Genomic DNA, 56,577 nt, shown 5'->3' with positions numbered 1-56,577 from the left:
TCCACCATCATCCGTCCTGCGCTGAGCCTCCTGGTCCTGATGACCATCCTCACTGGCGTTGCTTACCCGCTGGCAGTCACCGGCGTTGCGCAGGTTGCGTTCCCTGATCAGGCCAACGGCAGCCTGATCCATGATGCTGACGGCAAGGTCCGTGGCTCGCAGTTGATCGCTCAATCGTTCGCGGGAGACGAGTGGTTTCACTCGCGCCCTTCAGCGGGTGCCTTTGCCACGGTAGCGAGCGGTGCCAGCAACTTTTCGCCCAGCAACCCGGCACTTGCCACGCGGATCAGCGAAGACGTGGCCAAAGAGGCGATACAAGGTCAGGGACCGGTGCCGTTGGCGCTGCTGACGACGTCAGGCAGTGGGCTTGATCCGCACCTTTCACCTGAAGCAGTGGCGTATCAGACTGCAAGGGTTGCCTCAGCGCGCAAGCTGCCCTTGGAGAAAGTCCAGAGCTTGATCGAAGCCAATACCTCGCGGCCTTTGATCGGCCCGCCAGTGGTCAACGTTTTGAACTTGAATCGCAGCCTGAATGAGTTACCGTCTGCGCAACAACAAGCACAGCTTTGAGTGAGCAATATGAGTGATTCCGGCCGTGCCGATGCGTTACTAGCCGAAATGCCCAGAGACGGGCGCGGTCGGCTCAAAGTGTTTCTCGGCGCTGCGCCGGGGGTGGGTAAGACTTACGCCATGCTGCAGGCCGCCCATACCCAGTTGCGCCAGGGTGTAGCGCTGATCGCCGGAGTCGTGGAAACCCATGGCCGGGCCGAGACCGAGGCGCTGCTGGGCGGCTTGCCGCAGCAGCCGCTGATTCGCTCGGAATACCGTGGCGTGACGCTGGAAGAAATGGATCTGGATGGCCTGCTCAGGCTCAAGCCGAAACTGGTGCTGGTAGACGAACTGGCCCACAGCAACGCCCCCGGCAGTCGTCATGCAAAACGCTGGCAGGATATTCAGGAGTTGCTGGCTGCCGGTATCGACGTCTACACCACGGTCAACGTTCAGCATCTGGAAAGCCTCAACGATCAGGTGCGCGGTATTACCGGCGTGCAAGTCCGGGAAACCTTGCCGGACTGGGTGTTGCAGGAAGCCTACGAACTGGTGCTGATCGACCTGCCACCCCGAGAGCTGCTGGAGCGTTTACGCGACGGCAAGGTGTATGTGCCGGAACAGGCGCGTGCCGCCATCGACGCGTTTTTTACCCAGACCAACCTGACCGCCCTGCGTGAACTGGCGATGCAGACGGCGGCGGCCCAGGTCGATAACGACCTGGCTCAGGGGTATCGCCAGTTGGGGCAGGCTGCACCGGCTGTTCGGGGTCGCCTGCTGGTTGCGGTCGATGGTGATGTGCATGCCGATCGTCTGGTGCGTCACGCCAGCCGCGTCGCTCAGCGTCGGCATCTGCCGTGGAGCCTGGTGCATGTCGACAATGGTCGGCCGTTTGACGAGCAAAATCGTGTACGCCTGCAAAGCGCTCAGCAACTGGCCGAAAGGCTGGGCGGTGAAGTGGTGCTGTTGCGTGCCGGGGAAGTGGCGAGAACCTTGATCCAGCATGCGGGTGAACGGCGTGCCAGTGTGGTCCTGGTCGGCCAGTCGCAGCCAAGACTGCGCCGTCGCTGGTTCGGTGGCGGGGTGGCTGAACGTTTGCTGCGTGAAGCCCACGGGCTGGAAATCAGTGTGCTGGACAGTGAGCCTTTGCCGGATCAGCCGCGTGTGCGTTCTTCGCGTCCTGCACGCTGGCAGGACTATTTACTCGCGGTCGTGGCCACGCTGTTGGCCAGTGCTCTGGCCTGGGCGGTGTCCAGCGTGCTGGACTTGCCGAACATCTCGCTGGTGTTTCTGGCAGCGGTGCTGCTGGTAGCGGTACGGACCAGTACGGGACCTGCGTTGGCGTGTTCGATTCTGTCGTTTCTGGCCTATGACTTCCTGTTCATGGTGCCGAGTTTTTCCCTGAGCATTCAGCGCGAAGAAGACGTGCTGACCTTGTTGTTTTTCCTGTTGATGTCGGCGTTGACCGGTAATCTCGCGGCTCGCCAGCGTCGACAAATGCAGGCGCTGCGTGAAACACAGGAAGAAACCAGCGAGTTGCTCGATCTGTCGCGCAAGTTGACGGCCGCTACGGATCGCCAGGCTGTCATCAGCGCTGCCGGACAGCACTTGAGCGGCTGGCAGGAGCTGGAAATCTGCCTGCTTGATCGTGACGGCGTGAATGGCTGGAAGGTACAAAGTGGTATCGCTCAGCTCTCCGAGCCTGAGCGCGCAGCGGCTGACTGGGCCTGGCAACATGATCAGCCGGCTGGCCACGGCACCGGCACGCTGCCGTCCAGTCGCTGGTGGTGGTACCCCTTGTCAGGCGAGGACGGGCCATTGGCATTGCTGGGTGTCTGTGCGCGTGCTGGCCAGGATTTCAGCGCGCAACGGCGTCGGCTGTTGATCGCGCTGACCCAGCCGCTGGCGCAGGCCCTGGCTCGGGCGCAATTGGCAGATGATCTGGAAGCGGCGCGTTTGCACGGCGAAACCGAGCAGCTACGCAGTGCGCTGCTGGCATCGGTGTCCCATGATCTGCGCACGCCGCTGACGGCCATGCGCGGCAGTATCGACAGCCTGTTGGCGCTGGGCGAAGCCATCCCTCTGGACGACCGTCGGGAACTGCTCGAAGGCACCCGCGACGAAGCCGAGCGTCTGGACCGCTACATTCAAAACCTGCTCGACATGACCCGTCTCGGACACGGCGCGTTGAAGCTGGCCCGGGACTGGGTTTCGCCGGGTGATATCGTTGGCAGCGCGCTGAACCGGCTGCGTGCGGTGATGGCCCCGCTGCAGGTGAAAACTTTGCTGCCTGCCGAGTTGCCGCTGCTGTATGTGCATGCGGCGTTAATCGAACAGGCGCTGGTCAATGTGCTGGAGAACGCTGCACGTTTTTCACCTGCCAACGGGCGCCTGGAGCTAGAAGCCGGGGCCATCGACGGCGAGCTGTTCTTTGCGGTCAGCGATGAGGGGCCGGGCATTCCGGAAGAGGAGCGGGCGAAGATTTTCGACATGTTCTACACCGCTGCCCGGGGTGATCGCGGCGGGCAGGGCACCGGTTTGGGGTTAGCCATCTGTCAGGGCATGGTGGGCGCGCACGGCGGGCGGATCAGCGTCGGGCAGGGCATTGATGGTCATGGCACGTGCATCACATTATATTTGCCGCTGCAGGCTCAGCCTCAAGGCGAAAGCGAAGCAGAGCTGCTGTCTTGAGCCCGCTTTTCGTTAAAGAATCAGGGTAATCCATGAGTCAGACCGCGACCATTCTGGTGATCGACGACGAGCCGCAGATTCGCAAGTTTCTGCGCATCAGCCTCGCGTCCCAAGGCTATAAAGTGCTGGAAGCCGGGACCGGTGCCGAGGGCCTGAGTCAGGCCGCACTGAGTAAACCCGACTTGTTGGTGCTGGACCTGGGCTTGCCGGACATGGACGGTCAGCAGGTATTGCGTGATTTTCGTGAGTGGTCCGCGGTGCCGGTGCTGGTGCTTTCGGTTCGCGCCAGCGAAGCCCAGAAAGTCGAGGCGCTGGATGGCGGTGCCAATGATTATGTGACCAAGCCGTTCGGTATTCAGGAGTTTCTGGCCCGGATTCGCGCCCTGCTGCGTCAGGCTCCAATGGGCGATCAGCCGGGCGCGGCTCTGCTGTTTGGTCCGCTGACGGTGGATCTGGCGTATCGCCGGGTGTTGCTCGATGGCGTTGAGGTTGCCCTGACTCGCAAGGAATATGCGGTGCTTGCGCAACTGGCGCGGCATCCTGGCCGGGTGATCACGCAGCAGCAATTGCTCAAGGATATCTGGGGCCCGACCCATACCGAGGACAGTCACTATTTGCGTATTGTGGTCGGTCATTTACGCCAGAAGCTGGCGGATGACCCAACCTCACCGAGGTTTATCGTGACCGAGGCGGGTGTGGGATACAGGCTGCGGGAAAGCTGAACTGTTGTTGTAATTGGAATACATATCTGTTGGAGCGAGGCTTGCCCGCGAATGTGTCCTTTCAGCTAGCACACGCATCGACTGACCTGACGCTTTCGCGGGCAAGCCTCGCTCCAACGAATATGACGGTCTTGAATATTGATGGTGCGCCAGGCCAAAAAATCTGCATTTCAGCCGTTGCTTCGATGCTCCGCCTCATACCGATCCAGCGTATCGCTGGCGATTTCCCGGCCCAGGGCGATGAGCTCCGGAGCTTTGTAAAACTCGAAGAACCGACACACGCGTTTCGGCACATTGATCAGAATGTCCGGCGGATAGCCAGCGATCTTGTATTGCGCCAACGAAGTCTGCATCACCTCAAAGCTCTGGTTGATCAGGTCCAGCAGCGAGGCCGGTCCGACATTGTCGATGATCACCGAGCCCGTGGCAGACTTAGGCGCGCTCTCGCCTTGCGGGGCTGCGGCGGGTTGCTGATCGTGCGGGTCGGCGGATTCCAGCCAGGGATTGTCAATAATTGCGGCGCTGGCCTTGGGGCTGTTCTGCGGCAGGTGCAACACTTCGTTGCCTGCGGCGTCGAGCTTGCGGCGAAACGGCAGTCTTGAACCCAGCGAGCTGATCATCGAGTCGAAACGTCGCTTTACCGCAGGCGGGCGTTCAATCACCGGCAACTGGTAATGCCCTTGAGTGGTTGAGTTGAGATTGACGGCGACGATCAGATCGCAATGGCTGGAAACCACCGGGACGATGGGCAAGGGATTGAGCAGGCCGCCATCCACCAGCATGCGATTGCCCTGCATGACGGGTGTGAACAAGCTGGGAATCGCCGCCGAGGCTCGCATCGCCTGATGCAGACAGCCTTCCTGAAACCAGATTTCCTGCTGATGGGTCAGGTCGGTAGCCACAGCGGTATAGGGGATTTGCAAGTCTTCGATATTGATCTCCCCGACGATTTCCCGGATCTGGCCGAAGACCTTCTCGCCCCGGATCGCGCCCAGACGGAAACTGACGTCTACCAGACGCAACACATCCAGATAGTCGAGGCTTTCGATCCATTCCCGGTATTGCTTGAGTTTGCCGGCCGCATAAACCCCGCCCACCACTGCGCCCATCGAGCAGCCTGCGATGCACGCAATGTCGTAACCGCGCCGCTCCAGCTCCTCGATGACGCCGATATGCGCATAACCCCGAGCGCCTCCAGAACCCAGCACCAGTGCTACACGCTTCTTCATAAAAGGCTCCCAGAGTCAGATTGATTCACCATACGCCCAAACCGGGTCATATTCGTAGCTGATTGCGGTTCTGTGAAGGCTCTATTGCAGTAAAAAACAGTTACGCTTGCGCCCCCGGTAATGGCACTTTCAGTCAGTGTCACCGTCAAAGCTGCACAATTGATATTTCCTCTTGAGGTAACACCGATGAAAGCCTGGATTGTCCTGCCCTTGTTTGCTCTGGTTCTCACTGGTTGCGCGGGTAAAACCGGTTATCGCGAAAGTTGCGGGACGCAGCTTGATTCGGCCTGGAAGGAACTTGATCTGGCCAAGGCTGAAGGTTTTGCCGGTACTGTCAGCTACTCGAAAGCCTTGTCCTTGTTGACCGGCGCCAAGACCCAGCAACAATTCGAAGCATTTGAAGGCTGCACCGAGAAAGCTGAAAAAGCGCGCTTCTATATTCGTGAATCCCGCGCCGGTCGCTGATTAATCCCCGCTACTCCCCTGTAGGAGCTGCCGAAGGCTGCGAAGGCGTCTGTTCAGGCGAATCAATTTCGCAGCCTTCGGCAGCTCCTACAGAATCTGTGCCTCTCAGTTGCATCTAAGCAATTTCCTCTTCTCCCTAGCGAAAACACCTACGCTATCTTTATTGTGACTGCGCAGCAGTCCTGTTTTTAGCCATAGGCAGTCGCCTGGAGAGTGTTTTCGATGGGCAGAAAACTCGATGAGTGCCTCAACGCCGTCAATGAGGTGGTGTTGGGTAAGGAGCCGCAAGTCCGACTGGCAATGACCTGCCTGCTCGGCGGTGGCCATTTGTTGATCGAAGACTTGCCCGGCATGGGCAAAACCACCCTTAGCCACACCCTGGCCATAGTCCTGGGTTTGAGCTTTCAGCGGATTCAATTCACGTCGGACCTGTTGCCGGGAGACATCCTCGGTACCTCGGTGTTTGATCGTGAAACCGGGCAATTCACTTTTCATCCCGGGCCGATTTTCGCTGAGCTGGTGCTGGCCGACGAGATCAATCGCGCCACCCCCAAAAGCCAGAGCGCATTGCTGGAGGCCATGGAAGAAGGGCAGGTCACCATTGAAGGCGCAACGCGTTTGCTGCCTGATCCGTTTTTTGTCATCGCTACCCAGAACCCCTTCAGCCAGGGGGGCACTTTTGCGTTGCCCGAATCGCAACTGGACCGCTTCCTGATGCGCCTTTCCCTGGGGTACCCGGCCCGTGCAGCGGAGAAGGCGTTGTTGCTGGGCGAGTCGCGCCGGGAGTTATTACCTCGTTTACAACCCTTGTTGAATCATGCCGAATTGAGGGCGTTGCAGGCGATGGCCCGGCAGGTGCGGGTCAGCGACGCTTTGGTGGACTACGTGTTGCGGCTGGTAGATGCAACTCGTGCACAGCCGCAGTTCGCCTACGGACTCTCACCAAGGGCAAGCCTGGCAATCCTGAGCGCCGCACGGGCCTGGGCGCTGCTCGCCGGGCGCGAGTATGTGATCCCCGAGGACGTGCAGGCGATTTTGCCCTCGGTGGTCGGCCACCGTTTGCGCGAGCGTACCGACCCTACCGGGCACGGCGGGGGAGCGCTGGTGCAATGGCTGCTGCGTGAGGTGCCGGCCCTTTGATCGAACAGTTCAGACCGTTCTGGCAGCGCTGGCTGGCGCGCCGTATACCGCCGGCTTCAAGGGTCCGACTGGACCACCGGCGCATCTTCATCATGCCCACCCGTACCGGTGGCAGTTTCGCGCTGGTGCTGTTTTTGATGTTGTTGGTGGCCATTAATTATCAGAACAGTCTGGCCTACGGGTTGACCTTCCTGCTGTTGTCGATGGCGATTCTGGGGATTTTGCACACGTACCGTAACCTGAGTGGTCTGGTGATCAGCGCCGGTGTTTCTCGTCCGGTATTTGTGGGCGAGACCGTGCAGTTGAGCCTGCGTCTTGACGCCGATGGCCGCGCCCATCAGGCGATATCGCTGGGCTGGGACGCCGCGTCGGTGCAGCAGGTGGATGTGTCTGCCGAGGAGCGCGTTGAAGTGGAATTGACCTTGCTCGCCCAGAGTCGAGGCTGGCTGCGGGCCCCAAGGCTGCGGATTGAAAGCGTTTTTCCCTTGAGCATTCTGCGCACCTGGAGCTGGCTGGATCTTGAGCAGACTGCGCTGATTTATCCTCGGCCTGTGGCAGGCGCCATGCCGCTGCTCAAGGGCGTACAGCCTCATGCAGAGGATCAGGGGCTGGCCACCCAAGGGCCCGGCGTGGACGATTATCAGGGGTTGCGCGTTTACCAGCCCGGTGACAACCGACGGCGTCTGCACTGGAAAGCCTATTCCCGGGGCCAGGGCTTGCTGCTCAAGGATTTCACCGACCTGAGCGGCCATGACTTGTGCCTGGATTTCATGGCGTTGGGCGGCGATATCGAGGAGAGGCTGTCGCGCCTGTGCTATTGGGTGGTGATTCTGTCACAGCGTCAGCAACCTTTTGCCTTGCGTCTGCCGGGATTCCTGTCCGCAGTCGACAACGGCAATCAGCATCGCGAAACCTGTCTGCGCGCGCTGGCGCTGTATGGCGTGCGGCAATGAGTAACGCCGCCTCCGGGCTGAGCCTGCCGATCCCCCGTACCAGCCTGACCTGGCTGCTGCTGGCACAGGCGCTGGTTGTCGTACCGTTCATTCAGCACATTCCAACAATGATCACCGGGCTTTGGCTGGCCTGTATGTTGTGGCGTGTGCAGATATTTCGCATGCGTGCCCGTCATCCCGGTTCCTGGGTAAAAGGCGGGCTACTGGTCGGCACCGCGGGCGGTGTGTATCTGGCGCGCGGCAGTCTGGTGGGGCTGGAGGCGGGGGCTGCTCTGTTGGTGGCGGCATTTGTCTTGAAAATGCTCGAAATGCAGAATCGACGTGATGCGCTGGTGCTGATTTTTCTTGGTTTTTTCTGCGTCGCGGTCGGCTATCTGTTTGAGGACAATCTGCTCTGGGCGGTGTTTACGGTGTTGCCGGTCAGCACACTGTTGGCGGCATTGATCGGATTGCAGTCATCCAGTCAGGCGAGCGGTCAGGTCAACAGCTTGAAGCTGGCGTTCAAGTTGTTGCTTCAGGCCGTGCCGCTGATGCTTCTGTTGTTCCTGTTTTTCCCGCGTCTTGAGCCGCTTTGGTCATTGCCGCAGCCGAGCAACAAAGGCCTGACGGGACTTTCCGACAGCATGGCGCCGGGCGATATGGCCGAGCTGAGCAAGTCCGCTGCGCTGGTGTTTCGTGCCAGTTTTGAAGGGCCAATCCCGGCGCGTAACCAGTTGTATTGGCGTTCGCTGACGCTTGAACAGTTCGACGGTCGACGCTGGTCACAGTCGTTGCGAGCGCAAACGGTGCAAGTTCCGCAGTGGCAGAAACTCGGTGATCCGCTGAGTTACAGCATCGTGATGGAACCCAGTGGTCGCCCCTGGTTGTCGAGCCTTGATATAGGCGAAAGCGACCAGGCAGATGTGCGCCAGATGAATGATTTCCGTCTGCAGCGGCGTCGACCGGTCGAGCAGTCGTTGCTTTACAACGTCACCTCCTGGCCGGACGCGACCCGCGAGGCTCAGCTCAACGAGAACATTCAACGCCAGGACCTGCAGTTGCCCGGCAAAGGCAACCCGCAGGCACGTCAATGGGCCAGTGATCTGGCGCGACGCTACCCCAAACCCGATGCACTGGCACAGGCGATGCTCGATTACTTCGCCCGCGAGCCTTATCACTACACCCTCAAGCCGCCGACGCTGGGGCCTGACAGCATCGATGATTTCCTGTTCGACAGCCGCCGTGGCTTTTGTGCGCACTACGCCGGGGCCATGACCTTTGTGCTGCGCGCAGCGGGGATTCCAGCGCGGGTGGTGGCCGGCTATCAGGGCGGCGAATTGAATCCGGACGGGCAATACCTGACCGTGCGCCAGTTCGATGCGCACGCCTGGGTCGAGTATTGGCAGCCGGGTGTAGGCTGGCGCAGCGTTGACCCTACTGCTGCCGTCGCGCCGCAACGCATCGAACAAGGCCTTGAACAGGCACTTGCTGCAGATGAGGCGTTTCTTGAAGATTCGCCCATGTCGGCCCTGCGCTATCGCAATGTCGCGTGGCTCAACTCACTGCGCCTGAGCTGGGACAATCTCAACTATGGCTGGCAGCGCTGGGTACTCGGCTATCAGGGGCAGGAGCAGTTGCGGGTGCTCAATCGCTGGTTCTCGGGGCTGGAAACGCCGGCCTTCATTGGTGGGCTGGGTCTGATTCTGGGGCTGTTTGCCTTGTGGGTGTTCAAGCCCTGGCAGCGGGAAAGTGATTCGCAACTTCGCCTGTTCAACGCGTTCGAAAGACTGCTGGCCCGCCACGGTTTACGGCGTTTGCCTGGCGAGGGCGCTGACGAGTTCTCGCGACGTGCGGCGCTGTCGTTGCCTGTGCATGCCGCCGCTATCGGTGCATTTGCCGAGGAGTTCCAGGCGCAACGTTATGCGGGTAGCAATTCCTCACCGGGTGAATTGCGACGGCGTTTGAAGTACCTGCGGCGCCGCCTGCCCTGGCGTGTGTCGGCGGTTAAAGAACCCACGGTTAACGAGAAGGATTAGTTCATGTCATCGATGGTTGACCATCTGGTTGCTCAAGTCCTGGGCTTGCAGATAAAACTGCTGGCCTGTCAGGCGCGTCTTGCTGCCTCCACTGACCCGGAAGCCTTGCATGACCTGCGCACTACGGTGCGTCGTTTGCGCAGTCTGCTGCGTCCGTTACGTGGCATCGCCGGTGTCGAACAGCTGGAGGCTGCGGCTAAAGCGGTAGGGGAGCTGACGACTCCGCTGCGTGACATGGAAGTGCTTGCTGCGCACCTGGCCGATCAGGGACTGACGGAAGCGGCGACCGTGCGTATCAATAAGGTCAACAAATCCTATGGGCAGGTGGCGACTGCTACCGAGCTAAATCGTCTGTTCGCCACGCTGGACCAGTTCCCTGGTTTCTTGCGAGCGCAGCAGCGTCAGCGGTTGCTGCGTGGTCTGCGCAAGACGATTGAGAAAGGCATGGATAAGCAGTGGAAGAAACTCCGCGAAGCCATCGCCGACCCGGCTCATGATCGGCATCGCTTACGGCTGTTGATCAAGCGCGTGCGCTATGCCGCAGATGCTTATCCCGAGTTGAGCCACCAACCCAAGAAAATGCAGTCGCGGTTGAAAGCCGCTCAAGGCGCATTGGGTGACTGGCACGATCATCTGCAATGGCTGGCTCAGGCCGGGCAGGAACGTGATCTGGCACCGTGCATCGCGGGCTGGCAAACCGGTATTGTGCGGGCCGAGAAGAAGGCTGACGTTGCGCTGCAGCGTTTGAGCAAGACCTGCTTCGGTTGACGCGCATAACGGAACACACAAATCACAGATTGAATGCGCTTTCTGTAGGAGCTGCCGAAGGCTGCGAAGCATTCAACCTGTGATACCGCCATCGCAGCCTTCGGCAGCTCCTACAGATTCAATATTCGCCTAGAGACATCATGGCGTTGATCCGGCCGCAACTATGGCCGATATGACGTATGCGCAGCGCAGGGTGGCTGGTTAAGATCAATGCCTGTCTGCTGACTCGCCGCCGGGTGAGTCTTTTATTACCGGTACTACGGGGTCTACATGAAGTTTTCCGAGCTGATCGACGCGGTGCGCAGCAATCCGCTGGCCGTGACAATCCCGGCTGAATGGGCGCAGGGCCGCGCCAGTTTTGGTGGTTTGATGGCGGCGCTGCAATACGAGGCGATGCGCGCCAAAGTGCCTGAGGGACGACCCGTGCGCTCGCTGGCCATCACCTTTGTAGGGCCTGCTGAGCCAGGCGTTCCCATAGCGTTTGAAGTTGAAGTCTTGCGTGAAGGCAAAGCCGTCAGCCAGGTGCTGGGGCGCGCGACGCAAAATGGTCAGGTGATGACGCTGATTCAGGGCAGCTTCGGTGCGTCCCGTGAGTCGGTGATTTCGGTCAAGGCCGATCCTGCGCCAACGCTCAAACCGCTGGAAGAGTGTCCGCAACTGCCCTTTATCAGCGGCATGATGCCCGAGTACCTGCGGTTTATGGAGCTGCGTTGGGCGTTGGGCGGTATGCCATTCAGCAACACGCCATCCCCGGCTATTGGCGGTTATGTGCGGTTTCGCGACATGGAAGAAGGGCCTTGCAGCGAAGCGCACGTACTGGCGCTGGTCGATACCTGGCCACCGGCGCTGTTGCCTCACCTGAGTAAACCGGCGCCGGGCAGTTCATTGACCTGGACCATCGAATTCGTCCAGCCAATGCCGACATTGAGTACACATGACTGGTGCTCGTACAAGGCAGTGATTGAACATGCCCGCGACGGTTACGGACACACCGCCGCGATGCTCTGGTCACCGAAAGGGGAGCTGATTGCGATCAGTCGGCAGACGGTGACGGTGTTTGGGTAAGAGTGCGGCTTGATTGTGGACGAGTAGAAAATCTATGGCTTGTCCGCGATGGCCTGGGCTATTTAGCCTTTCGCTTAATGTAGTCGATCGTGTTCCCAACAGTGTCCAGCTTCTCAGCGTCCTCGTCGGGTATTTTAATTTCAAACTCCTTTTCCGCTTCCATTACCACGTTTAAAACATTGATGGAATCTGCGCCCAGTGAGCGGAATGTCTTGGTGTCCTGTAGTTCATCCACAGGGATATTGAGTTCATCTCCAACAATCTGCTTGAACCTTTCACTTATTTCCGACCTTTCCATGGCCTGCCTCCACTTTTTATTCAGGGGTGCGACGCCATTGATGCTGTGCCTAAACACTGGATTGGACAACTGTCATAAGTAACAGGTTAACCCTCAAAATCAGCGCGTTCCGACAAGCGGGTTGTTAAGGGCTCGGGTTATTGGGTTTCATGTGAATGCCCAACGCTGCGATCAGCCCGATCATGCCAATGGCCAGCGAAGACAGGCTCAGGGAAAACACGCCATCGAGAATCAGCAACACCGCCAGAATGAAAAACGGCACAGTCATCAGGTACAGGGAAAGATTGGGCAGTTGGCGACGATTGTCGGCGTAACTACGCCACTGCCACGTGTGGAGATTGAGTAAGCGCTTGCCCATGATTGCATTCCTCTACAAAAACTGTGTGAATGCCTGAAGAGTAGGCCTGACTCGCGGTGGCGGCGAATCAAGCCTGACTATCGGTGTAATAGGGGGGAGACAGGAATGAATAGTCAGACCTGAGACGTCAGGCCTGACAAACCGCTGTGTTCTTGTCGCGGGCGAGCTTCCACAGGTGCTACGCCATTGAGGAGTACTGGCTTTAGCCGGGAGGGCGATGCAAATGAACGCTCAGCCATTCAGCTTAAAGCTTCAATTGCCCGATCGCTTTGCTCAGTTCACCTGCCAGGGTCGCAAGTTCGTCGCTGGTGCTGGCTGAGTCTACGGTCTGGTTAACGGTGCGTTCGGTGACGTCGCGAATGCTGACCACCGCGCGGTTCATTTCTTCTGCAACCTGGCTTTGTTGCTCTGCGGCAACGGCAATCTGCGTATTACTCTCGCGCATTTGCGCCACCGCACCGGCAATCGCCGCCAGGGCTTCACCGGCCTCATGTGCCTGCTGTACGCACTCGTCCGCCTTGAACGAGCTGTCCTGCATGAAGTCCACGGCATCCCGTGTGCCGGATTGCAGCGCCGAGACCATGGTGGTGATTTCATCGGTTGAGACCTGCACGCGTTTCGCGAGGTTGCGTACTTCGTCGGCAACCACGGCAAAGCCCCGGCCCATTTCTCCGGCCCGTGCTGCCTCGATTGCTGCGTTCAATGCCAGCAGGTTGGTTTGTTCGGCAATGCTGTGGATCACACTGACCACACCGTTGATCTTCTGACTGTCTTCGGCCAGGCGCTGGATCATGCCTGCGGTCTGTTGTACGCCGCTGGACAGGCCGGCAATCGAGGTCTGAACGCGATCAACAACCGCTTTGCCGTCGCCCGCCAGGGTATCAGCCGTGCGGGACTGGTCCCGGGTGGTGCTGGCATGTTGAGCGATGTGATAAACCGTTGCGGACATTTCATTGATGGCCGTGGCCACCTGGTCAGTCTCGCTCTGTTGACCCAGCATGCCATGGCGTACATCGCTCATGCCGGCTGCCAGATGCGCCGCGCCTTGATCAAGACGTGCTGCGGTCTGGGATACGGTGCTGACGACGCGTTGATAACCTGCCTGCATGGCGTTGAACGCCTTGGCCATCTGGCCCACTTCATCTTCGCCGGTCAACGGCACGCGAGCCGAAAGGTCACCACTTTTTTCCACGTGCAGCATGACGTCCTTGAGGGTGTTGAGCTGGCTCAGCAGAAAGCGGATCAGCAACTGCGAGGCTCCGAGCATCGCCAGCATCAATACGAATACCGCGATGGCGTAGTTGGCGAAGCGGTCCTCGAGTACTTGTATCAGGCTTGGGGAAAAAGCCAGCACGGCGATTTTTTGCCCGTCAGGTCGAGCCACGAGCTGAGCGCCAATCAGGGGCTGTTGGTCCGTCACCGGTTGTGAGTTCAAAGGCACCCAGTCTGTGCCGGAGGCGAGCTCGGGTAGCGGCTGGTCCTTGAATGTCGGTGTTTGTCCGGCGTTCCATATCAGCAGTTGTGGATGCGCGGGCAGCGGTTGAGACACCGGCCAGTTGCCGAGCAGTCGGGCCTCGGCCTGGGCTGATTGCCGGGCGCCGTCGACCCGGGCCTGTTGCTCCAGTTGCAAGGCGTAGATGACCAGCATCAAGGTGGTAAAAAAAGCCACCGCGTTGACGGCCCAGAATTTGTACTTCAGCGAAAGATTGCTAAGCCAGGTGCCCATATGAAGGTCTTCTTTGGTGAGTCAGCAGGAGAAATGCAGCAAGGTGCCATCATCATCTCCCACTGAACAAAGCGTTCCTTGACGTGGGTCAACCTATTCTTGAGCGGCGGCAGGTATTTGGGGTAATGAGAAAAACTCTCGTGCGGCGGCGCTGCTGTGGCTGGCAAGATCTTCAAGCGTTTCGCTGCGATGCAGTGCGACTTCACGGAGGACTTCCGGAAGAAAGCCGGGTTCATTACGACCATTTTTAGGTTTGGGGCGCAGGGTGCGTGGCAGCAGGTAGGGCGCATCGCTTTCCAGCATCAACCGGCCGCGGGGAATGTCGCGAACCAGCGGGTGTAAGTGAGTGCCACGACGCTCGTCGCAAATCCAGCCGGTAATACCGATGTGCAAGTCCAGATCGAGATAACTGTAGAGCGCACGTTGTTCCCCGGTGAAACAGTGCACCACCGCCGCAGGCAGACGATCACGATAATCGCGGAGGATTTCGAGTAAGCGCTGATTCGCATCGCGCTCGTGGAGGAATACCGGCATTTGCAGCTCCACGGCCAGTGCCAGATGAGCCTCAAGCACTTTTTCCTGCTGAGGACGCGGCGAAAAATCGCGATTGAAATCCAGTCCGCATTCGCCCACGGCGCGCACACGATCCTGCCGCAGCAGGGCACGTAGCTGGCGCTCGCTGTCGCTGTTCCAGTCAACCGCCGAATGAGGGTGAATCCCAGCGGTACTGAACAGCCGCAGAGCGCTTTCATCCAGCTCATGAGAGAGCTTCAAGGCCAGCTCACTGCCCTCGACACTGGTGCCGGTCAGCAGCAACTGGCAGACGCCCGCAGCATAGGCGCGATCGAGCACCGCCTGTCGTTGCGAGTCGAAGCTGGCATTTGTCAGATTGACGCCGATGTCGATGAGTTGCATGGTGCTACCTCTGGCCGAAGACCGCTGAGGATATCAGAGCTTCGGTTCTAATAATAAAAGGTAATACAATCAGCCGCTTGAGCTGTTTTTCTGACAGGTTTTCGCAAGAAATAGATGGCATGAATGTCATCGGCCCAGCTCCACAGATCTCTTTTTTTATATTTTCGACCGGCATTTCCCTGGAGAGTGAATGATCCGAGCTTCCCGTTACCTCATTGTTTTTGCACTGCTGCTGTTACCGTTTTCGGTCAGCGCCCGTCAGGCAGGGCCACAGGTCGCCGAGCATAAAACGGTGGTGCGCGATCTGCCGGCTATTCGCAGCAGCAAAGTATTGCGCGTGCTCGTTAATCAGAGCCGTAACAGCTCCGGAGATGCCAAGGGAGAGGAAATCGGCGTCGAATACCATCGACTGCAAGCCTTCGAAAAATACCTCAACGGGCATTCCCGTGATGGTCAGCGCGTTACCTTCAAGATCGTTCCCAAAGCCAAGAATCAGTTGCTCAGCGCGTTGCAGCGTGGCGAGGGCGATCTGGTTGCTCCAGGGGAACTGCTTGATACCCGTGAAGCCAAGGGCATCGAAGCCAGCGAGCCGATCATCAGTCATGTACCGTTGGTTTTAGTCGGTGTCAGGGGGGCGCGCAGCTTCAAGCATATCGAGCAACTCTCCGGGAGAACCTTGAGCCTGTCAGCGGGCAGCGCTGCCGATGAGGCGGTGCATCTGCTGAATCAGCGACTGGCGTTGCGTAAACTGGCGCCGGTGAAAATCGAGTGGGTCGATCCCAGTCTGGCAGTCGAGGATGTGCTGGAAATGGTCCAGGCGGGCATCTTCCACCTGACGGTGGTTGAACAGCCGATTGCCGAGCGTTGGGCCAAGGTGATGCCCAAACTGCGCGTGGACCGTTCGTTGACGTTGAGCACCAACAGCGACATGAACTGGTTTGTGCGTCAGGACGCCACGCTGCTGCGCGCCACCATTGACGGTTTTCTCAAGACCTATAAGCCGCCTGCCAATCAGGATCTGGCGTTTCAGAAGGCCTACAAAAATCTCTACAAGGTCCACAACCCGCTGGCCCGTGCGGATCGCCAGCGTCTTGAGGAATTGCGCCCAACCTTGCAGCGGCATGCTGACGCGCAGGGCATGGACTGGTTGAATCTGGCCGCGCTGGCCTTCAAGGAGTCAGGGCTTGAGCCACAGGCGCAGGGCAGTGGCGGGGCAACCGGGTTATTGCAGATCACGCCGTCTGCCGCCAAGCGGGTCGGCGTGGGCAATATCCAGTCAACCGACAGCAATGTGCAGGCCGGGGCGAAGTATCTGGCCCTGATTCGGCGCAAGTTCTTCGCCAGTCCCAGGTTCAATGAGCGTGAACGCATGGCGTTTACCCTGGCGGCCTATAACCTTGGGCCGGAGCGTGTGCAAGGCATGCGCAAGGAAGCCAAGCGGCGAGGGCTCAACCCGGATCAATGGTTCTTCCAGACCGAGCGGGTGGCCATGGATCAGGCAGGTATGGGCGTGGTGAGCTACGTTAACAGTGTCAACAAGTACTATCTGGCGTTTGATCGTGAACGGGACTCACTGGAAAGCTCGCCTTCCAGCAAGGTTACTGTCAGGAAGTGATCGAAAAAATAGATGCTGATGGCGAGTTTTTTGCGATTGTTACATTTGCAGATCCGATTAATATGGCGCCATCACCTTCATTCACGGAACGCACCACATGAACACTCAGATCAAATCGCTTTTCACCACTCGCGCTGGCTACGGCCTGACAGTTGTACGTATTCTGGTTGGCATCATCTTTGTCGCTCATGGCAGCCAGAAACTGTTTGGTGCCTTCGGTGGTTATGGTCTGGAAGGCACTGGCCAATACATGGCGAGCCTGGGTCTGACGCCGGGTTATCTGATGGCGCTGTTGTCGGGTGGCGCGGAGTTCTTCGGCGGTCTGGGTCTGGTGGTGGGCTTGCTGGCACGTCCCGCAGCATTGGTGCTGGCCGCTACACTGGTGGTGGCAATCTTCTCGGTGCACATCAGCAACGGTCTGTTCATGGCCAATAACGGTTACGAGTTTGCACTGGCGCTGCTGGGTGGCGTGATTGCAGTGCTTATCGAAGGGGCCGGCAAGCTGTCCATTGATCGCACTATCGGCAACTGATCCGCGCAGCTGATTGATGTAACCCCTGAAAGGCCCGCCCAGTGCGGGCCTTTTTTATTCAGAAGCTAATCAGGTGGCAATTGACAATCAACGGGCTGCTTCTCTACGATGCTGCTCATGCGCCGATTTAAACAACTACTTGCGGGGCGCCAGACAGGCATGAAGCTTGTCGATAGAAGTCCTCAGCGGCTTCGAAATACCGCTAAAGCGTTGGTTCGGTGTTGCCTCTCACCGCTGCCCAGCGGAGCATTTGAGGCTGAGACAAAACATCATGAGCCACCCCGTCGTTCGCATTTCCCCGATTGCCACCCAGTTCTCCCGTCGTAACCCGAAAATTCTGCTGTGCGGCTCACACCAGCCGACCTTGCTGCGTTACCTGGACGGTCGTCCACGTCGCAACGGCGGACCTCACGCGTTTCTGATCCAGTTCGTTGATCCGCTACAGTCTCTGGCCAGCTTCAAGAACGATGAGTTCGACCTTGCGGTGGTTCAAGCGCCTTCGGCAGAGCGGGTCGAGGAGGTGGTGCGCAACCTGACGCGCATTGCCCGGCAGGGTTTGATTACGCGGTGTTGAGGTGTCTGAGCGCCTGATTTTTGTAGGAGCTGCCGAAGGCTGCGATGGCGGCGTGTCAGGTTAGATGCTTCGCAGCCTTCGGCAGCTCCTACAGGATCGGTGGTCGAGCTGCTTTTTCAGAGGTAATCAATCGCCACGATGTAGCAAAGTTGGTCGCCTGTCGGCGTCTGAACCTTCACTTCGGCGTCCAGCGCTTTGCCGATCAGGGCGCGGGCCAATGGCGAATCGATGCTGATCATATTCAGCTTCAGGTCCAGTTCGTCCGGGCCGACGATTCGGTAGCGCGATTCCTTGCCGTCCTCATCCTCAATGGTCACCCAGGCACCGAAGTAAACCTTGTTGAGGTCGCTCGGGTGAGCGCCGACGACCTTGAGGCTTTCCAGACGTTTGGTAAGAAAGCGCACACGGCTGTCGATTTCCCGAAGCATTTTTTTGCCGTAGGTGTACTCCGCGTTCTCCGAACGATCTCCTTGGGCGGCCGCTTCGCTGACTGACTGAGTGACCTGCGGGCGGCGCACATGCCAAAGCTCATGGAGTTCGGCACGCATCCGCGCTTCACCTTCAGGGGTGATCAGCGCGGTGCCAGCGGTGCGGGGAGGGCGATAGCGGCTCATGGATTGTCGTTGTATGGAACACGGGCGCGCAGTCTATCAGCCATCGCGCAACACCGTCAGCGGGCTGACATTCAGCGCTCGGCGGGTACCGAATACGCCCGCCCCCCCGACCAGCAACGCGCCGATGACAGGCAGCACCAGCAGCCAGGCGTGAGGCGCCCAATCCAGGTTGAAGGCATAGCGGTACAGCGCGAATGTCACCAATTCGCAACCCAGTGCAGCCAGCAGACCACTGACTGCGCCGAGGAGGCCGAACTCGATGCGTCGCGCCTTGATCAGCAATGCCCGTTCTGCACCCAAGGCTCGCACGAGCGCGCCTTGGCGAATGCGCTCATCAAGGGTCGCCTGCAAGCCGGAAAACAGCACGGCGATGCCGGCTGCCAGCACGAACAGCAGCACGAACTGCACTGCCAGCGTGACCTGATCCAGAATGCTGCGCACCTGCGCCAGCAGTGCTTCGACCCCCAGAATACTGATAGCCGGGAAGGTGCGTGACAGCTCGACGATCTGTTTGTCGTTGCCAGCAGGCAGATAGAAGCTGGTCATGTAGGTGGTGGGCAGATCCTGCAGGGTGCCGGGCTGGAAGATGATGAAAAAGTTCGGCTGGAAGGTGTCCCAGTTGACGTCCCGCAAGCTGGTGACCACGGCATCGCGACTCAGGCCGCCGACCATGAAGTTCAGCCGGTCGCCGAGCTTGATCTGTAGGCTCTCGGCCAGTTTGGTCTCTACCGAAACCCCTGGAGTTGCGCTGGTTTCGCCGTTGGCAGGCCACCAGTTGCCCGCTGTCAGGGTGTTGCCTTCCGGCATGTTCGCCGACCACGTCAGGTTCAGGTCGCGGCGTGTGGCGTTTTCACCGCGTGAATCCTTGGTCACGAAGTCGCTCACCGGCTTATCGTTGATATTCAACAGGCGACCGGGCACCACGGGATAGAGAGGGGCTGCGTGAGGCGACAGTTTGCTGATCTGCTGGCTGAACGCGTCTTTCTGATCCGGCAGCACATTGAGCACGAAATAATTAGGTGCATCCTTGGGCAGCTGGTTTTGCCAGGTGTCCAGCAGCTCGCCGCGCAGTAGCGCGATCAAGCCCATGGACAACAGAATCAAACCGAACGCCAGAGACTGCCCTGCGGCCGCCAAGGGATAGCGCAGCAACTGACCCAGGCCAAGGCGCCATGGCAGAGAGGCGCCTGCCAGCAGACGCCGCAGACTTTTCAGGGCCAGCAACAGCAAGCCGCCAAGCACAACTGCAGCAATCACACCGCCGCCGAGCAAGGCAAACGTCAGCACCAGATCAAGGCTCAAGCGCCACATGATCAAACCCAGGGCGAGCAGGGCGGCGCCATAGACCAGCCATGAGCTGGCCGGGATTGGCAGCATGTCACGGCGCAGGACGCGCAGCGGGGGAACACGGCCCAACGCTGCAAGCGGTGGCAGGGCAAAGCCTGCCAGTGCGACCAGACCAGTGCCGATACCCGCAAGGGCTGGCATCAAACCGCCGGGGGGCACTGTGGCTGGCAGCAGGTTATGCAGCAGACCGAACAGCGCCAGTTGCGCCAGCCAGCCGATCAATGCGCCGCTCAATGCCGCGAGCAGGCCGAGCATGGCCAGTTGCAGGCTGAACAGCACTAATGCTTCATTGCGCGACAGACCCAGGCAGCGCATCAATGCGCTGGCATCAAAACGGCGTACGGCGAAACGTGCAGCCGACAGCGCGACCGCGACACCGGCAAGCAGCACCGCAACGAGGCTGGCCATATTCAGATAACGTTCAGCCTTGCCGAGTGCGCCACCAATCTGTTGGCTGCCGTCACGGGCGTCCTTGATTTCCTGATGCGGCTCCAGGCCAGGCTCTATAGCTTTGCGATACGCGGCAAGCGCTTCAGGCGGGCCGCTCCACATTTCCCGATAACTGACGCGGCTGCCGGGCTGCACAACCCCGGTACCTTGCAGGTCGGCCATGTTGATCATGACCCGCGGCGTCAGGCTATAAAAGTTACCGGCACGATCAGGCTCGTAGGTCAGAACACGAGTCAGCTTGAGGGTTTTGGAACCCACGTCGATATCTTCGCCCACTTTCAGATCCACTGCCGGGAACAGCCGGGACTCGGCCCAGGCCTCACCGGGTTTCGGGCCACGGCTGACTTCTTCCGGCTGGTAAAGATCGGCAGCGCTTTTCAGCTCGCCGCGCAACGGGTATGAGCCGTCGACCGCCTTGATGCTGGATAACTGGATCCCGGCGTCGGTTGCAATGACCGTGGAAAATACGACGATTTGTGCGTGATCGAGCTTGAGTGCTTCGCCTGCCTGGATCTGCTCAGGCTTGGCCGGGCTTGAGCCTTCCACCACCAGATCGGCACCGAGAAACTCAGTGGCGCGCAACAGCATCGCGCCATTCAGACGGGCACCGAAGTAGCCGATGGCGGTGCTGGCGGCGACGGCGACCAGCAACGCAAAGAACAGGACCCGTAATTCACCCGCACGGGCGTCGCGCAGCAGTTGGCGGGTGGCGAGGGTGAGCAGGCGCAGAAACGGCAGGCGTACCATCAAGGCTCCAGTGGGGCGACCAGACGGCCACCTTCAAGACGGATCAGGCGTCGGCAGCGGTGTGCCAGACGTTCGTCGTGGGTGACCAGTACCAGCGTGGTACCGCGCTCCTTGTTCAGTTCGAACAACAAGTCGCTGATACGTTCGCCGGTCTGGCTGTCCAGGTTGCCGGTAGGTTCATCAGCGAACAGCACCGACGGGTCGGCCGCGAACGCGCGGGCAATGGCGACTCGTTGCTGCTCGCCACCTGACAGCTGGCGCGGCGTGTGGGTCAGGCGCTTACCCAGCCCGACACGCTCAAGAAGGATCCTGGCCTGATCGCGGGCGTCTTTGCGGCCCTCCAGTTCCATGGGCAGCATGACGTTTTCCAGCGCGTTGAGGCTGTCGAGCAACTGGAATGACTGGAATACAAAGCCCACATGTTCGGCGCGAACACGGGCGCGTTGATCTTCGTCCAGCTCACTCAGGTTGCGTCCCGCCAGAATCACTGCACCGGAGCTGGGCAAGTCGAGACCGGCCAGCAGGCCGAGCAGGGTTGATTTGCCAGAACCGGAGGCACCGACGATGGCCAGACTGTCGCCCTTGTTTAGTTCCAGAGAGAGTTCGTGCAGGATGGTCAGGTCACCTTCGGTGCTGGGGACCACTTTGTTGAGGCTCAGAGCACTGAGAATACTTTCACTCATGGAGAATCCGATGCGTGCGTGGTTTTTAAGTGCTGGCCTGGGTTTGCTGTTGCTGTCACAAGGCGCAGCGGCGGGCACAGTATTGATCGTTGGGGATAGTATCAGCGCGGCTTTCGGCCTGGATACCCGCGTGGGCTGGGTTGCCTTGCTTGAGCAGCGCATGAAGCAGGAGGGTTTCACCGATAAAGTGATCAACGCTTCCATCAGCGGGGATACCAGCTCAGGGGGCCAGGCGCGGCTGCCTGCGCTGCTTGCAGAGCACAAGCCGGAACTGGTGATCCTCGAACTGGGGGGTAATGATGGCTTGCGTGGCCAGCAGCCAACTCAATTGCAACAAAACCTTGCATCGATGATCGATCGCTCCCGGGATGCTGGCGCCAAGGTGCTTTTGCTGGGGATGCAGATCCCGCCGAACTACGGGCCGCGTTATACCAACGCGTTCAAGGCGGTTTACAGCAATCTGGCTGAAGAGAAGAAAGTGCCGCTGGTGCCCTTCTTTCTGGAGGGCGTGGGCGGTGTCCCCGAGCTGATGCAGGCTGACGGATTGCATCCAGCGGCAGGTGCCCAGCAAAAGTTGCTGGAAAATGTCTGGCCGACGCTAAAACCGCTGCTTTGAGGCTTTTCTAGCGGGGGGCTTTCGGCTAAGGTGGCGCCCCCAATCTGGAGCCCTCCATGCCACGTCCCGCCTGGTCGCTGTTTGCCTATCAAATGATCGAGCCCGATGAGCAGCTCGATCTGTTCGCGTGCCAGGAAGTCAAGGTGCATCTGGTTGCTCGTCAGCTTGAACTGGGCGGCACTGTAGACCGCACGCTGTGCGGGACGTTGTTGCCCGCGCAGCCGCGCTGGTCGCTGGTCGCACGCGAGGTTTTCCGTGATGAGCGGCTATGCTCGCTGTGTCGCGCCATCGTCGAAGCGCAGAAGCGGGGCACCAGACCGATCTGGCCTGAATTGCGATTCATGGAGTAAATTGCGGGTTGGCTCCCGGTCCAGCAGGTCTGGGTGTACAATTTGCCACTTTCACTACCCGCCGTATTGCCCAAGGATTCCCGGATGTTGTTGCGCATTCCAGCCGTTACCCGCTGCCTGTCGCTTGCTGCACTGTGTGCGGCGGGCTCCGTTTCCGCTTTGGAATTCCCTTTGCCGCCACCGGGCGAAGACATCATCGGCCAGGTACAGACCGTTACTGCCAGATACGAAGATACCTTCGCTGACCTGGGCACTAAGTATGATCTGGGTTATCTGGAAATGATCGCGGCCAACCCGGGCGTAGATCCCTGGTTGCCGGGCGCGGGTACCCAGATTGTGCTGCCGACCCGTTTCATACTGCCGCCCGGCCCGCGTGAGGGCATTGTGATCAACCTGTCCGAATACCGGATGTACTACTACCCAAAAGGTCAGAACGTCGTTCACACCTATCCGCTGGGTATTGGTCGTGAAGGCTGGGGGTCGCCTATTGGTGTCACCAAGGTGATTGCCAAGACACCTAATCCGACCTGGACGCCACCGGCTTCGATCCGCGCAGAGCACGCTGCTGATGGCGATCCGTTGCCAAACGTGGTGCCAGCGGGGCCGGACAATCCTCTGGGGCCGTTCAAGTTTGGTCTGGGGATGTCGGGTTACCTGATCCACGGTTCGAACAAGAAGTTTGGTATTGGCATGCGCACCAGTCACGGCTGCTTCCGTATGTATAACAACAACGTGCTGGAGCTGGCTGATATGGCCCCGGTGGGTACTACCGTGCGGATCATTGCCGAGCCTTACAAGTTTGGCTTGAGTGGTGGCAAGGTTTATCTGGAGGCGCATACGCCGGTGGATGACAACGGGAATCCGTCGGTGGTTGATAAGCACACGGCGGTGATCAATGCATTGCTCAAGCGTGAAGACCTGGCCAATAACCTGCGCATGAATTGGGATCTGGTGCGTGATGTGGTTGCGGCCGAGGATGGTATGCCGGTTGAAATCGCGGTGCCAGGTGCTGCGGTGGCTGCTACTGTGCAGGATTCGATTCCGTTGCAGTGATGGTTCTGCGTTGGTGTGGTTGGAGTTGTTCTTGCGTCCATATCCGTTACTGCGGTCGCGACTGCTATAGGTTGCGCTTTTACAGCGCGTCACTTTTGAAAAGAGCCCAAAAGTAACCAAAAGGCTCTTGCCCCCATCACTTGGCACCTCGCTGTCGCTCGGTGTACCCGCCCGCAGATCCTGAACCGTGGGCCGCCGCAATGGGCCATCCATGGCCCGGTGCGGCTAACCCGGCATCCTTGCCGGGTTGCCCACGGTTCAGAATCTGCGTTCGGCCGTCGTGATTTAACGGGGCGCCTCAGATCAAAATCAACAGCGCGGCGGCCTGACAGCCGACCTGTTTTCTTGGGTTTGCCGACATTCTGTAGGAGCTGCCGAAGGCTGCGAAGCGGTGTGTCAGGCGATATATTCGTTAGCCGTGCTGACGTCTCGCGAACAAGTTCGCTCCTACCGGTCCGCGGTGAAACCGCTGCTTTTGATCTGCTTTTGATTTTGATCTTAAGCGCCCCGTTAAACCACGCCGGCCGGAATTCGACATTGCTGTGTGGGGCAAACCGGCAGGGATGCCGGTTTAGCCGCCTCAGGCCATGGATGGCCGGTGGCGGCGGCGCCACGCAGCAATGTCGGATTACGGGCATGCCGAGCCTAGGCGAGGCACCCAGTGGTGGGGCAAGAGCGTTTTGGTTACTTTTGCGCTCCATCAAAAGTGACGCGGTGTAAAAGCGCAACCAATACCGGCCATAACTCCAATAACGGATATGCCCACACCAACCACCAACCGCAACCAAAAAAGCCAGCCAATAAAAAAGCCGACCCGGATAACCAGGTCGGCTTTCTTGCAACAACAATCCCGAAGGGATTATTACTTGCGGCTAGCCTTGTCCAACATACGCAGAGCGCGCTCGTTGGCTTCGTCAGCAGTTTGCTGAGCTTTTTGAGCAGCAGCCAGAGCTTCGTCAGCTTTGCGATACGCTTCGTCAGCGCGAGCTTGCGAACGAGCAGCTGCGTCTTCGGTAGCGGTCAGGCGAGCTTCGGTTTCTTTGGAAACGCTGCTGCAACCGGTAGCCAGAACTGCTGCCAGAGCCAGAGCAGAAAATTTCAGAGCGTTGTTCATTGTGTTCCCCTTCAAGGACTTTTTTTCAAATTAGTCATCTCTCGAAAATGAGAAAATGACCGGCGTACATAGTACCCACTGTTTGTAGTAAGTAAACTGACGAAGCGCAAGAAGCGGTACATTTTCTGCGCTTTGAAAGTGCTCCGCGTTACTTCCCACCGGTTTTGTATGAAAAGTATCCAGCTGTCTTGGCGTTTGCCTGCGCAGCCCCTGTAGCCGGAGGCTTGCGGGCAACAGCCCGACAGTTGTAAACGAGGATCGCCTACCCCGTCAGCGGGTGTCCATTGGCGCTTGGTATATGCCGAACATACACATGTTTAGCTTACGTCGAGGTGACTTTCAATTCACCTCGACGTCTCAATCGACAAGCTCCGGCAATGTTCAGTTCAATACGCTGATCAATCAGATGTTCGGTCGCGGCTTTTTGCGGTCGATACGCTTGAGCATATTCCCAAATGACGCCTACTATTTGCAGGTGCTCTTTTGTTGGGATCAGCAAAGCTCTTCTCGGTGTCCAAAACAGGCACGGGGTGGCGTAGATGTTCCTTCGCCGGAAAAACATCGGTAAGGTAGGGGTCAAATTCCAAGACCCGCGAGGAGTAGTGATGAGCGAGGCGTTGTCCATCCACCATGATGAGACCGGTCACCAGTTTGAAATCAGCATTGACGGTCACCGTGCGTACCTGACCTATATGGACCTGGGTAAGCAGACTCTGGATATTTACCGGACCTTCGTCCCCAACGCTCTGCGGGGCAGGGGGATTGCCGCTGCGCTGACTGAGCAGGCGCTCGACTATGCCGACAGCATTGGCTACACGGTCATACCGTCCTGCTCTTATGTAGAGCGCTACATGGAGCGCAATCAGCGTCAGGCGGCCAAGATCTGATGCTTGTTTCGAGCGGGTCCTGTTTCAGGCAGGCACTCAGAAAAACGCCGAGCATTTGCTCGGCGTTTTCGTTTCTGCTGCTGATCAGCCGCGTTGGCGTTTCGGCAGGACGTCCTTGAGCTTGGCGTGCATGCTGCGCAAGGTTTTTTCGGTGCTTTCCCAATCGATGCAGGCATCGGTCACGGATACGCCGTATTGCAGTTCCGACAGATCCTTGGGAATGGCCTGACAGCCCCAGTTCAAATGACTCTCAACCATCAGGCCGATGATCGACTGGTTGCCTTCCAGAATCTGGTTGGCGACGTTTTCCATGACCAGTGGTTGCAGGGCCGGGTCTTTGTTGGAGTTGGCGTGGCTGCAGTCGACCATGATGTTGGGCTTGATCTTCGCCTTGTTCAGCGCCTGTTCGCACAGGGCAACGCTGACCGAATCATAGTTGGGTTTGCCGTTGCCGCCGCGCAGTACGACGTGACCGTAAGCATTGCCTTTGGTGGTCACGATGGACACGCCACCTTCCTGATTGATGCCCAGGAAACGGTGCGGGCTGGAGACCGATTGCAGTGCATTGATAGCAACGGTCAGGCCGCCGTCGGTGCCGTTCTTGAAACCCACTGCCGAAGACAGGCCCGAAGCCATTTCCCGGTGAGTCTGGGATTCGGTGGTCCGTGCGCCGATGGCCGACCAGCTGATCAGGTCCTGCAGATACTGCGGGGAGATCGGGTCCAGTGCTTCGGTAGCGGTCGGCAGGCCCATTTCGGCCAGGTCCAGCAGCAATTGGCGGCCGATATGCAGGCCATCCTGAATCTTGAATGAGTCGTCCAGGTACGGATCGTTGATCAGGCCTTTCCAGCCCACGGTTGTGCGAGGCTTCTCGAAGTAGACGCGCATCACCAGATACAGTGTGTCGGAAACCTCGGCAGCCAGCGCCTTGAGGCGTTCGGCGTATTCGTGCGCAGCCTTGATGTCATGGATCGAGCACGGCCCGATCACGATGAACAGGCGATGATCCTTGCCATCGAGAATGTCGCGTACCACTTCACGGCCCTGGCTGACTGTTTTCAGTGCAGCGGCGGTGAGCGGAATTTCACGCTTGAGCTGATCCGGCGTGATCAGAGTCTCGTTGGAGGAAACGTTGAGGTCGTCAATCGGTAAATCAGCCATCGTGCTACTCATCAGGTCGCGTATGCCGGCCGCCAACGAACCCCGTGGGGCGAAGCCAGGCATGATTGAGCGAAACGGGGGACCGAACCTTAGCGCGTTAGGCCTTGCCGATACAATGGGCAAACGCTGCTTTATCGAGCTGCAAGGACTATTGGTGGTCAGTTTTACGCGCCTGCGTTGTGTTGCCACCATTTGCAAGCTGCCGTGCGGGCAACGATAGTGTTCGCCTTGATCGGGGGTGTATTTGAATCAGCTTGAACTTAGCGACTTTGATGTCGACCAGCAGTTGTTGCAGTTACCTGGCTCTTCCTTGTTGATCTTTACCAGCGTTGGCTGCGCCAGTTGTCGTTATGCCCGGCAACAGCTGCCAGCACTGGATCTTGCGATTGACCGGATATGCTGGATAGATGCTGCTGAAAACGGTGGGGCAGTGGCGCGTTATGAGGTGTTTCATTTACCAGCGCTGTTCCTTATCAGTGATGGGCAGTTTTATGGCGCGTTGCGTACGAAGCTGACCGGGCAGGACCTGCGACAGGCAGTGGCGGGTGCATTGGCGCGCGAGTCTGACGAACTGCCTTGAGTTCGACGCGGCAACACAGTCTCTACAGGAGGTATCACATGAAGGGTGAATTGAAGCAGCCACGGATAGGCATTATCGGCACTGGGGCAATCGGCGGTTTTTACGGGGTGATGCTGGCCAGAGCCGGGTTCGATGTGCATTTTCTCTTGCGCAGCGAGCTGAGCGTAGTGGCACGCGAAGGGCTGCATATTCAAAGCGCAGTGCATGGCGAGCTGGTGCTCAATCCGGTTCAGGCTTATTCCAGCGCAGCAGATATGCCGCCCTGCGACTGGCTGCTGATTGGAGCCAAGTCCACGTCCAATGCAGAGCTGGCGCCCGCCATCATTCAGGCGGCAGCCCCGGATGCCAAGGTGTTGGTCTTGCAGAACGGCCTGGCCGTAGAGGACAGCTTGCGTGCCAGGATACCTGACACGCTGCACTTGCTGGGCGGTTTGTGTTTCATCTGTGTGCATCGTTCAGGCCCCGGCAACGTGGTGCATCAAGCGCTGGGTGGCGTCAATCTGGGCTATCACAGTGGCCCGGCTGTTGATGACATGGCTCGCCAGGCAATCGTCGAGCAGGGCGCAAGCCTGTTTCATTCTGCAGGCCTGAACTCCGAGGCCATGACCAATCTGCAGCAGGCGCGTTGGCAGAAACTGGTCTGGAATATTCCTTACAACGGCTTGTCAGCCTTGCTGCAGGCCGGCACCTCGGAACTGATGACGAACGCCAATACCCGTGCATTGATTCTGGCGTTGATGGATGAAGTGACACGAGGGGCGCAGGCTTGTGGTTATGTACTGTCTGAGGGCTATGCCCAAAACCTGTTCGCCATGACCGAGAAAATGCCGGATTATCACCCGAGCATGTATCTGGACTATCAGGCGCAGCGCCCCCTTGAGCTGGAGGCCATCTATGCTCAGCCGTTGAGTGCCGCCATGCAGGCGGGATGCGATATGCCCCAAGTGCGCATGCTGTATCAGGCTCTGTCGTTTCTCGACGCACGTAATAGCTGAACCACATGAGGTGCGGGTAGAACATGGCTATCGGTCTGGATAAGAAGCTGGTCTTGGCGATTTCTTCCCGCGCGTTGTTTGATTTGCGTGAAAGCCATGCGATCTACACCGCCGATGGGGTTGAGGCTTATCGCAAGTATCAGATTGATCATGAGGACGAGATTCTCGAACCTGGTGATGCTTATCTGCTTGTGGAGAAACTCCTGAGTCTTAACACTCGCCTGAGCAATGCTCGGGTCGAGGTCATTCTGGTGTCGCGCAACAGTGCTGACACCGGCCTGCGGGTGTTCAATTCGATTCAGCATTATGGGCTGGATATCACTCGCGCCGCGTTCGTGGGTGGTCGAAGTCCTTATCCCTATCTGGCGGCCTTTGGCTGTCACCTGTTTCTGTCCACCCATGCCGAGGATGTGCGCAGTGCGCTGGACGCGGGTTTCGCAGCGGCAACCATCCTGTCAGGCGGCGCACGCCGGGCGGCCAGCGCCGAACTGCGTATTGCTTTCGACGGTGATGCGGTGCTGTTTTCCGATGACTCCGAGCGGGTCTACCAGTCGGGTGGTCTTGAAGCATTCCAGGCCAGCGAACGCGAGTCTGCACGTGAGCCGCTGCGCGGTGGACCGTTCAAGCCTTTCCTGGCCGCGCTTAATCTTTTGCAGCGCGAATTCCCGGAAGAAGCGTGTCCGATTCGTACTGCTCTGGTAACGGCGCGTTCTGCTCCGGCTCATGAGCGAGTGATCCGTACTTTGCGGGAATGGGACATTCGGCTTGATGAGTCGTTGTTTCTGGGCGGACTTGAGAAGTCAGCGTTTCTTGAAGCGTTCGCCGCTGATGTGTTCTTTGACGATCAGCCCGGTCACTGCGAGAAGGCTCGTGATGTGGTTGCTACCGGGCACGTGCCCCATGGCATCAGTAATGAGCTGAAGGCATGAGGGCAGCGGCCTGCAGGTAATTGCCGTCGCAGTCGTTTGTGCGCTGCTAAGCTGAATCCATCTCCGCCATTCTGGCTGTTCGGGAGGATGCACATGATACGTTCGATGCTCTATGCCACAGACCTTGGTCTGTACGCGCCCTATGTTATGCAGCACGCGCTGGCACTGGCTCGAACCTTCAAGGCCGAGCTCTATGTGGTGCATGTGGTGGAGCCCATGGGGTTATTCGCCGAGTCGGTTCTGCAAAGCTATCTGGGTGAGGATGCGTTGAAAGATCTGCGCAGCCAGGGGCTGAGTTCAGTCATGGAGGGGATTGAGCAGAAAGTCCTGGATGGCTTTCGGGACGAGTTGGGGGCGGATCATCAGGACCTGGCACTGATCAGTACCGTACGCGTAGTGCAGGGCGATCCCTGCAATATGATTCTGGAGCAGGCCGATAAGCTCAAGGTGGACTTGCTGGTGGTTGGCAGCCATAGCCGTGGGGCGGAAACCACCACGCCTATAGGTCGCACTGCGGCACGGGTCCTTCAGCTCTCGCAGGTGCCGGTGTACATGGTGCCGGGTTGTACGAAAAGCGTGCGCAGGTCCAACGGGCTCATCGATTGAAATCGTGCGTGCCTTTATCGCTTAAAGATGATAAAAAGTTCTAGCTACGTCGTCCTGACCATTAATCCAGTTATATACCGTCGCAGATGCCCTCGGGCGTCTTCCTGCTTTGAGGGATTCATATGAAGCTTCAACAATTGCGCTACATCTGGGAAGTGGCGCACCACGACCTCAACGTTTCCGCGACGGCTCAGAGCCTTTATACCTCTCAGCCCGGCATCAGCAAGCAGATCCGCCTGCTCGAAGATGAGTTGGGTGTTGAGGTTTTTGCTCGCAGTGGCAAGCACCTGACCCGCGTTACCCCGGCCGGTGAGCGCATCATTACTACGGCCGGCGAGATCCTGCGCAAGGTTGAAAGCATCAAGCAAATTGCCCAGGAATTCTCCAACGAGAAGAAAGGCACGCTATCGATCGCAACCACGCACACCCAGGCCCGTTATGCGCTGCCGCCGGTGATCAGCAATTTCATCAAGCAATACCCGGATGTGTCGCTGCATATGCATCAAGGTTCGCCAATGCAGATCGCGGAAATGGCTGCGGATGGCACAGTGGATTTCGCTATCGCGACAGAGGCCCTGGAGTTGTTTGGTGATCTGGTGATGATGCCGTGCTACCGCTGGAACCGCTGCGTTGTGGTGCCACATGGTCATCCACTGACCAAAGTGCCCAAGCTGACGCTGGAACTGCTGGCTGAATACCCGATTGTGACTTACGTGTTCGGTTTCACCGGCCGCTCCAAGCTGGACGAAGCCTTCAGCCATCGCGGTCTGACGCCGAAAGTCGTGTTTACCGCCGCTGACGCCGACGTGATCAAGACTTATGTCCGCCTGGGCCTGGGTGTCGGCATCGTTGCCAAAATGGCCGTCGATACCAAGCTGGACAACGATCTGGTCATGCTTGATGCAAGCGATCTGTTCGAATCAAGCGTCACCAAGATCGGTTTCCGTCGCGGTACTTTCCTGCGCGGTTTCATGTGCGACTTCATCGAAAAATTCGCTCCGCACCTGACCCGCGAAGTCATGGCCAAAGCAATCCAGTGCCACAACAAGCAGGAGCTGGAAGAGCTGTTTGACGGGGTTGAATTACCGGTGCATTGACTGGCTGGTTTCGATGAAGTTTTGTGCAGACTGTGTGGGAGCGAATTCATTCGCGAAGAGGCCAGTACTCCAGCTGAAGATCTGCAGGCTGGAATGCCGCCTTCGCGAATGAATTCGCTCCCACAGGTGATGTAATCACCCGCAGGAATATCGTTACACCTTGGCGATCAGGTTCCCCGAATGCAGGCCGCATTCCTTCTGCGTCGCTTCTTCCCACCACCAGCGACCTTCGCGCTCATGCTGGTTCGGCAGCACCGGACGCGTGCAAGGCTCACAGCCAATACTGATGAAACCACGCTCGTGCAGGCTGTTGTACGGCAGTTCGAGCATCCGGATATAGCCCCAGATTTCTTCGCTGCTCATCTGTGCCAACGGGTTGAACTTGTACAGGGTGCGCTCGGGTGTCGAGAATGCGCTGTCGATTTCCAGTGCCGCCACGTGGCTGCGGGTGCCAGGGCTCTGGTCACGACGCTGACCGGTTGCCCAGGCCTTCACGCCAGACAGTTTTCGGCGCAATGGTTCGATTTTACGTACGCCACAGCATTCGCCATGACCGTCCCGGTAAAAGCTGAATAAACCCTTTTCCTTTACGAAGGGTTCGAGCTTCTGTTGATCCGGGGTCATGATCTCGATATCGATCTTGTAATGCTCGCGAACCTGCTCGATAAAGCGATAGGTCTCCGGGTGCAGGCGACCCGTGTCCAGGCTGAACACCTTGACGTTTTTGTTCAGTTTCCAGGCCATGTCCACCAGCACCACGTCTTCGGCGCCGCTGAACGAAATCCACAGTTCGTCACCGAAGTGCTGAAAGGCCAGTTTGAGGATGTCCTGGGCCGACTTGTTGGCGTAGGTCGCTGCAAGTTCGGCGACATCGAAGGGTGTGCTCATCAGGCGGTTTCCTAAATATGGCGCTTAGGCGCTCGTAATGAGGCGAATGTTAACAAAATCCTTCAGCGAATTGGCCTGCGGGATGCTCGCGTGTTGTGTGGAAACGACGTGGGACCGGCTTCAGCCGGGAAGAGGCCGGTGCATTTGACACATCTGTATCGGCAGAAATACCGTCTTCCCGGCTAAAGGCGAGCCCGCGTCGTCAAAGCGCTTCCAGCGTATTCAGCAGAACCCGCACTTTGGTAAACGACTCCTGATATTCCGCTTCGCATTCTGAGTCTGCGACGATGCCGCCGCCGGCCCAGCAAGAAACCTTGCCGTCTTTAAGCAACAGGCTACGGATCGCGATGGAGCTGTCCATTTCGCCGCGCACATCCAGATACATCAATGAACCGCAATAAATGCTGCGCCGGGTCGGCTCCAGTTCATCGATGATCTGCATCGCGCGGATTTTCGGCGCGCCGGTGATGGAGCCTCCGGGAAAGCTGCCTGCGAGCAAGTCCAGTGCATCGTGATCATCCGCCAGCTCGCCCACTACGCTGCTGACCAGATGGTGCACGTTGGGGTAGCTTTCCAGGCTGAACAGCTCAGGTACTTTTACTGAGCCAATCCTGCAACTGCGGCCCAGATCATTGCGCAGCAGATCGACGATCATCAGGTTTTCCGCACGGTCCTTGGTGCTGGACAGCAGTTCCTGCGCGTAGGCTTGATCTTCTGCGGCGTCCTGACCGCGAGGGCGTGTACCTTTGATGGGGCGTGTCTCGACGTGGCCATGGCTGACCCTGACAAAGCGCTCTGGTGAAAGGCTCAAGACCGCGTCGCCTTCCGGCAGTGCCTGGTATCCGGAAAAGGGCGTCGGGCAGGCGTGGCGCAACGCGCAATAAGCCGCCCACGAGTCGCCTTGGTATCGGGCCTGGAAACGCTGGGTGAGATTGACCTGATAACAGTCGCCTGCCTGAATGTAGGCCTGAATCTTTTCGAAGGCGGCACGATAAACGTCGGCATTGATCGACGGTGCAAAATGACCTTGCAGGCTGAAGATACCTTGCCCGGATTCATGCGATTGGCTGAATAGCTCAATCAGCCGCTGACGCTCGCTATCCACCAGCGATGGATGAAACACCAGTTGGCTGGTGTGCTGCTGGTGATCGCTGACCAGCGCCCAGTCGTACAGACCCAGACGCGCATCGGGAAGCTGCAGATCATCAACCGCCGCCCCGGATTGCGCCTCCAGGCGGCGACCGAAGTCATAACTGAGATAGCCGATCAGGCCACCTGCAAAGGGTAGCCCGCAGTCCGAGGGCAATTGGGCGTGACCCAGGTCGTTCAAGCCTGCGCGCAAACGCTGGAAAAACTCACTGCCGGTTTCTGTAGCGTCCGGCAGAAAGGTCTGCACTGGCCATGCGCTCAGCAGGTCGAAGCGTCCGCGTTCGGCAACGGGGCGGCCGCTGTCCAGCAGCACTGCGCCCGGCGCGTGGCGGATACGTTGAAACCAGGCTGCCGGGTCGGGGGAGTAGGGCAGCGGATAGAGTGAGCAATCAGGCATTCGAGGATGTCAGTTCGGAGCGCGGGGTGGGGATTGTAGTCCTCCGCCGGGATCACTCCTAGTGGCGCGTCGGAGTCGCCGTTCACATGGAGCCACTATCCCGCTTCTATTGCGGCGGTACGTGACCGAACAGCTCCTGGACAAACTGCAGGCGCTGTTCAGGTGTTTCCTGTTCGCCGTTGAGCGCCAACTGTTCCAGCCGTGCTTCCACAGCCTGGGTCCTGTGGGTCAACCCGCAGTCGTTGGCGATCTGAATGTTGAGGCCGGGGCGGGCGTTGAGTTCGAGGATCAGCGGCCCGTGCTCCTGGTCAAGCACCATGTCGACGCCGATGTAGCCCAGCCCACACAGCTCATAACACTCGGCAGCCAGCTTCATGAAGCCATCCCAGTTCGGCAACTGTACGCCGTCCACCGCGTTGGTGGTGTCCGGGTGCTTGGTGATGATGGAGTTCAGCCAGGTGCCGCGAAGGGTAATGCCGGTGGCCAGATCGACACCCACGCCAATAGCGCCCTGATGGAGGTTGGCCTTGCCGCCAGACTGCCGGGTTGGCAGGCGCAGCATGGCCATGACCGGGTAGCCCATCAGCACGATGATGCGTATATCCGGCACGCCTTCGTAGCTGATGCTTTTGAAAATCTGATCCGGGGTGACCCGGTATTCGATCAGCGCCCGATCCCGGTGGCCGCCCAGGGAGTAAAGCCCGGTGAGGATGCTCGACACCTGATGCTCGATTTCCGAGTGGCTGACGATGCGCCCTGAAACAGTCCGATAGCGACCCTCGAAACGATCAGCGATCACCAGGATGCCGTCGCCGCCAGCGCCCTGAGCAGGCTTGATCACAAAGTCACTGCGCCCGCCAATGATCTCGTCGAGCTTGTCGATTTCTTTCTCGGTGGAAATGACCCCGTACATTTCTGGCACATTGATGCCCGCGGCAATGGCCCGTTCCTTGGTGATGATCTTGTCATCGACAATCGGATACAGGCTGCGCTTGTTGTACTTGAGCACGTAATCGGCATTACGCCGGTTGATGCCCATGATGCCCCGGGCTTCGAGGGCCTTCCAGGTTTTCCAGAGGCCGATCATTTGGCTTCTTCTTGCTTGGATTCTTCCTTGAGGAAGGCTTTGAAGCGAACGAGTTCGGTCAGGCGATAACCGCGATAGCGACCCATTGCCAACATGAAGCCCACCAGAATCAACAGCACTGCCGGGAAGGTGAAGACAAAGTAGATCAGCTCCGGGACGCTCATGATGATGTGCGCCAGAGATGCGGCGAACAGCGTGCCAATGGCGACTTTCATGGCATGACCGCCGCCCCGTTCTTCCCAGGTAATCGACAAGCGTTCAATGGTCATCGTCAGAATCACCATCGGGAACAGCGCCACTGAAAGGCCGCGCTCCAGGCCGAGTTTGTGGCTGAGTACGCTGATGGCTGCGATCAGCACCACCACGAACGTCAGTACCACCGACAGGCGGGGCAGCATTTGCAGCTTCAGGTGTTCCAGATAGGAGCGTAATGACAGGCCGAGCGCGGTGATCACCGTGAACAGGATGATGCCGAAGCCGAGCTGGGTTTCCCTGAAGGCGAGGGCGATCAATACCGGTGTAAAGGTACCTAGCGTCTGCAGGCCGATCAGGTTGCGCAGGACCAGAATCACCAGCACGCCAATCGGGATCATGACCATGATCATGAACGTTTGCTGGGTTTCCAGTGGCAGACCATACAACGAATATTCAAGAAAGTCGGCGTCAGTGCTGGCGTCAGTCAACTGGGCCAGACGGATCGCGTTCATTTCGCTGTTGTTGAGGCTGAAGGTGACGACGGCTTTTCTGCCGCCATCGACAGTGATCAGGTTCTCGTCGCCCGTCCACCACAACAGACGATCATCAGGCAGGCCCTTTTCACCCGTGTCCGGGTTGAAGTAGAGCCAGTCCTTGCCGTTGAAGCTGCGCAACCACAATTCCGGACTCTGTGGCTGGTCAGCGACAAGGCGAATGGTATGGACCTTTTCCATCGGTACGTGAGCGATGGACAGCAGCAATTCGGTGATGCGCGCTTTGTTTGAGCTGGAGGTATCACCGGCCAGCAGCAACTTCACGTTGTCATCATTGAGGTTGTTGACCCGCTTGATGGCTTCGGTGATGAAGGTTTCAACGTCTGCAGAGTGCTGACGGATAGGGGCAAGCAGCGCTTCGGCGGCGACTTTTTCCGGACCCTCGACGGCAATGCTGTCGCGGAATATCGGCCCTTTGGTCTTCAGCCTTTCTCCGCTATAGCGCTTGGTCAGCACCAGGCGGTAATACAGCGTCTGGTTGCCGGTTGCCCGGCGTGCCGACCAGGTCACCTTGCGGTTGCCATCGACACGATTGACGCTGACCCCGTAGTTATTGGAAATGAAGCTTTCGTTCAGGCTGATGAAGTCTCGCGCCAGCGGCGGGACGAACATCTGGACCTTTACCGAATCCTTATTGTTGTTGGCGACGAATTCGACCTTGGCATCGATATTCCACAGGTCGTCGGTTTCGTCCTCGGTCACCGGAATGCCGAGCGCCAGAATCTGATAGGCCGTGATTGCGATTCCGAGGGTCACCAGGACGCCAATCAGGATTTTCAGATGCAGAGTCAGAGAGCGCATTGGTTTACTCGGTGGTTTGAGCAGTGATTTCACAGCCAGGCTTGCCCGCTGCGTACTTAAGGCTTGGATCGACCAGCGCATCAAAGCGTTTTAACGCTTCGGAGCCGATCAAAAGCGGGTATTGGAAAGCACTTCGGTCGGTCAAGTTCACTTCTATCGTGCGTAAAGATGCACCCATGCATACATCAAGGCTGATAACCGGGCGCGCGGTGTACTTTTTATCATCGTCTGCATCGTAATCATCGGCGCGCCGTTTGATCTTGCTGACCCGGGCCAGTGGCCGTTCAATAGGGTGCGCATGGGCATCATCGATTGCCAGATAAAAGCGTACCCAGGTCTCACCGTTGCGCTTGAAATGTTTGATGTCCCGAGCGCTCAGTGAAGCAGTCTTGGCGCCAGTGTCGAGTTTGGCGGCGACTTGCAGGTCGATATCGTTGAGCTGGGCGTACTCGTTCAGACCGTAGACGGTCTTGTCCGCCGCCAGGGCGTTAACGGATAACAGAAGGAGGCAGAGCAGGGCGGGAAGGGCTTTGAAAGTCATAGATCCTGGCACATTGAGGGCGGTCATCCAGACGTCGACCCTGAGTCATTTAGTGGCTGGCGCAGTGCTATTACTGACAATCAGCTGGGGCGGCATTCTAGCATGAAGGTTCGCCTCGCTCACTGCGACGATCCTGTGAGCAGTGCTTCTGTGGGAGCCGCGATAAGCGCCTCAATATCTAAATGTTGTGGTGCTTTCATCGCGGGCAAGCCCAGCTCCCACAAGCCGTAGCTTGCAATGGTATTGTCGACACCTTCAGGATTTTCTTTGACTGATTGGCGTTCCAGGGCTATTTTTAGCTCAAATAAATTCAATGGTGTCGACAATGTTGGACTCGGCCGAAAGTGCTGCTCCAGTGACAGACGATTCGGAAACCCTCTCCGAAAACGTCTTCCGTCGCATCCAGGCGGCCATCATCAAAGGCGAGATCGCGCCCGGCAGCAAGATTTCCGAGCCTGAACTGGCGCGCACCTACGGCATCAGTCGTGGCCCTTTGCGCGAAGCTATCCACCGTCTCGAAGGCCAGCGTCTGCTGGTGCGTGTGCCGCATGTGGGCGCGCGGGTCGTTTCCCTGAGTCACGCCGAACTGATCGAACTCTACGAAATCCGTGAATCGCTGGAAGGCATGGCATGTCGCCTGGCGGCCGAACGCATGACGGCACAGGAGATCGACGAGCTGCGCCGAGTGCTGGACACCCACGAGCTCGATGCAGCCTTTCAGGCGGGAGTTGGCTATTACCAGCAGGAAGGTGATTTCGACTTCCATTACCGGATCATTCAAGGCAGCGGCAATCGCACGCTGACGCAGATGCTCTGCGGCGACCTGTATCAGCTGGTCCGCATGTACCGTATCCAGTTCTCCGCAACGCCCAATCGTCCCCGCCAGGCATTTGCCGAACACCACCGCATTCTCGACGCCATCGCCGACCGTGACGGTGAGTTGGCCGAACTGTTGATGCGCCGGCATATCGCTGCGTCCAAACGCAACATCGAACGGCACTATCTGGACCAGAATTTAGACCAGCATTTAGCTCAGCGGCCCCTAGAAAAGCCTGCTCCAACCCGAGGTGAACAATGAATTCCAATAAAACCACTCCAGGCCAGCGTTTTCGTGATGCGGTTGCCAGCGAACAGCCGTTGCAAGTGGTAGGTGCGATCAATGCCAATCATGCGTTGCTGGCCAAGCGCGCCGGGTTCAAGGCTATTTATCTGTCCGGTGGCGGAGTGGCAGCCGGATCGTTGGGAATTCCTGATCTGGGGATTACCGGGCTGGATGATGTGTTGACTGACGTGCGTCGCATTACCGACGTCTGCGACCTTCCATTGCTGGTCGACGTGGACACCGGCTTCGGTTCGTCGGCGTTCAACGTGGCGCGCACCGTGCGCTCGATGATCAAGTTCGGCGCTGCGGCGATCCACATTGAAGACCAGGTGGGCGCCAAGCGTTGCGGGCATCGCCCGAATAAAGAAATCGTTACCCAGCAGGAAATGGTCGATCGTATCAAGGCTGCAGTCGATGCTCGCACCGACGACAGTTTCGTGATCATGGCCCGCACTGATGCACTGGCGGTTGAGGGGCTGGAGTCAGCACTTGAGCGCGCCGCGGCATGCATCGAGGCCGGCGCTGACATGGTGTTCCCGGAAGCCATCACCGAACTGGACATGTACAAACTGTTTGCCTCGCGGGTCAACGCTCCGATTCTGGCCAATATCACTGAGTTTGGTGCTACGCCGCTGTTCACCGTGGATGAGCTGCGCAGCGCCGATGTTTCTCTGGTGCTCTATCCTTTGTCGGCATTCCGCGCCATGAACAAGGCGGCGGAAAACGTCTATGGCGCGATTCGCCGGGATGGCAGCCAGAAGAATGTGGTCGACACCATGCAGACTCGGATGGAGCTGTATGACGCAATTGATTACCACACCTTTGAGCAGAAACTTGATGCGCTGTTTGCGCAGAAGAAGGGTTAATTTTCCTGTAGGAGCTGCCAAAGGCTGCCATGGCGGTATGTCTGGATGAAGCTTCGCAGCCTGCGGCAGCTCCTACAGAACATAATGATCTGAATTGCCAAATCCCTAAAAAATCCAAGATTGGAGAGAGCAATGGCTGAAGCAAAAGTATTGAGTGGCGCTGGCCTGCGTGGCCAGGTTGCCGGACAGACTGCCTTGTCTACCGTGGGCCAGACCGGTGCTGGTCTGACCTATCGTGGCTACGATGTGAAAGAGCTGGCCGCCGAGGCCCGTTTTGAAGAAGTTGCCTACCTGTTGCTGTACGGCGAATTGCCGACTCAAGCGCAACTGGACACGTATCTGGCGAAGCTGAAAAAACTTCGCGACCTGCCGCAAGCCTTGAAAGAAGTGCTTGAACGTATTCCGGCCGACACGCATCCGATGGACGTGATGCGCACCGGCGCGTCGATGCTGGGCACCCTCGAGCCGGAAACCGGCTTCGAGCAACAGCGCGATTCCACCGACCGCCTGCTCGCCGCGTTCCCGGCGATCATGTGCTACTGGTACCGCTTCAGCCATGACGGCAAACGAATCAATTGCGTGACTGACGAAAATTCCATCGGCGCGCACTTCCTGCACCTGTTGCTGGACAAGAAGCCCAGCGAGCTGCACTGCAAGGTCATGGACGTGTCGCTGATCCTTTATGCGGAGCACGAATTCAACGCGTCGACTTTCACCGCGCGGGTGTGCGCATCGACGCTGTCCGACCTGTTCTCGTGCATCACCGCGGCCATCGGCACGTTACGCGGCCCGCTGCACGGTGGGGCGAACGAAGCGGCGATGGACATGATCGAGAAGTTCGGCTCTGCCGAAGAGGCGGTCAAAGGCACCCTCGGTATGCTGGAGCGTAAAGACAAGATCATGGGCTTCGGCCATGCGATCTATAAAGAGTCGGATCCGCGCAACGAAGTGATCAAGGGTTGGGCGAAACAGCTGGCTGACGAAGCGGGCGATACCGTGTTGTATCCAGTGTCCGAAGCTATCGACAAAACCATGTGGGAGCAGAAAAAGCTGTTCCCCAACGCTGACTTCTACCATGCCTCTGCGTACCACTTCATGGGCATTCCGACCAAGCTATTCACGCCGATTTTCGTCTGCTCGCGCCTGACTGGCTGGGCTGCGCATGTCTTCGAGCAGCGCGCCAATAACCGCATCATCCGCCCCAGCGCCGAATACGTCGGCGTTGCGCAGCGCAGTTTTGTGAGCATCGAAAAGCGCTGACCATAAACGTTATTGCTGACCCAACACTGGATCTGTAGGAGCTGCCGAAGGCTGCGATGGCAGTGTTTCAGGAAGAATGCTTCGCAGCCTTCGGCAGCTCCTACAGAGAGGTGTTTTACAGCCTCCTACAAAGCTCCCCCCATTTCCGTGATTGAGTCCTTGCGCCATGAATTCAGAACACCGCAAACCCTTGCCCGGCACTTCACTGGATTACTTCGATGCCCGTGAGGCGGTCGATGCGATCAAGCCGGGTGCTTATGACGGCTTGCCCTACACCTCACGCGTGCTGGCGGAAAATCTGGTGCGACGCTGCGATCCGGCAACCCTGAGAGCCTCCCTTGAGCAATTGATCGAGCGCAAGCGCGATCTGGACTTTCCCTGGTTTCCGGCGCGCGTCGTGTGCCATGACATCCTGGGGCAGACCGCGCTGGTTGACCTTGCCGGATTGCGTGACGCGATTGCCTTGCAAGGGGGAGACCCGTCGCTGGTCAATCCCGTCGTGCCGACGCAGTTGATCGTCGATCACTCTCTGGCGGTCGAGCACGGTGGCTTCGAGGCGGATGCTTTCGAGCGAAACAGGGCCATTGAGGATCGGCGCAACGAGGACCGTTTTCACTTCATCAACTGGACTAAAAAGGCGTTCAAGAACGTCGATGTGATCCCGCCTGGCAACGGCATCATGCACCAGATCAATCTGGAGCGAATGTCGCCGGTGGTGCATGCGCTGGATGGCGTGGCGTTCCCGGATACGCTGGTGGGCACTGACAGCCACACGCCCCATGTGGACGCATTGGGAGTGATCGCCATTGGCGTCGGCGGGCTTGAGGCCGAAAGCGTAATGCTCGGTCGGGCATCATGGATGCGCCTGCCGGATATCATCGGTGTGGAGTTGGTGGGCAAGCGTCAGCCGGGAATCACCGCGACCGACATCGTGCTGGCCGTTACCGAGTTCCTGCGCGCCGAGAAAGTCGTGTCTTCTTACCTGGAGTTTTTCGGCGAGGGGGCTAACGCGCTGACGCTGGGGGATCGGGCGACCATTTCCAACATGACCCCGGAATTCGGTGCGACGGCGGCGATGTTTTACATCGACCAGCAAACCCTTGATTACCTGACCCTGACGGGACGCGATCCCGAGCAGGTCAAATTGGTCGAAACCTACGCGAAACAGACGGGGTTGTGGGCAGACAGCCTGCGAACCGCCGAGTACGAACGGGTGCTGAGGTTCGATCTGTCCAGCGTGGTGCGCAATATCGCCGGGCCTTCCAACCCCCATCGCCGCGTGCCGACCTCCGAGCTGGCGGCCATGGGTATTTCCGGTGTCGTGGAAAACGAACCGGGTCTGATGCCTGACGGCGCAGTGATCATTGCGGCCATTACCAGTTGCACGAACACCAGCAACCCGCGCAACGTAATCGCTGCAGGTTTGCTGGCGCGCAACGCCAATGCCGCTGGCCTGACCCGCAAGCCTTGGGTGAAGTCGTCTCTGGCCCCGGGGTCCAAAGCCGTGCAGTTGTACCTGGAAGAAGCTGGCCTGCTGCCGGAACTGGAAGCGCTAGGCTTTGGTATCGTCGGTTTTGCCTGCACGACCTGTAATGGCATGAGTGGCGCGCTGGACCCGGTTATCCAGCAGGAGGTCATCGACCGCGATCTTTACGCCACGGCGGTGTTGTCCGGTAACCGTAATTTCGATGGGCGTATTCATCCTTACGCCAAACAGGCCTTCCTGGCTTCGCCGCCGTTGGTGGTCGCGTATGCAATTGCTGGCACCATTCGTTTTGATATCGAAAAGGACGTGCTCGGCACCGATAAAGCGGGCAATCCGGTCACCCTGAAAGATATCTGGCCCAGCGATGAAGAAATCGATGCGGTGGTCAAGGCCAGCGTCAAGCCGGATCAGTTTCGTCAGGTCTACATCCCGATGTTCGAGATCAAGGCCGACAACGGCGAGCAGGTCAAACCCCTTTACGACTGGCGTGCACCGAGTACTTACATTCGGCGCCCACCTTATTGGGAGGGCGCATTGGCCGGTGCTCGTCCTTTGAAAGGGATGCGACCGCTGGCGGTATTGGGCGACAACATCACCACCGATCATCTGTCACCTTCGAACGCCATCATGCTCGACAGCGCTGCCGGGGAGTACCTGGCCAAAATGGGCTTGCCGGAAGAGGACTTCAACTCTTACGCGACTCACCGCGGCGATCACCTCACAGCCCAGCGCGCGACGTTTGCCAACCCCAAACTGCTCAACGAAATGGTCCGCATCGACGGCAAGGTCAAGCAGGGCTCGCTGGCCCGTGTCGAGCCCGAAGGTCAGGTCACGCGGATGTGGGAAGCCATCGAAACCTACATGGAGCGCAAGCAGCCACTGATCATCATTGCCGGAGCTGACTACGGCCAGGGTTCATCCCGTGACTGGGCAGCCAAAGGCGTGCGGCTGGCGGGCGTCGAAGCGATTGCCGCAGAAGGTTTCGAGCGTATCCACCGCACCAACCTGGTAGGCATGGGCGTCCTGCCGCTGGAGTTCAAGCCGGGTGTTGATCGGCATACCCTGGGAATTGATGGCAGCGAAACCTTTGACGTGATCGGCGAGCGTATTCCGCGCAGCACCTTGACGCTGGTGATCAATCGCAAGAACGGTGAGCGAGTTGAAGTGCCTGTTACCTGCCGCCTTGATACCGCCGAAGAGGTTTCGATCTACGAAGCAGGTGGCGTGTTGCAGCGGTTTGCACAGGACTTTCTTGAGGCGGCCGAGGTGGTTTGATCAGTAGTGGGAGCCATTTTCTGTTGGAGCGAGGCTTGCCCGCGAAGGCTGCTTAGGGACTCAGCGCAAGTTTATGCCTGTACTGGCTTCTTCGCGGGCAAGCCTCGCTCCAACGGGTTCAGTTTCAGCGCGCGACAGCGTTCGAGTCCAATCAAGAAGGGACAACGATTTCATGACTCACAAAGCACAAATAAAAATCCCCGCCACTTATATGCGGGGCGGTACCAGCAAAGGCGTTTTCTTCAACCTTGCCGACTTGCCTGAAAGTGCGCAGTTCCCCGGCGCTACGCGTGACGCTTTGCTGCTGCGGGTTATTGGCAGCCCTGATCCCTATGAGAAACAGATCGATGGCATGGGCGGGGCAACCTCCAGCACCAGCAAAACCGTCATCGTATCGCGCAGCAGTCACGCCGATCATGACGTGGACTATCTGTTTGGCCAGGTTTCCATCGACAAGCCTTTCGTCGACTGGAGTGGCAACTGCGGCAACCTTTCTGCGGCAGTAGGCCCTTTCGCGATCAACAGCGGTTTGGTAGAGGCCTCGCGCATTCCGCAAAATGGCATCGCCGTGGTGCGCATCTGGCAGGCGAATATCGGCAAGACGATCATTGCCCATGTGCCGATTACCGACGGCGCGGTGCAGGAAACCGGCGATTTCGAACTGGATGGCGTGACGTTTCCCGCCGCCGAGGTGCAGCTTGAGTTCCTCGATCCGGCAGCTGATGAAGAGGGTGAGGGCGGTTCGATGTTCCCCACTGGCAATCTGGTGGATGAGCTGGCGGTACCGGGAATCGGCACGTTCCAGGCAACTTTTATCAACGCAGGGATCCCGACGATCTTCGTCAATGCCCGTGACATTGGCTACACCGGTAGCGAGTTGCAGGGCGATATCAATGACGATCCGAAAGCCCTGGCGATGTTTGAAGCGATCCGTGCCCATGGCGCGCTGCGTATGGGCCTGATCAAGCACCTGGACGAAGCTGCGACTCGTCAGCACACGCCCAAAGTCGCCTTTGTGGCCGGGCCCGCCGACTACACTGCGTCCAGTGGCAAGCCGGTGGCGGCCAGCAGCATCGATTTGTTGGTGCGTGCGATGTCCATGGGCAAGCTGCACCACGCCATGATGGGCACTGCCGCCGTGGCGATTGGCACGGCGGCCGCGATTCCGGGCACGCTGGTCAACCTCGCCGCAGGCGGTACTGAGCGTGAGGCTGTACGTTTTGGGCACCCCTCGGGCACGTTACGGGTTGGCGCGCAGGCAACGCATAGCAACGGCGAATGGAAAGTCACCAAGGCCATCATGAGCCGCAGCGCCCGGGTGTTAATGGAAGGGTGGGTGCGGGTTCCAGATAGTGCATTGGTAAGGTGAACGCTGGACTGTAGCCAACGTGTGGTGAGGTGATGCCTGCACCCGCGCTTCGCCAACAAGTTGGCTACAGGGTAATAATCACTGGAGTGAAATCATGACCAGCAACGTTGATCTGAACAACCGCCCGGACTACGACCAGGTTTTGCAGGACATCGCTGACTATGTATTGAATTACAAGGTCGAGTCCGCGCTGGCACTGGATACCGCACGCAATAGCCTGATCGATGCGCTGGGCTGTGGCTTGCTGTCCTTGCGCTTTCCTGAGTGCACGAAGCATCTTGGGCCGATTGTCGAGGGCACGATTGTGCCGCTCGGCGCCCGGGTACCCGGCACGAACTTGCGTCTGGATCCGGTCAAGGCGGCATGGGACATCGGTTGCATCATCCGCTGGCTGGATTACAACGACACATGGCTGGCTGCGGAGTGGGGGCATCCTTCGGACAATCTGGCGGCCATTCTGGCCGTGGCTGACCATATCTCCCAGAAGCGGGTCGCCTATGGCGAAGCACCCTTGAACATGCGTGATGTGCTCGAAGCCATGGTCATGGCCCACGAAATACAGGGTGTACTGGCGCTGGAAAACTCTTTCAATCGGGTAGGTCTGGATCATGTGGTGCTGGTTAAGGTGGCCTCTACGGCACTCAGTGCCAGGCTCATGGGCGCTAATCGTGAGCAGATGCTGTCGGCGTTGTCGCATGCGTTTGTTGATGGCCAGGCGCTGCGTACTTATCGGCATGCGCCCAACGCAGGCTCGCGCAAATCATGGGCTGCGGGGGATGCCAGCAGTCGCGGCGTGCGGCTGGCGGATATTGCCCTGCGTGGCGAAATGGGCATACCTGGCGCACTGAGCGCGGCGCAGTGGGGCTTTTATGACGTTTCCTTTAGCCAGACTAATAGAGACTTGGCGCTCAAGCCCGAGGGCAAGCGTCAGTTCAGTCTGTCCCAGCCGTACGGCAGCTACGTGATGGAAAACGTGTTGTTCAAAGTCAGTTTTCCTGCGGAGTTTCATGCCCAGACTGCTTGCGAAGCTGCCGTGATCCTGCATCCGCTGGTGCGTAACAGGCTTTCCGAGATCGACAGAATTGTCGTCACGACCCATGAATCGGCGATCCGGATCATTTCCAAGGAAGGCCCGCTGGCGAACTCTGCCGACCGGGATCATTGCCTGCAGTACATGATTGCCGTGCCGTTGGTCTATGGCACGCTGGTGGCCGAGCATTACGAAGACAGCTTTCATGCCGCGCACCCGATCATCGACCAGTTACGCGAAAAGATGGTGGTCATTGAGGAGGAACGCTACAGCCGCGATTATCTGGATCCGGAAAAGCGCTCCATCGCCAATGCGATCCAGGTGTATTTCAAAGATACGACCAGCACTGACCGTATCGAAATCGAATATCCCATAGGCCATCGCCGCCGCCGTGCCGATGGCATCCCGCTGCTGGAGGCGAAGTTCAAGAGCAACCTGGCAAGCCGATTTCCCCCTCAGCGCTGTGAACAGATTTTTGCCTTGTGCAAAGATCAGGAGCAACTGGAGGGGATGGCGGTTAACCGGTTTATGGAGATGTGGGTGGGGTGAGCGCGGGCGCCAAGTGCCCTAATCAAACTACTGGATTGAAATGCATTTTCTGTAGGAGCTGCCGAAGGCTGCGATCAGTTATCGCTGACACACCGCCATCGCAGCCTGCGGCAGCTCCTACAGATTTCAAGCATTACTTGAAACGCCGCTCGACGCCTTTTTCCACCAGCACCTTGGCGGAGATTTCTTCCACGGAGAAATGGGTGGAGTTGATGTGCGGGATGTTTTCCCGGCGAAACAGGCTCTCCACTTCGCGAACCTCGAATTCGCACTGCGCATAGCTGGAATAGCGGCTGTTGGGTTTGCGCTCGTGGCGAATGGCAGTCAGGCGATCCGGGTCAATGGTCAGGCCAAACAACTTGTTGCGGTGTTCCTTCAGCGCGTTCGGCAGTTGAAGGCGCTCCATGTCATCTTCGGTCAGCGGGTAATTGGCGGCGCGGATGCCGAACTGCATGGCCATGTACAGACAGGTCGGGGTTTTGCCGCACCGGGAAACCCCCACCAGAATAATGTCAGCCTTGTCGTAGTAGTGCGTACGGGCACCATCGTCGTTGTCCAGCGCAAAGTTCACCGCCTCGATCCGCTCCATGTAATTGGAGTTGTGGCCGATGGAGTGCGATTTGCCCACCGAGTAGGAGGAGTGTGAACTAAGCTCTTGCTCCAGCGGTGCCAGGAAGGTCGAAAAGATGTCGATCATGAAACCATTGGACGTCGCCAGGATCTCGCGAATGTCCTGATTGACGATGGTGTCGAAGATGATCGGGCGGACATCGTCCTTCTCGGCGGCATTGTTGATTTGTTGTACCATCGCCCGCGCTTTCTCGACGCTGTCGATATAGGGCCTGGTGAACTTGTTGAACGTAATGTTCTCAAATTGCGCTAGCAGGCTCTGGCCAAGGGTCTCGGCAGTAATACCGGTGCCGTCGGAGATGAAGAAAGCAGATCGTTTCATTTGCGCCTTTGGCCTTAAGCTGGTGACGATTGTTGGATATCATAGGCGCGCTTGCGAACCTGAGTGACTGGCATTCGCAACTTTTTTAAAGGTTCGTGCTTATGGCCAGACCAAAAACGTCTGGATCCATGCCGTAGCTGAGCCGACACTGAGCTTTTCCCAACAACAAAACAGTTAGTGGAGAGATCACCTTGGTAGAGTACGTAGTTTCCCTCGATAAGCTCGGCGTCCATGATGTGGAGCATGTGGGAGGCAAGAACGCATCCCTCGGCGAAATGATCAGCAACCTTGCCGGTGCTGGTGTTTCGGTGCCCGGTGGCTTTGCCACAACGGCCCAGGCCTACCGTGATTTCCTTGAGTTGAGTGGTCTGAACGATCAGATTCACGCAGCTCTGGACGCTCTGGATGTCGACGATGTCAACGCACTGGCCAAAACCGGCGCGCAGATTCGTCAGTGGATCATGGAAGCCGAATTCCCCGAGAAGCTTAACGCCGAAATCCGCACTGCCTTTGCCGAACTGTCGGCAGGCAACCCGAATCTCGCCGTCGCCGTGCGTTCTTCCGCCACCGCTGAAGACCTTCCCGATGCGTCCTTTGCCGGGCAGCAGGAAACCTTTCTTAATATCCGCGGCGTTGAAAACGTCATCCGTGCGGCCAAGGAAGTGTTCGCCTCGTTGTTCAACGATCGGGCCATTTCCTATCGCGTCCACCAGGGCTTTGATCACAAGCTCGTCGCCTTGTCGGCGGGTGTGCAGCGTATGGTGCGCTCCGAAACCGGTACGGCGGGCGTCATGTTCACCCTGGACACCGAATCGGGCTTCCGTGACGTGGTGTTCATCACCGGCGCTTACGGCCTCGGTGAAACGGTGGTGCAGGGCGCGGTCAACCCTGACGAGTTCTATGTACACAAGGGCACCCTCGCTGCGGGTCGTCCGGCCATCCTGCGCCGTAACCTGGGCAGCAAGGCCATCAAGATGATCTACGGCGAAGAAGCCAAGGCCGGTCGTTCGGTGAAAACCGTCGACGTCGAGCCTGCTGAACGCGCGCGTTTCTGCCTGAGTGACGATGAAGTCGCAGAGCTGGCCAAGCAGGCGATGATCATCGAGAAACATTACAAGGCACCGATGGACATCGAGTGGGCCAAAGACGGTGATGACGGCAAGCTGTACATCGTTCAGGCACGCCCGGAAACCGTGAAAAGCCGCGCTCAGGCCAATGTCATGGAGCGCTACCTGCTCAAGGAAACCGGCACTGTGCTGGTTGAAGGCCGTGCTATCGGTCAGCGTATCGGCGCAGGCAAGGTACGGATCATCAAAGACGTTTCCGAGATGGACAAGGTCCAGCCCGGCGACGTTCTGGTTTCCGACATGACCGACCCGGACTGGGAACCGGTGATGAAGCGCGCCAGCGCCATCGTCACCAACCGTGGCGGCCGTACCTGTCACGCGGCGATCATCGCTCGTGAGCTGGGTATCCCGGCTGTTGTAGGGTGCGGTAACGCGACCCAGTTGCTGCAGGACGGCCAGGGCGTAACGGTTTCCTGTGCTGAGGGCGACACCGGTTACATCTTCGAGGGCGAGCTGGGCTTTGACATCAAGACCAACTCGGTCGATGCGATGCCTGAGTTGCCGTTCAAAATCATGATGAACGTCGGCAACCCGGACCGGGCTTTCGACTTTGCCCAGTTGCCCAATGCCGGTGTTGGCCTGGCGCGTCTGGAATTCATCATCAACCGCATGATCGGCGTGCACCCCAAGGCATTGCTCAATTACGACAGCCTGCCTTTGGACATCAAGGACAGCGTCGACAAGCGCATCGCCGGTTACGACGATCCGGTGGGTTTCTATGTCGAGAAACTGGTCGAGGGCATCAGTACTCTGGCCGCAGCGTTTACTCCGAAAAAGGTCATCGTCCGTCTATCGGACTTCAAGTCCAACGAGTACGCCAACCTGATCGGCGGCAAGATGTACGAGCCGGAAGAAGAAAACCCGATGCTCGGTTTCCGCGGGGCTTCACGTTACATCAGTGAAAACTTCCGCGATTGCTTCGAGCTGGAGTGCCGTGCCCTCAAGCGTGTTCGTGAGGAAATGGGCCTGACCAACGTCGAAATCATGGTGCCGTTCGTGCGCACCCTGGGCGAGGCCAGTCAGGTTATCGATCTCTTGGCCGAGAACGGTCTGAAACGCGGCGAGAATGGCCTGCGCGTGATCATGATGTGTGAACTGCCGTCCAACGCCATTCTGGCCGAGGAGTTCCTGGAGTACTTCGACGGTTTCTCCATTGGCTCCAACGACCTGACCCAGCTGACTCTGGGCCTGGATCGTGACTCCGGGGTCATCGCGCATCTGTTTGATGAGCGTAATCCGGCGGTGAAGAAGCTGCTGTCCAACGCTATTCAAGCCTGTAACAAGGCTGGCAAGTACATTGGCATCTGTGGTCAGGGTCCTTCAGACCATCCGGACCTTGCCCGCTGGCTGATGGATCAAGGCATTGAAAGCGTTTCGTTGAACCCGGATTCCGTGCTGGAAACCTGGTTCTTCCTGGCTGAGGCTCAGGCTCCGGTTTGATGTGACTGAGTGAAGCCCCGGTTCATTCACATGAGCCGGGGCTTTTTTACGTTTACCATGGACGGTTTCCACACCGACCTTTGATTGTTTGAGCAATATGCAAAGCAGCAGCACTCTCTTTCCTGTCGCTCTGATCAGCGCCGAGCGTCGCGGTGATCTGGTCGAAGACGTATACCGCCTGAAGCCTGCCAACAGCCCCGACTACAGTGTCGAAATTGCCGTGACACGTCTCGGCCTTGTGGCCCAGTCCGATGTTCGGGGTGTGCCGGTGATCCTCATGCATGGCAGCTTTTCAAACCGGCGCTTCTGGTATTCGCCTAAAGGCATCGGTCTGGGTGCATACCTGGCTCGGGCAGGTTTCGATGTCTGGATACCGGAAATGCGCGGGCACGGACTGTCGGCACGCAACGAAGCCTATCGCTATAACCGGGTTGCGGATTATGCGCGCTACGACGTGCCTGCTATCGCAGCATTCGTCCGCGAGCAAAGTGGTCAGATTCCGCACTGGATTGGCCACTCGCTTGGCGGCACCACGCTCGCAGCGGCATTGGGCGGGCAGTATCTCGGTCCTCCAGGCGCGGCCTCTGTCGCCTTGTTCGGGAGTCAGGTCAGCCGCAATTACTGGCCGCTGAAAATGCCCCCGGTGCAATGGGCTGGCCGCTTGCTGCTCAAGCCGTTCGAGCATATTTCCGGCCCGCGTTTCAAGCGTGGTCCAGAAGACGAACCGATCGGGTTGGTGCTGGAAAGCATGCGTTGGCATGGTCTGTTCGGACGTTTCGGTGACAGGGAAACTGACTGGTGGGCTGGCTTGCCAGGCGTTGAAGTGCCCGTACTCGCGGTGGCTGCGGTCGGTGATCATCAAGATCCCGTCTGGGCCTGTCGCAAGCTTTTTGATCAGATCGGATCAGCACAGCGCAAGTTCATCAGCCTGGGGCGTGAGCAGGGTTTCTCGCAAGACTTCGATCACGTACAGATGCTGGTCAGCAAAAATGCCCAGCGAGAAGTCTGGCCGCTGGTTACCGAGTGGCTGAGCGAAGGCTGCGTCCCTGTACAGGAGCTGTCGCAAACGCCGATCGCCGTGGGGGACTGAGCGCAAGGTGTTTCCCTGCTGCTGCCGTGCGATTAAGCTACGACGCAAGTGCAGTTCAGTTAAAGGTCATGAAGCTGGCTACGTCCTCTTTTTATGAGCTACGGTTCATAAGCAGAGACCGACCCTTCACTGACAGGAGTTTCGCCATGCATTACCTCACGCCCGATTTGTGCGACGCCTATCCTGACCTGGTTCAGGTACTTGAACCGATGTTCAGTAACTTCGGTGGTCGTGATTCGTTCGGCGGCGAAATCGTCACCGTGAAATGCTTTGAGGACAACTCGCTGGTCAAGGAGCAGGCCGAGCTGGACGGAAAGGGCAAGGTTCTGGTCGTAGACGGCGGTGGGTCACTGCGTTGTGCATTACTCGGTGACATGATCGCCGAAAAGGCAGCGCGCAATGGCTGGCAAGGCATGGTGATCTATGGCTGCATCCGCGACGTGGATGTTCTGGCGCAGACTGATCTGGGTGTCCAGGCGCTGGCCAGTCACCCGCTGAGAACCCATAAGCGCGGTATCGGTGACTTGAACGTCGTGGTGACCTTTGCCGGCGTTACGTTCCGTCCCGGCGAATATGTGTATGCCGACAATAATGGCGTGATCGTTTCTCCCTCGCCTCTGACAATGCCCGAATAAGCGAAGTATTGATGTTCGACGAGACAAACGCGCAGTGGGGGCTGGTTCACGCTCTCGTATTGGATGGTAAAGGCGGGGCGCGTTTCATCGCTCGGACCGAACTGGATGGCCTGCAATTGCAGCCGCATGAAAGTGTCTGGCTGCATTGGGATCGCGGTCATCCGCAGACGCACACATGGTTACGCACAGCCAGTGGGCTGAGTGAATTCGCCTGCGACCTGCTGCTAGAAGAAAATACCAGGCCACGCTTGCTGCCACTGCCTGACGAAAAGCTGCTGCTGTTCCTGCGCGGGGTCAATCTCAACCCGGGGGCCGAGCCGGAAGACATGGTCTCGGTGCGGATTTTCGCCGCTGCCCAGCAGGTCATCTCTCTGCGTCTGCGTCCATTGCGGGCCACCGACGAGTTGATCGAGCAGCTCAACGAAGGCAAGGGGCCAAAAACTGCATCTGAGCTGATTCTTTATCTCGCCCAATACCTGACAGACAAGGTGCAGGCGCTAGTGGGTGACCTCACCGAATCGGTCGATGAAGAGGAAGAAAAGATAGATGCTGACGAGCGGTATGCCCCCGAACATGGCGATATGCTCCATATTCGACGCCGCGCCGCAGGGCTACGCCGTTTTCTCTCACCGCAGCGGGAAATTTACGCACAGCTCAGTCGCAGCAAGCTGCCGTGGTTCGTCGACGATGACGCTGATTACTGGAACGAGCTCAACAACAGCCTGACGCGTTACCTTGAAGAGCTGGAATTGACCCGCGAGCGAGTGGGGCTGGTGCTGGAGTCCGAAGACCGGCGGCTGCGCGAGCGCATGAATCACACCATGTACCGCTTTGGCATCATTACCGGGATATTTCTGCCCATGAGTTTTTTGACCGGCCTGCTGGGCATTAACGTGGGTGGTATCCCTGGCTCTGACAGCCCTTATGGTTTTTTGGTCGCCTGCGCATTGATTGTCGCGCTGGCGTTAGGGCAGTGGTGGCTGTTCCGGCGGTTGCGCTGGGTGTGACGGTTACAATTTTTAACGTTCGTCCACGGGGCAGTTTGTGACTCACCCGGATTGGTTCACGTCTTCTCTGGACGTTACGAGAGGTGCCTATGCACGATCCGTTTGAAGAATCATTGCGCGACATGCTCAAGTCGTCTTCCTCCAGCCGGGATGATGACGCCTGCCTGGGACGCGTATTGAAAACCGCCAATCGCCAAGTGGGCGCGGGTGTGTTGTTCAGTCTGCTGGGGCGCTGGACCGAAGCGATGATGATCGCCTTGAACAATGGCTCAGCCCACGTTGCACCGGTTTCACGTCAAAAGAATTCTACCGCTCGTCCTGTCGATAAGGCTGATTGAACATGGAATTGGATCTCTGGACTCAGAGTCTGGTTGCCGCAATGACTGCATTGTGGACCAAAGTTGCAAATTTCATCCCGAATCTGTTCGGCGCACTGGTGGTCGTACTGCTGGGTTTCGTGGTCGCCAAACTGCTCGACACCCTGTTGTCAAAGTTGCTCGCCAAACTAGGCCTTGATCGTCTGATGGCAGGCACCGGCCTGACCAAACTGATCAGCCGTGCAGGCGTTCAGGTGCCGATTTCCACTCTCATCGGCAAGATTGTTTACTGGTTCGTCTTGTTGATCTTTCTGGTTTCGGCCGCTGAATCGCTGGGGCTTGAGCGCGTTTCCGCAACGCTGGACATGCTGGCGCTTTATCTGCCCAAGGTTTTTGGTGCCGCTCTGGTGCTGCTGGTCGGTGTACTGCTGGCGCAACTGGTCAACGGTCTGGTGCGTGGCGCGGCGGAAGGAGTAGGGCTGGATTATTCCGCGGGTCTGGGGCGAATCGCTCAGGGGCTGGTCATTATTATCAGTATTTCGGTGGCGATCAGTCAGCTGGAGGTCAAAACTGACCTGCTGAACCATGTAATTGTGATCGGTTTGATTACCGTTGGTCTGGCAATTGCGCTGGCCATGGGCCTGGGAAGTCGTGAGCTTGCTGGCCAAATACTGGCAGGGATTTATGTGCGGGAGTTGTATCAGGTAGGCCAAGAGGTGCGTGTTGGCGATGTTGAAGGGCAGATTGAAGAGATTGGCACGGTGAAAACCACACTGCTTACAGATGACGGGGAGTTGGTTTCATTGTCCAACCGCGTCCTTCTGGAACAGCGAGTGAGCAGCCGTTAAGCGGCTAACCTGCTACTCTATGCCGCCACAAATTGCCGTTTCAATGGCAGTGGCGGCCATTGACCTGACTGTCGGCACGACTTGTTTTGAATAACCCTCAACCGCTATCGATGCGCTACGACCCCCGCGAGCTCTCTGATGAGGAGCTGGTTGCGCGCGCCCACGTCGAACTTTTTCATGTGACGCGGGCTTACGAAGAGTTGATGCGTCGCTATCAACGAACACTTTTTAACGTCTGTGCACGTTATTTAGGGAACGATCGCGATGCTGATGATGTCTGTCAGGAAGTGATGCTTAAGGTGTTGTATGGCTTGAAGAATTTCGAGGGTAAATCGAAATTCAAAACATGGCTGTACAGCATCACTTACAACGAATGCATCACGCAGTACAGAAAGGAACGGCGTAAGCGTCGCTTGATGGACGCTTTGAGTCTGGATCCACTTGAGGAAGCGTCGGAAGAAAAGACGCCTAAACCTGAAGAGCGGGGCGGGCTTGATCGCTGGCTGGTGCATGTGAACCCGATCGATCGGGAGATTCTGGTACTGCGATTTGTCGCAGAACTTGAATTCCAGGAGATCGCAGACATCATGCACATGGGCTTGAGTGCAACGAAAATGCGCTACAAGCGGGCTTTAGATAAATTACGTGAGAAATTTGCAGGCATTACCGAAACTTAACTCGGTGCAAATATCTCTAACGAGCAGGCAAGTTCTGATAGACTTGCCGATGAGTTGTCCCCAGCGATGTGGGACTGCTTTACAATCACCAGATGGGGATTTAACGGATGAAACTGAAAAACACCTTGGGCTTGGCCATTGGTACTATTGTTGCCGCGGCATCTTTCGGCGCTCTGGCACAAGGCCAAGGCGCAGTCGAAATCGAAGGCTTCGCCAAGAAAGAGTACTACGACAGCGCCCGTAACTTTAAAAACGACGGCAACCTGTTCGGCGGCTCGATTGGCTACTTCCTGACCGACGACGTAGAAGTACGTCTGGGTTACGACGAAGTTCACAACGTTCGCAGCGACAGTGGCAAGAACATCAAGGGCTCCAACACTGCCCTGGACGCTCTGTACCACTTCAACAACCCGGGCGACATGCTGCGTCCGTACGTTTCGGCTGGTTTCTCTGATCAAAGCATCGGTCAAGACGCTCGCGGCGGCCGTAACGGTTCTACCTTCGCCAACATCGGCGGCGGTGCCAAGCTTTACTTCACTGACAACTTCTATGCCCGTGCTGGCGTTGAAGCTCAGTACAACATCGACCAAGGCGACACCGAGTGGGCTCCTAGCGTCGGTATCGGCGTAAACTTCGGTGGCGGCTCCAAGAAAGTTGAAGCAGCACCAGCTCCAGTAGCTGAAGTGTGCTCCGACAGCGACAACGACGGCGTGTGCGACAACGTCGACAAGTGCCCGGACACCCCAGCCAACGTTACCGTTGACGCTGATGGCTGCCCAGCAGTTGCCGAAGTGGTTCGTGTTGAGCTGGACGTGAAGTTCGATTTCGACAAATCCGTAGTCAAGCCTAACAGCTACGGCGACATCAAGAACCTCGCTGACTTCATGCAACAGTACCCACAAACCACCACCACTGTTGAAGGTCACACTGACTCCGTCGGTCCTGACGCTTACAACCAAAAACTGTCCGAGCGTCGTGCAAACGCCGTTAAACAGGTTCTGGTTAACCAGTACGGTGTTGGCGCTAGCCGCGTAAACTCGGTTGGTTATGGCGAATCCCGTCCAGTTGCTGACAACGCAACTGACGCTGGCCGCGCTGTTAACCGTCGCGTAGAAGCTGAAGTTGAAGCACAAGCTAAGTAATTAGCCTGCTTTACTCGCTTCAATAGCGGTGTAAAAGAGAAGCCCGGCTAATGCCGGGCTTTTCTTTGCCTGCGATTTACTCTGTCGTTCAAGCCGTTTGACTGGCTGCTTGTTCCAGCACCGCAACATCCATTGCGCCCGCAACCTCTCCGATGACCAGAATGGCCGGGCTTTTCAGTTCGAAAAGGGCTGCGTCCTGCTGCATATCGGCCAGTGAGCTCCGGCACTCCCTTTGCTGAGGCAGGGAAGCATTCTCGATCATCGCCACGGGCATGTTCAGTGACATCCCGCCACTGATCAGGCTCTCGCGTATTTCGCCCAGTTTTGCCACGCCCATGTACACCACCAGCGTTGTTCCTCCTTGTGCCAGTGCTTGCCAGTTCAATGTACTGTCGTCCTGAGTGTGAGCTGTCACCAGCGTCACGCCACGACTGATACCCCGCAAGGTCAGGGATATTCCACATTGCGTCGCGCCTGCAAGGCCTGCCGTGATGCCATTGACCAGTTCAACTTCAACCCCATGAGCACGCAGCCAATCGGCTTCTTCGCCGCCGCGACCGAATATGCACGGGTCGCCGCCTTTCAGGCGCACCACGCATTTGCCCTGACGCACATAGCGCAGCATCAAACGATGGATGAACGCTTGCGGCGTCGAGCGGCAGCCACCGCGTTTACCTACGGCAATAACGCGCGCGCCCGGGCAATGCTCCAGTACTGCGTTGTTGACCAGGTCATCGATCAACACCACGTCGGCTTCGCGCAGTGCTCTTACGGCTTTTAGGGTCAGCAACTCTGGATCACCCGGGCCGGCGCCGACCAGCCAGACTTTTGCATTCATGCTATTCACCTCATCAGTTGATCGCGACGGTCGTCAGCAGTCGTTTGATTTCCGGCACGCAAGAGCCACACATGCTGCCGCAGCCCAGTTGTGTCTTTAGTTGAATCAGGTCCATACCTTTCGCAATGCCATCGCACACCGCGCTTTCACTGATATTCATGCAGTTGCACAGGGTTTTTCCGCTTGATGCTTTGCCTGCCCCGGTGCCTGGTGCGCGGCTTATCGGCGCGAGCAGCCAGCGACGCACCTCGTCGTCGATTTCCCGCCCGTCCAGCCACAAACTTTGCAGCCATTCTTTGGCAAGGGTTTCTCCGCATAGGCGGATGGCGGTTATCCGGCCTTGGTCCAGGCGAATGCGCTTGCTGATGCCTTGGCGATTATCGTCATAAGCCAGTACGGGGCCGTGATCCAGCCCCAGCAACTGGTCAATTCGATCCAGCAGCTCCTGAGTCGGGGCTTCGCCATTGGCTGCACGCAGTGTTAGTGCAGGACGTTCACGTCCTGCAAGGCTTAGGCTGGTATAGGGAAACTCGTCGCATAACGAACGCAACGCATCCAGACGGCATTGCACGTCGCCTTCGATCAGGATGAACAGTCGCCACGGCAGGTCGACTTTGTCGATCCGCACGCCAGAGTGCTTCAGCTCAGGTTGCCTGGAAATTGGATCGAACGCTGGCTGGATGAGTACATTTACTCCGCCCTTGAGGAATCGATCTCCCCAGTGCATGGGGATGAAGGCATGGCCAGCCCGCAAGCCGTCATCGCTGCCAACGGGAACGATCACACTGCCACGTCTGCTTTGCAGATTGACCAAATCACCCGTTTCCAGTCGATAGCGATGCAGATCTTCCGGATGCAGGCTCAGTACTGCTTCACTCACATGGCCGAACAAGCGCGCAGCGGTGCCTGTGCGGCTCATGCCGTGCCATTGATCACGCAGGCGGCCGGTGTTCAGGGTCAGCGGGAAGCGGCTGTCGCGTAGCTCTTTGGCAGCGCTGTACGGTTCGCTGATGAATCGGGCTTTGCCGGATGGTGTTGGAAATACACCCTCCAGATACAGTCTGGCTGTGCCGCTGGTGGCGCCGACCGGGAATGGCCATTGCTGCGGCCC

54 protein-coding genes (2 of these 54 cut by a window edge) are annotated in these 56,577 nt (G+C 58.1%); 35 read left to right on the top strand and 19 right to left on the bottom strand.

All coding sequences use genetic code 11. The annotated features are described in order from the left end of the window. The 3 genes in view from kdpC to EE949_RS12755 are tightly spaced (at most 32 nt apart) and all read left to right on the top strand, a layout consistent with a single transcriptional unit that may run on beyond the window. Positions 1-570, top strand: partial view of a potassium-transporting ATPase subunit KdpC gene (gene kdpC, locus EE949_RS12765; protein WP_122664624.1) — the 3' portion only. The gene continues 3 nt to the left of window position 1, outside the view; 570 of the gene's 573 nt are visible here — the last part of the coding sequence; the start codon falls outside the window, past its left edge; its stop codon occupies positions 568-570. Between the two features lie 9 nt (positions 571-579). Next, positions 580-3,240, top strand: coding sequence for a sensor histidine kinase (locus EE949_RS12760; protein WP_122664623.1), 2,661 nt, complete (start codon positions 580-582; stop codon positions 3,238-3,240). Between the two features lie 32 nt (positions 3,241-3,272). Beyond that, the gene (locus tag EE949_RS12755; RefSeq protein ID WP_122664622.1) at positions 3,273-3,962 is read left to right on the top strand and encodes a response regulator; all 690 of its coding nucleotides are present in this window, start codon (positions 3,273-3,275) and stop codon (positions 3,960-3,962) included. A 170-nt stretch (positions 3,963-4,132) separates the two neighbouring features. On the opposite strand, the gene EE949_RS12750 is transcribed toward EE949_RS12755, so the two are convergent. Continuing rightward, a complete protein-coding gene (locus tag EE949_RS12750) occupies positions 4,133-5,191 on the bottom strand; it encodes a patatin-like phospholipase family protein (RefSeq protein ID WP_122664621.1) in 1,059 nt (352 codons plus the stop codon). Positions 5,192-5,377: 186 nt separating this feature from the next. Here EE949_RS12750 and EE949_RS12745 point away from each other — a divergent pair, with 186 nt between their 5' ends. From EE949_RS12745 to EE949_RS12720, 6 genes are all read left to right on the top strand, one after another. Beyond that, entirely contained in the window at positions 5,378-5,656 is a 279-nt protein-coding gene (locus EE949_RS12745; protein WP_027901763.1) for a hypothetical protein, read from the top strand. 222 nt (positions 5,657-5,878) lie between these two features. Further along, a complete protein-coding gene (locus EE949_RS12740) occupies positions 5,879-6,796 on the top strand; it encodes an AAA family ATPase (protein WP_122664620.1) in 918 nt (305 codons plus the stop codon). Then, the gene (locus tag EE949_RS12735) at positions 6,793-7,749 is read left to right on the top strand and encodes a DUF58 domain-containing protein (protein ID WP_122664619.1); all 957 of its coding nucleotides are present in this window, start codon (positions 6,793-6,795) and stop codon (positions 7,747-7,749) included. The genes EE949_RS12740 and EE949_RS12735 overlap by 4 nt, the downstream gene beginning before the upstream one ends. Further along, positions 7,746-9,764 carry a transglutaminase TgpA family protein gene (locus EE949_RS12730; protein WP_122664618.1) on the top strand — a complete coding sequence of 673 codons (2,019 nt, stop codon included), beginning with the start codon at positions 7,746-7,748 and terminating at the stop codon, positions 9,762-9,764. The genes EE949_RS12735 and EE949_RS12730 overlap by 4 nt, the downstream gene beginning before the upstream one ends. A 3-nt stretch (positions 9,765-9,767) precedes the next feature. Then, complete coding sequence (locus EE949_RS12725; protein WP_122664617.1) at positions 9,768-10,532, top strand: CHAD domain-containing protein; 765 nt, start codon at positions 9,768-9,770, stop codon at positions 10,530-10,532. 270 nt (positions 10,533-10,802) lie between these two features. Beyond that, the gene (locus EE949_RS12720) at positions 10,803-11,597 is read left to right on the top strand and encodes an acyl-CoA thioesterase (protein ID WP_122664616.1); all 795 of its coding nucleotides are present in this window, start codon (positions 10,803-10,805) and stop codon (positions 11,595-11,597) included. A 58-nt stretch (positions 11,598-11,655) separates the two neighbouring features. On the opposite strand, the gene acpP is transcribed toward EE949_RS12720, so the two are convergent. The 4 genes from acpP to EE949_RS12700 all read right to left on the bottom strand — a co-directional run bounded on the left by acpP (position 11,656) and on the right by EE949_RS12700 (position 14,894). After that, positions 11,656-11,895, bottom strand: coding sequence for an acyl carrier protein (gene acpP, locus EE949_RS12715; RefSeq protein ID WP_122664615.1), 240 nt, complete (start codon positions 11,893-11,895; stop codon positions 11,656-11,658). A gap of 124 nt (positions 11,896-12,019) precedes the next feature. Next, positions 12,020-12,253, bottom strand: coding sequence for a hypothetical protein (locus EE949_RS12710; RefSeq protein ID WP_205504897.1), 234 nt, complete (start codon positions 12,251-12,253; stop codon positions 12,020-12,022). Between the two features lie 244 nt (positions 12,254-12,497). Then, complete coding sequence (locus EE949_RS12705) at positions 12,498-13,979, bottom strand: methyl-accepting chemotaxis protein (protein ID WP_122664614.1); 1,482 nt, start codon at positions 13,977-13,979, stop codon at positions 12,498-12,500. Positions 13,980-14,072: 93 nt separating this feature from the next. Then, positions 14,073-14,894: a TatD family hydrolase gene (locus EE949_RS12700; protein ID WP_122664613.1), complete on the bottom strand. Its 822-nt coding sequence runs from the start codon at positions 14,892-14,894 to the stop codon at positions 14,073-14,075. 190 nt (positions 14,895-15,084) lie between these two features. Between EE949_RS12700 and EE949_RS12695 the strand changes: the two genes are divergently transcribed. The 3 genes from EE949_RS12695 (at position 15,085) to EE949_RS12685 (ending at position 17,615) form a co-directional block, all read left to right on the top strand. Then, a complete protein-coding gene (locus tag EE949_RS12695) occupies positions 15,085-16,509 on the top strand; it encodes a transglycosylase SLT domain-containing protein (protein WP_122664612.1) in 1,425 nt (474 codons plus the stop codon). Between the two features lie 97 nt (positions 16,510-16,606). Next, positions 16,607-17,041, top strand: a complete 435-nt coding sequence (locus tag EE949_RS12690; protein WP_122664611.1) for a DoxX family protein — start codon at positions 16,607-16,609, stop codon at positions 17,039-17,041. Positions 17,042-17,312: 271 nt separating this feature from the next. Beyond that, positions 17,313-17,615 carry a class I SAM-dependent methyltransferase gene (locus tag EE949_RS12685; RefSeq protein WP_122664610.1) on the top strand — a complete coding sequence of 101 codons (303 nt, stop codon included), beginning with the start codon at positions 17,313-17,315 and terminating at the stop codon, positions 17,613-17,615. A 116-nt stretch (positions 17,616-17,731) separates the two neighbouring features. Here EE949_RS12685 and greB read toward each other — a convergent pair whose 3' ends face one another. The 3 genes from greB to EE949_RS12670 are packed head-to-tail and all read right to left on the bottom strand — an operon-like array spanning position 17,732 to position 21,456. Continuing rightward, complete coding sequence (gene greB / locus EE949_RS12680) at positions 17,732-18,229, bottom strand: transcription elongation factor GreB (protein WP_122664609.1); 498 nt, start codon at positions 18,227-18,229, stop codon at positions 17,732-17,734. 36 nt (positions 18,230-18,265) lie between these two features. Next, positions 18,266-20,773 (bottom strand): ABC transporter permease, encoded by a 2,508-nt coding sequence (locus tag EE949_RS12675; protein WP_122664608.1) that lies wholly within the window; start codon positions 20,771-20,773, stop codon positions 18,266-18,268. After that, complete coding sequence (locus tag EE949_RS12670) at positions 20,773-21,456, bottom strand: ABC transporter ATP-binding protein (RefSeq protein ID WP_122664607.1); 684 nt, start codon at positions 21,454-21,456, stop codon at positions 20,773-20,775. Before EE949_RS12670 ends, EE949_RS12675 begins: the two co-directional genes overlap by 1 nt. 10 nt (positions 21,457-21,466) lie before the next feature. On the opposite strand from EE949_RS12670, the gene EE949_RS12665 reads away from it, so the two are divergent. From EE949_RS12665 to EE949_RS12655, 3 genes are all read left to right on the top strand, one after another. Continuing rightward, the gene (locus tag EE949_RS12665) at positions 21,467-22,072 is read left to right on the top strand and encodes an arylesterase (protein WP_122664606.1); all 606 of its coding nucleotides are present in this window, start codon (positions 21,467-21,469) and stop codon (positions 22,070-22,072) included. A gap of 56 nt (positions 22,073-22,128) precedes the next feature. Next, positions 22,129-22,422, top strand: coding sequence for a hypothetical protein (locus EE949_RS12660; RefSeq protein ID WP_122664605.1), 294 nt, complete (start codon positions 22,129-22,131; stop codon positions 22,420-22,422). Positions 22,423-22,506: 84 nt separating this feature from the next. Then, positions 22,507-23,475: a L,D-transpeptidase family protein gene (locus EE949_RS12655; protein WP_122664604.1), complete on the top strand. Its 969-nt coding sequence runs from the start codon at positions 22,507-22,509 to the stop codon at positions 23,473-23,475. Between the two features lie 862 nt (positions 23,476-24,337). On the opposite strand, the gene EE949_RS12650 is transcribed toward EE949_RS12655, so the two are convergent. Then, the gene (locus tag EE949_RS12650; protein WP_027902232.1) at positions 24,338-24,589 is read right to left on the bottom strand and encodes an Lpp/OprI family alanine-zipper lipoprotein; all 252 of its coding nucleotides are present in this window, start codon (positions 24,587-24,589) and stop codon (positions 24,338-24,340) included. A 605-nt stretch (positions 24,590-25,194) separates the two neighbouring features. Between EE949_RS12650 and EE949_RS12645 the strand changes: the two genes are divergently transcribed. After that, a complete protein-coding gene (locus EE949_RS12645; protein ID WP_122664603.1) occupies positions 25,195-25,476 on the top strand; it encodes a GNAT family N-acetyltransferase in 282 nt (93 codons plus the stop codon). An 84-nt stretch (positions 25,477-25,560) separates the two neighbouring features. Here the strand turns inward: EE949_RS12645 and EE949_RS12640 are convergent, their stop codons facing one another. Continuing rightward, a complete protein-coding gene (locus EE949_RS12640; RefSeq protein ID WP_162874239.1) occupies positions 25,561-26,637 on the bottom strand; it encodes a 3-deoxy-7-phosphoheptulonate synthase in 1,077 nt (358 codons plus the stop codon). A 244-nt stretch (positions 26,638-26,881) separates the two neighbouring features. Between EE949_RS12640 and EE949_RS12635 the strand changes: the two genes are divergently transcribed. The 5 genes from EE949_RS12635 (at position 26,882) to cysB (ending at position 30,844) form a co-directional block, all read left to right on the top strand. Continuing rightward, a complete protein-coding gene (locus EE949_RS12635; protein WP_122664635.1) occupies positions 26,882-27,217 on the top strand; it encodes a thioredoxin family protein in 336 nt (111 codons plus the stop codon). 38 nt (positions 27,218-27,255) lie between these two features. Beyond that, positions 27,256-28,212 (top strand): putative 2-dehydropantoate 2-reductase, encoded by a 957-nt coding sequence (locus EE949_RS12630; RefSeq protein ID WP_122664602.1) that lies wholly within the window; start codon positions 27,256-27,258, stop codon positions 28,210-28,212. Positions 28,213-28,235: 23 nt separating this feature from the next. Beyond that, positions 28,236-29,141 (top strand): 5'-nucleotidase, encoded by a 906-nt coding sequence (locus EE949_RS12625; RefSeq protein ID WP_122664601.1) that lies wholly within the window; start codon positions 28,236-28,238, stop codon positions 29,139-29,141. Positions 29,142-29,234: 93 nt separating this feature from the next. Beyond that, a complete protein-coding gene (locus tag EE949_RS12620) occupies positions 29,235-29,747 on the top strand; it encodes a universal stress protein (RefSeq protein ID WP_122664600.1) in 513 nt (170 codons plus the stop codon). 122 nt (positions 29,748-29,869) lie between these two features. Then, positions 29,870-30,844, top strand: a complete 975-nt coding sequence (gene cysB / locus EE949_RS12615; RefSeq protein ID WP_122664599.1) for an HTH-type transcriptional regulator CysB — start codon at positions 29,870-29,872, stop codon at positions 30,842-30,844. 153 nt (positions 30,845-30,997) lie between these two features. Here the strand turns inward: cysB and EE949_RS12610 are convergent, their stop codons facing one another. The 6 genes from EE949_RS12610 to EE949_RS29450 all read right to left on the bottom strand — a co-directional run bounded on the left by EE949_RS12610 (position 30,998) and on the right by EE949_RS29450 (position 36,782). Further along, positions 30,998-31,732 (bottom strand): phosphoadenylyl-sulfate reductase, encoded by a 735-nt coding sequence (locus tag EE949_RS12610; protein ID WP_122664598.1) that lies wholly within the window; start codon positions 31,730-31,732, stop codon positions 30,998-31,000. Between the two features lie 202 nt (positions 31,733-31,934). After that, positions 31,935-33,278, bottom strand: a complete 1,344-nt coding sequence (pabB, locus tag EE949_RS12605; RefSeq protein WP_122664597.1) for an aminodeoxychorismate synthase component I — start codon at positions 33,276-33,278, stop codon at positions 31,935-31,937. A 106-nt stretch (positions 33,279-33,384) separates the two neighbouring features. Next, positions 33,385-34,362 carry an alpha-L-glutamate ligase-like protein gene (locus EE949_RS12600; RefSeq protein WP_162874242.1) on the bottom strand — a complete coding sequence of 326 codons (978 nt, stop codon included), beginning with the start codon at positions 34,360-34,362 and terminating at the stop codon, positions 33,385-33,387. Beyond that, positions 34,362-35,915, bottom strand: coding sequence for an inactive transglutaminase family protein (locus tag EE949_RS12595; RefSeq protein ID WP_122664595.1), 1,554 nt, complete (start codon positions 35,913-35,915; stop codon positions 34,362-34,364). Before EE949_RS12595 ends, EE949_RS12600 begins: the two co-directional genes overlap by 1 nt. A 4-nt stretch (positions 35,916-35,919) precedes the next feature. Then, positions 35,920-36,456 carry an ATP-dependent zinc protease family protein gene (locus EE949_RS12590; protein WP_122664594.1) on the bottom strand — a complete coding sequence of 179 codons (537 nt, stop codon included), beginning with the start codon at positions 36,454-36,456 and terminating at the stop codon, positions 35,920-35,922. 119 nt (positions 36,457-36,575) lie between these two features. Then, entirely contained in the window at positions 36,576-36,782 is a 207-nt protein-coding gene (locus EE949_RS29450) for a hypothetical protein (RefSeq protein WP_162874238.1), read from the bottom strand. Between EE949_RS29450 and EE949_RS12585 the strand changes: the two genes are divergently transcribed. The 6 genes from EE949_RS12585 to prpD all read left to right on the top strand — a co-directional run bounded on the left by EE949_RS12585 (position 36,782) and on the right by prpD (position 45,393). After that, positions 36,782-37,534, top strand: coding sequence for a GntR family transcriptional regulator (locus tag EE949_RS12585; protein WP_240350533.1), 753 nt, complete (start codon positions 36,782-36,784; stop codon positions 37,532-37,534). The two genes, EE949_RS29450 and EE949_RS12585, sit on opposite strands and share 1 nt — an antisense overlap. Next, positions 37,531-38,424, top strand: a complete 894-nt coding sequence (gene prpB / locus EE949_RS12580; protein ID WP_122664593.1) for a methylisocitrate lyase — start codon at positions 37,531-37,533, stop codon at positions 38,422-38,424. Before EE949_RS12585 ends, prpB begins: the two co-directional genes overlap by 4 nt. Positions 38,425-38,556: 132 nt before the next feature. Further along, complete coding sequence (prpC, locus tag EE949_RS12575; RefSeq protein WP_122664592.1) at positions 38,557-39,684, top strand: bifunctional 2-methylcitrate synthase/citrate synthase; 1,128 nt, start codon at positions 38,557-38,559, stop codon at positions 39,682-39,684. A gap of 166 nt (positions 39,685-39,850) precedes the next feature. Continuing rightward, on the top strand, positions 39,851-42,445 hold the full coding sequence (gene acnD / locus EE949_RS12570; RefSeq protein ID WP_122664591.1) for a Fe/S-dependent 2-methylisocitrate dehydratase AcnD: 2,595 nt from the start codon (positions 39,851-39,853) through the stop codon (positions 42,443-42,445). Between the two features lie 172 nt (positions 42,446-42,617). Then, the gene (gene prpF, locus EE949_RS12565; protein ID WP_122664590.1) at positions 42,618-43,814 is read left to right on the top strand and encodes a 2-methylaconitate cis-trans isomerase PrpF; all 1,197 of its coding nucleotides are present in this window, start codon (positions 42,618-42,620) and stop codon (positions 43,812-43,814) included. A 94-nt stretch (positions 43,815-43,908) separates the two neighbouring features. Further along, positions 43,909-45,393, top strand: a complete 1,485-nt coding sequence (prpD, locus tag EE949_RS12560) for a 2-methylcitrate dehydratase (protein ID WP_122664589.1) — start codon at positions 43,909-43,911, stop codon at positions 45,391-45,393. Positions 45,394-45,526: 133 nt separating this feature from the next. On the opposite strand, the gene ppsR is transcribed toward prpD, so the two are convergent. Further along, a complete protein-coding gene (gene ppsR / locus EE949_RS12555) occupies positions 45,527-46,345 on the bottom strand; it encodes a posphoenolpyruvate synthetase regulatory kinase/phosphorylase PpsR (RefSeq protein ID WP_122664588.1) in 819 nt (272 codons plus the stop codon). 191 nt (positions 46,346-46,536) lie between these two features. Here ppsR and ppsA point away from each other — a divergent pair, with 191 nt between their 5' ends. The 8 genes from ppsA (at position 46,537) to EE949_RS12515 (ending at position 54,628) form a co-directional block, all read left to right on the top strand. Further along, positions 46,537-48,912: a phosphoenolpyruvate synthase gene (gene ppsA, locus EE949_RS12550; RefSeq protein ID WP_122664587.1), complete on the top strand. Its 2,376-nt coding sequence runs from the start codon at positions 46,537-46,539 to the stop codon at positions 48,910-48,912. 97 nt (positions 48,913-49,009) lie between these two features. Beyond that, positions 49,010-50,002, top strand: coding sequence for an alpha/beta fold hydrolase (locus EE949_RS12545; protein WP_122664586.1), 993 nt, complete (start codon positions 49,010-49,012; stop codon positions 50,000-50,002). A 146-nt stretch (positions 50,003-50,148) separates the two neighbouring features. Continuing rightward, positions 50,149-50,637, top strand: a complete 489-nt coding sequence (gene rraA, locus EE949_RS12540; protein ID WP_122664585.1) for a ribonuclease E activity regulator RraA — start codon at positions 50,149-50,151, stop codon at positions 50,635-50,637. Positions 50,638-50,648: 11 nt separating this feature from the next. Continuing rightward, on the top strand, positions 50,649-51,644 hold the full coding sequence (locus EE949_RS12535) for a zinc transporter ZntB (protein ID WP_122664584.1): 996 nt from the start codon (positions 50,649-50,651) through the stop codon (positions 51,642-51,644). 89 nt (positions 51,645-51,733) lie between these two features. Beyond that, positions 51,734-51,982: a CrfX protein gene (locus EE949_RS12530; RefSeq protein ID WP_122664583.1), complete on the top strand. Its 249-nt coding sequence runs from the start codon at positions 51,734-51,736 to the stop codon at positions 51,980-51,982. Between the two features lie 2 nt (positions 51,983-51,984). Then, positions 51,985-52,809, top strand: coding sequence for a mechanosensitive ion channel family protein (locus tag EE949_RS12525; protein WP_087265063.1), 825 nt, complete (start codon positions 51,985-51,987; stop codon positions 52,807-52,809). A gap of 86 nt (positions 52,810-52,895) precedes the next feature. After that, the gene (gene sigX / locus EE949_RS12520) at positions 52,896-53,486 is read left to right on the top strand and encodes an RNA polymerase sigma factor SigX (protein ID WP_122664582.1); all 591 of its coding nucleotides are present in this window, start codon (positions 52,896-52,898) and stop codon (positions 53,484-53,486) included. 107 nt (positions 53,487-53,593) lie between these two features. Beyond that, the gene (locus tag EE949_RS12515; protein ID WP_099268666.1) at positions 53,594-54,628 is read left to right on the top strand and encodes an OmpA family protein; all 1,035 of its coding nucleotides are present in this window, start codon (positions 53,594-53,596) and stop codon (positions 54,626-54,628) included. Between the two features lie 88 nt (positions 54,629-54,716). Here the strand turns inward: EE949_RS12515 and cobA are convergent, their stop codons facing one another. Both cobA and EE949_RS12505 read right to left on the bottom strand, forming a co-directional pair. After that, positions 54,717-55,466, bottom strand: coding sequence for a uroporphyrinogen-III C-methyltransferase (gene cobA, locus EE949_RS12510; RefSeq protein ID WP_122664581.1), 750 nt, complete (start codon positions 55,464-55,466; stop codon positions 54,717-54,719). A 13-nt stretch (positions 55,467-55,479) separates the two neighbouring features. Next, on the bottom strand, positions 55,480-56,577 hold the end of the coding sequence (locus EE949_RS12505) for a nitrate reductase (RefSeq protein ID WP_122664580.1). 1,632 nt of this gene lie beyond the right edge of the window; 1,098 of the gene's 2,730 nt are visible here — the last part of the coding sequence; the start codon falls outside the window, past its right edge; the stop codon is at positions 55,480-55,482.

Source organism: Pseudomonas viridiflava, assembly GCF_900602065.1.
Classification (GTDB): Bacteria; Pseudomonadota; Gammaproteobacteria; order Pseudomonadales; family Pseudomonadaceae; genus Aquipseudomonas.
This window is presented reverse-complemented; position numbering and strand designations above follow the sequence as displayed.

Excerpts from the sequence above, each read along its gene's own strand:
- EE949_RS12525 (WP_087265063.1), top strand. The coding sequence starts at position 51,985 with ATGGAATTGGATCTCTGGACTCAGAGTCTGGTTGCCGCAATGACTGCA.
- prpB (WP_122664593.1), top strand. The coding sequence starts at position 37,531 with ATGAATTCCAATAAAACCACTCCAGGCCAGCGTTTTCGTGATGCGGTT.
- EE949_RS12530 (WP_122664583.1), top strand. The coding sequence starts at position 51,734 with ATGCACGATCCGTTTGAAGAATCATTGCGCGACATGCTCAAGTCGTCT.
- EE949_RS12760 (WP_122664623.1), top strand. The coding sequence starts at position 580 with ATGAGTGATTCCGGCCGTGCCGATGCGTTACTAGCCGAAATGCCCAGA.
- EE949_RS12685 (WP_122664610.1), top strand. The coding sequence starts at position 17,313 with ATGAGCCACCCCGTCGTTCGCATTTCCCCGATTGCCACCCAGTTCTCC.
- EE949_RS12630 (WP_122664602.1), top strand. The coding sequence starts at position 27,256 with ATGAAGGGTGAATTGAAGCAGCCACGGATAGGCATTATCGGCACTGGG.
- EE949_RS12660 (WP_122664605.1), top strand. The coding sequence starts at position 22,129 with ATGCCACGTCCCGCCTGGTCGCTGTTTGCCTATCAAATGATCGAGCCC.
- EE949_RS12725 (WP_122664617.1), top strand. The coding sequence starts at position 9,768 with ATGTCATCGATGGTTGACCATCTGGTTGCTCAAGTCCTGGGCTTGCAG.
- EE949_RS12750 (WP_122664621.1), bottom strand. The coding sequence starts at position 5,191 with ATGAAGAAGCGTGTAGCACTGGTGCTGGGTTCTGGAGGCGCTCGGGGT.
- cobA (WP_122664581.1), bottom strand. The coding sequence starts at position 55,466 with ATGAATGCAAAAGTCTGGCTGGTCGGCGCCGGCCCGGGTGATCCAGAG.
- cysB (WP_122664599.1), top strand. The coding sequence starts at position 29,870 with ATGAAGCTTCAACAATTGCGCTACATCTGGGAAGTGGCGCACCACGAC.
- EE949_RS12515 (WP_099268666.1), top strand. The coding sequence starts at position 53,594 with ATGAAACTGAAAAACACCTTGGGCTTGGCCATTGGTACTATTGTTGCC.
- EE949_RS12705 (WP_122664614.1), bottom strand. The coding sequence starts at position 13,979 with ATGGGCACCTGGCTTAGCAATCTTTCGCTGAAGTACAAATTCTGGGCC.
- pabB (WP_122664597.1), bottom strand. The coding sequence starts at position 33,278 with ATGCCTGATTGCTCACTCTATCCGCTGCCCTACTCCCCCGACCCGGCA.
- EE949_RS12710 (WP_205504897.1), bottom strand. The coding sequence starts at position 12,253 with ATGGGCAAGCGCTTACTCAATCTCCACACGTGGCAGTGGCGTAGTTAC.
- EE949_RS12620 (WP_122664600.1), top strand. The coding sequence starts at position 29,235 with ATGATACGTTCGATGCTCTATGCCACAGACCTTGGTCTGTACGCGCCC.
- EE949_RS12595 (WP_122664595.1), bottom strand. The coding sequence starts at position 35,915 with ATGCGCTCTCTGACTCTGCATCTGAAAATCCTGATTGGCGTCCTGGTG.
- EE949_RS12675 (WP_122664608.1), bottom strand. The coding sequence starts at position 20,773 with ATGGTACGCCTGCCGTTTCTGCGCCTGCTCACCCTCGCCACCCGCCAA.
- EE949_RS12655 (WP_122664604.1), top strand. The coding sequence starts at position 22,507 with ATGTTGTTGCGCATTCCAGCCGTTACCCGCTGCCTGTCGCTTGCTGCA.
- EE949_RS12755 (WP_122664622.1), top strand. The coding sequence starts at position 3,273 with ATGAGTCAGACCGCGACCATTCTGGTGATCGACGACGAGCCGCAGATT.
- EE949_RS12590 (WP_122664594.1), bottom strand. The coding sequence starts at position 36,456 with ATGACTTTCAAAGCCCTTCCCGCCCTGCTCTGCCTCCTTCTGTTATCC.
- greB (WP_122664609.1), bottom strand. The coding sequence starts at position 18,229 with ATGAGCCGCTATCGCCCTCCCCGCACCGCTGGCACCGCGCTGATCACC.
- ppsR (WP_122664588.1), bottom strand. The coding sequence starts at position 46,345 with ATGAAACGATCTGCTTTCTTCATCTCCGACGGCACCGGTATTACTGCC.
- EE949_RS12535 (WP_122664584.1), top strand. The coding sequence starts at position 50,649 with ATGTTCGACGAGACAAACGCGCAGTGGGGGCTGGTTCACGCTCTCGTA.
- EE949_RS12665 (WP_122664606.1), top strand. The coding sequence starts at position 21,467 with ATGCGTGCGTGGTTTTTAAGTGCTGGCCTGGGTTTGCTGTTGCTGTCA.
- EE949_RS12745 (WP_027901763.1), top strand. The coding sequence starts at position 5,378 with ATGAAAGCCTGGATTGTCCTGCCCTTGTTTGCTCTGGTTCTCACTGGT.
- EE949_RS12640 (WP_162874239.1), bottom strand. The coding sequence starts at position 26,637 with ATGGCTGATTTACCGATTGACGACCTCAACGTTTCCTCCAACGAGACT.
- EE949_RS12695 (WP_122664612.1), top strand. The coding sequence starts at position 15,085 with ATGATCCGAGCTTCCCGTTACCTCATTGTTTTTGCACTGCTGCTGTTA.
- EE949_RS12545 (WP_122664586.1), top strand. The coding sequence starts at position 49,010 with ATGCAAAGCAGCAGCACTCTCTTTCCTGTCGCTCTGATCAGCGCCGAG.
- rraA (WP_122664585.1), top strand. The coding sequence starts at position 50,149 with ATGCATTACCTCACGCCCGATTTGTGCGACGCCTATCCTGACCTGGTT.
- EE949_RS12740 (WP_122664620.1), top strand. The coding sequence starts at position 5,879 with ATGGGCAGAAAACTCGATGAGTGCCTCAACGCCGTCAATGAGGTGGTG.
- EE949_RS12730 (WP_122664618.1), top strand. The coding sequence starts at position 7,746 with ATGAGTAACGCCGCCTCCGGGCTGAGCCTGCCGATCCCCCGTACCAGC.
- EE949_RS12625 (WP_122664601.1), top strand. The coding sequence starts at position 28,236 with ATGGCTATCGGTCTGGATAAGAAGCTGGTCTTGGCGATTTCTTCCCGC.
- EE949_RS12610 (WP_122664598.1), bottom strand. The coding sequence starts at position 31,732 with ATGAGCACACCCTTCGATGTCGCCGAACTTGCAGCGACCTACGCCAAC.
- EE949_RS12645 (WP_122664603.1), top strand. The coding sequence starts at position 25,195 with ATGAGCGAGGCGTTGTCCATCCACCATGATGAGACCGGTCACCAGTTT.
- acnD (WP_122664591.1), top strand. The coding sequence starts at position 39,851 with ATGAATTCAGAACACCGCAAACCCTTGCCCGGCACTTCACTGGATTAC.
- prpF (WP_122664590.1), top strand. The coding sequence starts at position 42,618 with ATGACTCACAAAGCACAAATAAAAATCCCCGCCACTTATATGCGGGGC.
- prpC (WP_122664592.1), top strand. The coding sequence starts at position 38,557 with ATGGCTGAAGCAAAAGTATTGAGTGGCGCTGGCCTGCGTGGCCAGGTT.
- acpP (WP_122664615.1), bottom strand. The coding sequence starts at position 11,895 with ATGGAAAGGTCGGAAATAAGTGAAAGGTTCAAGCAGATTGTTGGAGAT.
- EE949_RS12585 (WP_240350533.1), top strand. The coding sequence starts at position 36,782 with ATGTTGGACTCGGCCGAAAGTGCTGCTCCAGTGACAGACGATTCGGAA.
- EE949_RS12720 (WP_122664616.1), top strand. The coding sequence starts at position 10,803 with ATGAAGTTTTCCGAGCTGATCGACGCGGTGCGCAGCAATCCGCTGGCC.
- prpD (WP_122664589.1), top strand. The coding sequence starts at position 43,909 with ATGACCAGCAACGTTGATCTGAACAACCGCCCGGACTACGACCAGGTT.
- EE949_RS12690 (WP_122664611.1), top strand. The coding sequence starts at position 16,607 with ATGAACACTCAGATCAAATCGCTTTTCACCACTCGCGCTGGCTACGGC.
- EE949_RS12670 (WP_122664607.1), bottom strand. The coding sequence starts at position 21,456 with ATGAGTGAAAGTATTCTCAGTGCTCTGAGCCTCAACAAAGTGGTCCCC.
- EE949_RS12700 (WP_122664613.1), bottom strand. The coding sequence starts at position 14,894 with ATGCAACTCATCGACATCGGCGTCAATCTGACAAATGCCAGCTTCGAC.
- EE949_RS12650 (WP_027902232.1), bottom strand. The coding sequence starts at position 24,589 with ATGAACAACGCTCTGAAATTTTCTGCTCTGGCTCTGGCAGCAGTTCTG.